The 44082-nt window shown below is 51.2% G+C and carries 32 protein-coding genes, 1 tRNA gene and 1 pseudogene; 15 read left to right on the forward strand and 19 right to left on the reverse strand.

Annotation, left to right across the window (positions count from 1 at the left end; all coding sequences use genetic code 11):
* Positions 1-547 precede the first annotated feature (547 nt).
* From QP941_RS10275 to QP941_RS10295, 5 genes are all read left to right on the forward strand, one after another.
* The gene (locus tag QP941_RS10275) at positions 548-2020 is read left to right on the forward strand and encodes a DUF3375 domain-containing protein (protein ID WP_284868853.1); all 1473 of its coding nucleotides are present in this window, start codon (positions 548-550) and stop codon (positions 2018-2020) included.
* Positions 2017-2667, forward strand: coding sequence for a DUF4194 domain-containing protein (locus tag QP941_RS10280; RefSeq protein ID WP_150850728.1), 651 nt, complete (start codon positions 2017-2019; stop codon positions 2665-2667). Before QP941_RS10275 ends, QP941_RS10280 begins: the two co-directional genes overlap by 4 nt.
* Complete coding sequence (locus QP941_RS10285; RefSeq protein ID WP_284844952.1) at positions 2660-6022, forward strand: ATP-binding protein; 3363 nt, start codon at positions 2660-2662, stop codon at positions 6020-6022. The genes QP941_RS10280 and QP941_RS10285 overlap by 8 nt, the downstream gene beginning before the upstream one ends.
* On the forward strand, positions 6009-7139 hold the full coding sequence (locus QP941_RS10290; RefSeq protein ID WP_284868854.1) for a DUF3322 domain-containing protein: 1131 nt from the start codon (positions 6009-6011) through the stop codon (positions 7137-7139). Before QP941_RS10285 ends, QP941_RS10290 begins: the two co-directional genes overlap by 14 nt.
* A gap of 147 nt (positions 7140-7286) precedes the next feature.
* Complete coding sequence (locus QP941_RS10295) at positions 7287-7967, forward strand: hypothetical protein (protein WP_284868855.1); 681 nt, start codon at positions 7287-7289, stop codon at positions 7965-7967.
* Positions 7968-8150: 183 nt separating this feature from the next.
* Here QP941_RS10295 and QP941_RS10300 read toward each other — a convergent pair whose 3' ends face one another.
* Entirely contained in the window at positions 8151-9029 is an 879-nt protein-coding gene (locus QP941_RS10300; protein ID WP_284868856.1) for a hypothetical protein, read from the reverse strand.
* Between the two features lie 432 nt (positions 9030-9461).
* Between QP941_RS10300 and QP941_RS10305 the strand changes: the two genes are divergently transcribed.
* On the forward strand, positions 9462-9599 hold the full coding sequence (locus tag QP941_RS10305; RefSeq protein ID WP_284868857.1) for a hypothetical protein: 138 nt from the start codon (positions 9462-9464) through the stop codon (positions 9597-9599).
* 201 nt (positions 9600-9800) lie between these two features.
* Here QP941_RS10305 and QP941_RS10310 read toward each other — a convergent pair whose 3' ends face one another.
* Positions 9801-11561 (reverse strand): DUF726 domain-containing protein, encoded by a 1761-nt coding sequence (locus QP941_RS10310; protein WP_284868858.1) that lies wholly within the window; start codon positions 11559-11561, stop codon positions 9801-9803.
* A 1042-nt stretch (positions 11562-12603) separates the two neighbouring features.
* Here QP941_RS10310 and QP941_RS10315 point away from each other — a divergent pair.
* The 5 genes and pseudogenes from QP941_RS10315 to QP941_RS10335 all read left to right on the forward strand — a co-directional run bounded on the left by QP941_RS10315 (position 12604) and on the right by QP941_RS10335 (position 17582).
* Entirely contained in the window at positions 12604-14787 is a 2184-nt protein-coding gene (locus QP941_RS10315) for an AAA family ATPase (RefSeq protein ID WP_284868859.1), read from the forward strand.
* Positions 14788-14794: 7 nt separating this feature from the next.
* Positions 14795-14927 (forward strand): annotated as a pseudogene (locus tag QP941_RS10320) (IS3-like element IS3501 family transposase); the annotation flags it as partial.
* 928 nt (positions 14928-15855) lie between these two features.
* Positions 15856-16188 carry a helix-turn-helix domain-containing protein gene (locus QP941_RS10325; protein WP_284868860.1) on the forward strand — a complete coding sequence of 111 codons (333 nt, stop codon included), beginning with the start codon at positions 15856-15858 and terminating at the stop codon, positions 16186-16188.
* Positions 16181-16984 carry an ImmA/IrrE family metallo-endopeptidase gene (locus QP941_RS10330; RefSeq protein WP_284868861.1) on the forward strand — a complete coding sequence of 268 codons (804 nt, stop codon included), beginning with the start codon at positions 16181-16183 and terminating at the stop codon, positions 16982-16984. Before QP941_RS10325 ends, QP941_RS10330 begins: the two co-directional genes overlap by 8 nt.
* Positions 16985-16991: 7 nt before the next feature.
* On the forward strand, positions 16992-17582 hold the full coding sequence (locus QP941_RS10335; protein ID WP_284868862.1) for a PIN domain-containing protein: 591 nt from the start codon (positions 16992-16994) through the stop codon (positions 17580-17582).
* A gap of 140 nt (positions 17583-17722) precedes the next feature.
* Here QP941_RS10335 and QP941_RS10340 read toward each other — a convergent pair whose 3' ends face one another.
* Complete coding sequence (locus QP941_RS10340; RefSeq protein WP_284868863.1) at positions 17723-18148, reverse strand: hypothetical protein; 426 nt, start codon at positions 18146-18148, stop codon at positions 17723-17725.
* Positions 18149-18909: 761 nt separating this feature from the next.
* Here QP941_RS10340 and QP941_RS11685 point away from each other — a divergent pair.
* The gene (locus QP941_RS11685) at positions 18910-19137 is read left to right on the forward strand and encodes a hypothetical protein (protein ID WP_502869215.1); all 228 of its coding nucleotides are present in this window, start codon (positions 18910-18912) and stop codon (positions 19135-19137) included.
* A gap of 83 nt (positions 19138-19220) precedes the next feature.
* Here QP941_RS11685 and QP941_RS11690 read toward each other — a convergent pair whose 3' ends face one another.
* The 13 genes from QP941_RS11690 to QP941_RS10405 all read right to left on the reverse strand — a co-directional run bounded on the left by QP941_RS11690 (position 19221) and on the right by QP941_RS10405 (position 37085).
* On the reverse strand, positions 19221-19418 hold the full coding sequence (locus QP941_RS11690) for a hypothetical protein (RefSeq protein WP_502869216.1): 198 nt from the start codon (positions 19416-19418) through the stop codon (positions 19221-19223).
* A 558-nt stretch (positions 19419-19976) separates the two neighbouring features.
* Positions 19977-21131, reverse strand: a complete 1155-nt coding sequence (locus tag QP941_RS10350; protein ID WP_284868864.1) for a hypothetical protein — start codon at positions 21129-21131, stop codon at positions 19977-19979.
* A 233-nt stretch (positions 21132-21364) separates the two neighbouring features.
* Positions 21365-22273, reverse strand: coding sequence for a UTP--glucose-1-phosphate uridylyltransferase (locus QP941_RS10355; protein WP_284868865.1), 909 nt, complete (start codon positions 22271-22273; stop codon positions 21365-21367).
* A gap of 298 nt (positions 22274-22571) precedes the next feature.
* Positions 22572-23519, reverse strand: coding sequence for an NAD-dependent epimerase/dehydratase family protein (locus QP941_RS10360; protein ID WP_284868866.1), 948 nt, complete (start codon positions 23517-23519; stop codon positions 22572-22574).
* A gap of 24 nt (positions 23520-23543) precedes the next feature.
* Complete coding sequence (locus QP941_RS10365; protein ID WP_284868867.1) at positions 23544-24155, reverse strand: hypothetical protein; 612 nt, start codon at positions 24153-24155, stop codon at positions 23544-23546.
* Positions 24156-26153, reverse strand: coding sequence for a glycosyltransferase (locus QP941_RS10370; RefSeq protein ID WP_284868868.1), 1998 nt, complete (start codon positions 26151-26153; stop codon positions 24156-24158). It abuts the gene before it with no gap.
* Position 26154: 1 nt separating this feature from the next.
* Entirely contained in the window at positions 26155-26526 is a 372-nt protein-coding gene (locus QP941_RS10375) for a hypothetical protein (RefSeq protein WP_284868869.1), read from the reverse strand.
* 277 nt (positions 26527-26803) lie between these two features.
* Positions 26804-27502, reverse strand: a complete 699-nt coding sequence (locus QP941_RS10380; protein WP_284868870.1) for a DUF6270 domain-containing protein — start codon at positions 27500-27502, stop codon at positions 26804-26806.
* Between the two features lie 38 nt (positions 27503-27540).
* Entirely contained in the window at positions 27541-28698 is a 1158-nt protein-coding gene (locus QP941_RS10385) for a polysaccharide pyruvyl transferase family protein (RefSeq protein WP_284868871.1), read from the reverse strand.
* A 1383-nt stretch (positions 28699-30081) separates the two neighbouring features.
* Entirely contained in the window at positions 30082-31482 is a 1401-nt protein-coding gene (locus QP941_RS10390) for a glycosyltransferase (RefSeq protein ID WP_284868872.1), read from the reverse strand.
* Positions 31483-31503: 21 nt separating this feature from the next.
* On the reverse strand, positions 31504-33120 hold the full coding sequence (locus QP941_RS10395; RefSeq protein WP_284868873.1) for a heparinase II/III domain-containing protein: 1617 nt from the start codon (positions 33118-33120) through the stop codon (positions 31504-31506).
* Positions 33121-33194: 74 nt separating this feature from the next.
* The gene (locus QP941_RS10400) at positions 33195-35150 is read right to left on the reverse strand and encodes a glycosyltransferase (protein ID WP_284868874.1); all 1956 of its coding nucleotides are present in this window, start codon (positions 35148-35150) and stop codon (positions 33195-33197) included.
* 9 nt (positions 35151-35159) lie between these two features.
* Entirely contained in the window at positions 35160-37085 is a 1926-nt protein-coding gene (locus tag QP941_RS10405; protein ID WP_284868875.1) for a CgeB family protein, read from the reverse strand.
* A 331-nt stretch (positions 37086-37416) separates the two neighbouring features.
* Between QP941_RS10405 and QP941_RS10410 the strand changes: the two genes are divergently transcribed.
* Complete coding sequence (locus tag QP941_RS10410) at positions 37417-38355, forward strand: ABC transporter permease (RefSeq protein ID WP_284868876.1); 939 nt, start codon at positions 37417-37419, stop codon at positions 38353-38355.
* The gene (locus tag QP941_RS10415; protein WP_284868877.1) at positions 38345-39199 is read left to right on the forward strand and encodes an ABC transporter ATP-binding protein; all 855 of its coding nucleotides are present in this window, start codon (positions 38345-38347) and stop codon (positions 39197-39199) included. The genes QP941_RS10410 and QP941_RS10415 overlap by 11 nt, the downstream gene beginning before the upstream one ends.
* Here QP941_RS10415 and QP941_RS10420 read toward each other — a convergent pair.
* The 3 genes from QP941_RS10420 to wecC all read right to left on the reverse strand — a co-directional run bounded on the left by QP941_RS10420 (position 39175) and on the right by wecC (position 43571).
* Complete coding sequence (locus QP941_RS10420) at positions 39175-40779, reverse strand: glycosyltransferase family 4 protein (protein ID WP_284868878.1); 1605 nt, start codon at positions 40777-40779, stop codon at positions 39175-39177. The two genes, QP941_RS10415 and QP941_RS10420, sit on opposite strands and share 25 nt — an antisense overlap.
* Before the next feature lie 29 nt (positions 40780-40808).
* Positions 40809-42140 carry a glycosyltransferase family 4 protein gene (locus tag QP941_RS10425; protein WP_284868879.1) on the reverse strand — a complete coding sequence of 444 codons (1332 nt, stop codon included), beginning with the start codon at positions 42138-42140 and terminating at the stop codon, positions 40809-40811.
* Between the two features lie 165 nt (positions 42141-42305).
* On the reverse strand, positions 42306-43571 hold the full coding sequence (gene wecC, locus QP941_RS10430; protein ID WP_284868880.1) for a UDP-N-acetyl-D-mannosamine dehydrogenase: 1266 nt from the start codon (positions 43569-43571) through the stop codon (positions 42306-42308).
* 230 nt (positions 43572-43801) lie between these two features.
* On the opposite strand from wecC, the gene QP941_RS10435 reads away from it, so the two are divergent.
* Positions 43802-43874: transfer RNA gene (locus tag QP941_RS10435), tRNA-Asn, on the forward strand.
* The last annotated feature ends 208 nt before the right edge of the window (positions 43875-44082 follow it).

Raw genomic sequence — 44082 nt, forward strand, 5'->3', positions numbered from 1 at the left:
AACCACCAGTAGAAAAGAAATAGCTGCCTAAGCACTAGGTAGCCCCACTACGTGTCCACGATTTGCGGGCAACCCCACTTGAAATAACGGAGTCTTGAATACAGCCGACACTATCTGCGGGATACTCAAAATCATTGGGCTTGCTTAGATAAGTTAATCCGTACTTTGAGAAAGCCGAATTATGACTGGTTTCATCATCTTTTACAAACGAAAATCAGGCGAATCCTATATCACGCAATACCCTGACTCTGCTCAAGCTGTGAACTATAGATTCCTCCGTGAAGCTGAGAGCAGCGATCCCGATACAGAGGTCGCCCACAACTCTGCTCCGTCTTTGGCGTCGGTGAAAAATCCAATTCCCGGTACTTGATTGGAGTCGTCCACATCGCCGACGATTCGGACGGGCTAAATGACCTGTCACCGGCACGGCGAATACCGCCACATGTCGCGCACGGATCCTCTTTATACCCCTACTCGGAAACCCAAAAATCGAATAAATGAACCAGACACCACTGCACATGTCCGCCACAGCTGTCAAAATCGAGTCATGTCTGTTGAAGCTAGGGCCCTCTCACTGCGACGGTTAATGCACGATTCTGCGGCGGTTCGACTGCTTGCGGCTGATAACGCGCCGGTAATTTTGGCGCTGATTGCAGAGTACTTCCCCCGCGGTACCCGAGCACGGCCAGCGGCCGAGGTATACGAGTTGATGGTCACTGATTTTGAGGTTATTGCCAACGATTTTGCCATGCCCCGTACGCCCCAGAGTTATTGCACTGACTGGGTAAAAGCAGGATGGTTGGTGAGAAAGTCAGGTAAAAGTTCACACGGCGAAACGTTGGAACCAAGCGAAGACGCGCTTTCTGCTCTAGAGGCCATCGAGCGGTGGGAGTCACCAGTATCTGCCGTCACAGCATCACGGGTGGAATCCATTAGCTCGGCCCTACAACGGTTAGCAAGGGACACGAATAAGGATATCGCCAGTCGCGTTGGCAGTCTCGAGGCAGAACGGAACCGCATTGACCAGGAAATTGAAAAGGCACGTTTAGGACAGTTCGAATCCTTAACCTCAGCAGAGACAGAAGAACGTGTACAAGACGTGCTTAATATGGCAACGGCCGTACCGAGCGATTTCGCCCGAGTGCGCCACGAACTTGAGGCCCTCAATCATCAACTACGCCGGCAGTTATTAGACCCAGAGGGATACCGCGGCGATGTGCTCGAAGAGATCTTCACCGGCGTGGACCATATTGCTGAATCTGAGGCTGGACGCAGTTTCCGCGGATTCTATTCCCTCCTTATGGATAGGGAACGCAGTGCATGGTTGGACCAGTGGATAAAAGAAGTTTTAGAAAGCGATACCGGCCAGGAGCTGGCGCCAGAAATGCGGCAGCACCTGCGAAATCTTTTCCGTGATATGGAAGACACGAGTTTCGATGTCAACCAGACGATGACTGGCTTGGCTCGTAGCTTGCGCAACTACGTTTCCTCAGAGCAATTCGCAGAAGACAGGCGCATGATTGAGCTCCTAAGAGAGGCGCGCGGTATGGCCATTGATGCCGCACAAAACTCTGAGCTCAAGGCCTTTCACCGAATGGAGACGCCGCTGCAGCGCATCGGTATGTCCATCCACTCCGTTTCACGCATTCGCTTAGCCAACCCAGGTCGAGAGGTAGTGGAGGAATCACCTGAGGCGTTCCAGCCAGGCGAGGAAAACGCAGAAGCATTACTCGAGCTAGTGCGCGAATCAGAGATTGACTTTGAAGAGTTGCACGAGATGATTCGAAAGGCCGTCGGTAAGGCGGGCCCGTGCACCATTGGCCAAGTATTGCAGGCCTACCCTGCCACGCAAGGCTTAGCTAGTGTAGTGGGTTTGGTGCACATTGCGGATCAGCACCCCCTGCCTGACTTGAGAAATTCCACGGAGAAGGTCTTTTGGACCGAAGAAAACGGCACAACACGCGCCGCCTTCATTCCCACTATGTATTTCGACCGCACCACCATTGAGGAGCTATTGTGACCGCTGCACTTAATCACCGCGTCGATTCCGAGCATGAACCGCCGCTTTGGAATAGCGATAAAGGAACGCTGACGTATAACTCACGCCGCGCGTTGGTACAGCTGCTAAAAGGACCACTTATTCGAGCACAGAAGGAACCTGTCTTGTGGGCTGCGATCATTTCAGACGAAGAAAACCTGCGGGCTAGACTGCACGAGTTATTTCTCGAGCTCGTTATCGATGAAGCAGAAGGATTCGCCTTCACCCGAATGGTGGAAGAAGAAACGTTAGCTATTCCGCAGGTGCTGCGCACGGATAAGCTCAAGCACATCGACACAGCCATCTTGTTAAACCTTCGCCAAGAACTGGGGCTGGCGCTACCTGGCGAACGTGTAATCGTGGACGTGGAAGACCTGCGAGAGGGAATCGGGTACGTCCGCGCGGTTGATAACCGAGACGAGGCCGGATTCAATAATCGCTTCAATGCAGCAATCAAACGCATCCGCAATGAATATTCCCTGTTAAGCGCTACTGAGACTGAAGGCCGGTTTGAGGTTTCACCCGTATTACGCCAGCTTTTCGATTCCGCCACAGTTACCGCCATCCGGGACGAGTACGCCCGCCTAGCGGAGACAGGAAATGGCCAAGAGGATGATTCCAATGACTAATATTTACCCAGGTCAATACCGGATAAGCCGCGTCCAACTAATTAACTGGGGCACATTTCACGGATACTTTTCCATCCCCGTAGCTAGAAAGGGTTTCCTAATCACCGGCGGATCCGGTTCCGGCAAATCTACCTTATTGGATGCAATGTCGGCGGTGTTAGTACCGCAGAAAGATCTGAAATTTAACGCGGCATCGCAACAGGACCTTGGGCGGCATGATGGTCGCAATCTCGTATCCTATGTGCGTGGTGCATGGCGGCAACAGGAAAATACACAGACGGGTGAGATTGCTCCCGAGTACCTGCGAACAGGCGCAACGAATTCAATTGTGGCGCTGACCTACGATAACGGAGTTGGAAAGCAACATACCCTCATCGCCATTTTCCGCCTCAATGGCGGTGAAAATTCCGTGAGCCAGGTTAAGAAGCTGTACGGAGTGGTGCAGGGAGACGAGGACATCGATAAGCTGAGTTCGCTGCTCACGCGGAGCCTAGATACCCGCAAGATTAAAGCTTTATATAAGGGACCAGGGGCATCTTTCACACAGACGTATAGTACGTTCGCAGATCGCTTTCGTAAGCGCCTTGGGATCAAAAGCGAACTAGGCCAGGTGCTCCTGCACCGCACTCAATCCGCTAAGTCCCTGTCCAGCCTGGATCAGCTCTTCCGAGGCTACATGCTGGACAAGCCCTCTACTTTCGAGCGAGCCGATGAAGCTGTGGAGCAATTCGAGGACCTCCGCCAAGCTTACCTGCGGGTGGAGGATGTCAAAGCACAGATTGACACACTCGCTCCCCTTCCCCGTCTGCATGCGCAGCGAGATGTTGCAGAATCTGCCAAGCACAAGGCCGAGGCCATGAGTGAAGCGCTACCAGCGGTCCGAGCTCGCATGGTGGCGGAGGAATTGGACTATCAAATCAGAGCACTAAACGCGCAATTGGCTGAGGCTCAATCAGATGCCGAGTCTCTCGAGGATGAGGTCAAACACCTCGACGAGGCGGAGCGGTTAGCAGCAGTGGCTGTGTCTCAACTTAGTGCCGGCGAGCTCGATGCCCTAAGCGCAAAAATGGAGACTGCTGAAAAAGAAATCGAGCACCGCTCCAAAGAATTCCGGCGCTTGGCCGCTGCCGCCGGCCGGTGGACCGACAATTATGAGTTCAATCCGCATGGCTTTGCGGAACTTCAGGCTAATGCGAAGTTGCGCATCGCGGACTTTGAAGCTGACTCTGCCAAACTCATCAATCAGCAGCAAGAGGCTGGAGTAGCTGCTCGCGACGCCGCGACAACGTTTGCCACTCTGAAAAGCGAACTGGCTTCTTTCGGTTCGCGAAACACCAACATAGATAGAGCATTGGTAGAGCTACGGTCCCAGCTCGCTCACGATACGGGGTACGCCGAGTCAGAACTTCCCTTTGCTGGTGAGCTCATGGATATTAGTCCGCAACAGAAGGAATGGGAGCCGGTCCTCCAAAAGCTTCTTCACGGGTTTGCTGCTACCCTGCTGGTTCCGGAAAGCGCACAGAAAGCGATTAATCAGTGGGTCAATTCTCGGGACGTGGGGACTCGGCTCGAATACCGCACCATCCCTGAGTTTGCACCCGCACCAGCAACTGCGCGTAGCCCACAACAACTCATTCACAAGCTGGATTTCCAAGACCACCCTATGGCACCGTGGGTCCGCCATCATATTTCACGCCGATTTAACTATGAATGTGTCAGTTCAGTCGCAGCTCTCGAACAGGTAACTAAGACCCCAGCCGTTACTCGCGATGGCTTGGAAAGCCGCCCTAAGGATAAAGATGGGTCTACCCGCTTTATTAAAGACGACCGCAGGCGTTTTTCCGGCACCAGCTGGTACCGGGTGGGCTCTACCAATGACGCCAAGATTGAGCTGCTGCGCACGCAACTCGATGAAGCAAAAGCCCATGCCAGTGCCACCGCCAAGCTAGTTCAAGACTTAAACCGAAAAATGGATATCCTGCGCACTCAACGCGATAAAGCGAAACTGGTGTTAGAGACTAAGTTTCAGGATATTGATACCGCATCTGCAGAAACTCGCAAACGAGATCTGCAACGGCAATATGATTCTCTTGCCTCGTCACCCGAGGCGAAAGCCCTACATGCCGCGCACAATCGAGCAAAGGATAGGCTAGCTGCAGCCCGTGCCCGCCTTAAGCAATCCCAAAAGCACCTTGGAAGCATTGAGGGCGATCTCCAGCGCTCCACACAGCGTCGCCAGAACATCGGCACCGTACCTACCATAGCTGACGAAGCTATAGCCAAGGAGGTCAAAGAGGCCCTCCACAACGGAAGGCGCAAGCTTTCCATCGATGACATCGATTCCCGGCGCGATGCAGTACAAAACAACCTGCACGATACATCCCGCGCGGCTGCACGAAACATCGAGGAGATAAATGCCAAAATTGTCTCCGTTCTCCACACATACTTGTCTCAGTGGCCAGCGGAATCTGCGGATTTACAGCCACAGGCAAACTTTGCCGGTGAGGGCATCGAAAAGTTGAAGTTCCTTCGGGCCGATCGCCTTGCCGATTTCCGTGCTCAGTTCTTGGAACTACTTAATGGAACAACGGTGCAAAATCTGTCTCACCTTGCTTCTTCGTTGCGCCACGCTCGCAGCGATATCGAGCTGCGTATGGAATTTATCAATAAGTCGCTGGAGCGCTCACCCTTTAATGGCGACCGTATCTTGCGAATTGATGTGAAAGACGCTCGCGGCCAGGTAGTACAGGATTTCCAGCGAGATCTAGATTCCGCGACTTCGCATAGCCTGGCCGAGATCAGCGCAGATGAGCCGGAAGCGGCGTTGCGGCGCTACCATGCTTTGGATAAAATTCTCAGCCGCTTGGGTTCAACCCAACCGGAAGATATTCGTTGGCGCAACCTGGTTCTTGATACCCGAAAACACGTAAGCTTCATCGGCCGCGAATGCTACCCCGATGGAACAACCGCCAATACTTATCAGGATTCTGCTTCCCTCTCTGGTGGCCAGGCACAAAAGTTAGTTTTCTTCTGCCTGGCTGCGGCCCTGCGTTTCCGGTTAGCGGAGCCGGATCAGGATGTTCCCACCTATGGTTCCATCATTTTGGACGAAGCTTTTGACCGCGCGGATCCAGCCTTTACCCGCACGGCAATGTCTGTGTTTGAATCGTTTGGTTTCCACATGATTTTGGCAACGCCATTCAAGCTGATTCAGACATTATCGCCCTACGTCGACGGCACCATCGTGGTCAACTACGACGAGCCCATCATTAATGGCCGTCCACAGGCACGCACAGGCTATTCACTTATCGACGCCGCCTCGTATCCCCAGGAGGACCCCAATGCGGATTCCTAAAGACCTACAAGCACATGCGGCAAAGCACTTGCGCAACCACTTTGCGGAGGCGCTATCTTCGCCGGATTCCCTCCGTTTGGACTGGCCGCTACATCCACCGACGGCAGCCACCGCCAAACGCGATTTACCAATGACCCAAGAATTCATCCGCGCCTGGCAGCGCTGGCCGCACCAGGAAGAGGTTATCTACGAGTCCCGCAATTGGTCGCGTACTGGGCTGGGCACCAATTCCGTGCCTGTACGCGTGGTAATTGATGGCCCTGAACGCATCGCTTCCGCAGCAGGCATGGCCACAACATACTCGCATGCGGTTCAAAGAGCTCAAAAGATCGCCTCGATTTTCCCCGAGCACCCTGACTTCGCTCACACCGTTCACCGTGCTTACAAGCAGTGGAAAGACTTAAGCGCCTACGACCTGCATTGCTTGGGACCGTGTTTGAACTGGTTGCTCACCCATCCCGGTTCCGGCGAGTGGGAACGCGCCGTCCCCGTAGAGGGCGTTGATGGCAAATGGATCGGGTCCCACCGGCGCCTGCTGCTAACCCTGCTTTCTCCTTTCGGCATCACTGAACTAGGACTGCGCCGCAGCGACGCCCGTATTCGCTTTCGCTATCTCAACCACGCCCCGGCAGTGTCCGACCTCGAGATTCCGCTCTCCCACGCCGCATCCCTCTTCCCCACCAGGCCACCGCGAGTGCTCATCGTGGAAAATAAGCAAACCTTTCTGGCTTTGCCTGTGCTTTCGGACGCCGCCCCGCCCACCATTGCCGTCTTGGGTTCCGGCACCGCAGCGCATCAGCTCCACGCCCTCAACTGGCTCCACCAATCCGAAATCACCTACTGGGGTGATCTCGACGCTGCGGGCTTCAGCATTCTCAACGCCGTGCGCGCCCGCTTCCCCCACACCGCATCTCTGCTCATGGATACTGCTACCGTAACTGCGTTTAAGCACCTCGCTGTCCCTGACCCAGGCGACGGTTCAGCCACGCTCACTCACCTCACCACCGAAGAACAGGAAGCCTACCGTCTACTCTTCACCGAGGGCAGGCTGCGAATTGAGCAAGAGCGAATCCCTTTCACACACGCGAGCGATGCTGTCCACCACAAATTAGATTGATCTAACGTTTAAAATCACGCCCGGAAACCGAATGGCTCGGCTGTCGCATAATTGAGCTCGGAACCGTTCCACAAATTAGCTCTCAACATTGTCTGGCCCTGATACATATGCTTAGCTAGTATTCGAACATATAATTCAATCTTTCATTTGGAGACGCCATTGCCAGACCGGATTCACCCTTCCCTATTACGTATTTTCCAACGCTCGAAACCTGATGACATCATTGCCTTCATCGACGAAAGCTACGTTACACCGGAGGAGGACTTTTCAGAATCTTTCTATATCTTGGTCGGCACGGCCATCAAATTCGAACACCTTGGTAACACTCGGAGCCTCCTCAGGGAGACTGCACAGTCGAACTATTGGCATACGACCGAATCGATGCGCAGTTGTGATGGCCGGAAGAAAGTCGAAGAAATGCTCAAGTTATGCGATGACTTTGAGGATTTACAATATATAGCCTGCCTTCGACCACTGCAACGAAATCAGGATATTGAGCATGCTCGTCAAGATTGCCTTGAACTGCTCGTTACTGCACTCACTAAGAATGAGCCTTCTCTGAAAGGCATAATTTTCGAAGCACGCCACTCTCAGTCAGATAACGATAAAGACAGAAATACCCTCAAGCGCATGCGCAAGAAAAAGTTACTGCACTCTGGGATCAGTTTGGCATGGGTTAGCCCTGTCGATGAAACTTGCCTTTGGATACCGGACCTCGTCGCTTTTACATACAGGCGCACTTTTACCCACGGAGGACAAAGCACATTTCTATACCAAAAATACTTGGAAGAGAATTGCGAAATTCTAGAGGTAACTCCGAAACGATGATTCGCGAAGCCGAACCGGAATTCACAATAAAATGACCCTCACCTGCCGGTAGCCTCGGTGAGGGTCGAGCAGCTGTACATGATGTAGGGCTGCTCCTGCTAAGGATTATGCCCTACCACCCCCTTTAGAGTCAATAGCAGCTCTATAGGAGCATCATGACGAGTTACATGCGTGCTGACGGAGCTAGTCAACAAATCCTTGCTTACCCAGGCGGTCGAGATAAGAGTTCCAGTCCTCAAAGACATCTCTTAAGGCATGGATCGGGTCGACATCGATACCGCTGCAGTGTCTAAACTCTTGAAGGCTAAATGCCGCTGCGCCGACCGCAATTGCAGCCCGAATAGCAATTTCAAAGGTTTCGACTGCATTCTGACGCTCATCTCTGTCTTGAGCTAATGCGAGCTCAATTTGTCTCACCACATTATGATGCACGGACCGATTGAACCGGCTGTACATTTCTCCGCCCTGGAAGCCGTCGAAATATTCCGCTACCAAATCTGTGTAGTTCAAGAGTTTCTGCGATTTCCCATACCCCTGAGAAGCGAATGCCTGCTTTATCTTTATGTGATCTGCTGTCGCTTCGCTGTAGGGTGACGCATTATTCCTGCCACCCGAGTTTTCGTAGCCGTTAACAACAACATTGACTGCACGTACAGTCCTGATCCATGGATCTGCGTCCTCATTCAGATACATCACCAATGCTGAGTTCTCCAAAGCGGACCTTGCAAGTATTGATGGCGTAAGCGGGTAGCGAATATCAGAGTTCAGGAGCAGACCAAGAGAATGCAAGATTCCACCTGCGGTTTGCAGCGAAGCCGCAGACAGGTCATCAGCTAGACGGGATATTTCCCATTTCTGGGCACCACGAATCTTCGACTCAAATTCAATATCGAGAGAATCTGCCTCTTCTGCTGTAAGAAGCCTAGGAGAGCATGCAATCTCGTTAACGGTATGGGCGACGGCCTCACAATGGACTCCAAGGCCCCTCAATGGAAAATATTGCTCGTACTCGGCAAATGAATTTTTCCTTGGCTTTCCTCGTCTAAATACGTGCTCGAACACTCTTCGCATGTATCTGTTTTAACAATGGGTAGAGCACATTGACCAAAAGAAAAAGTCAGGGACTCAGCCTGCCTACAGGCCAACCGTAGCCTGAGGAAACTCCACTAATGCACCCCTATTGAAAAACCGGATATTGATCAATAGGGGCGCGGGACAGAACGCCCAATTTATATAGTCGGCGCTTTTTAACAATTAGGGTTTCTACGTTCACTACTTAACTGCACCAACGCGCAGAGGCAATCTCCCTCCCGAGAAGAGTGGTAGTGCCAACCAAATGGAAAACAACGCGACCAACGGCCTGGTGCTTGGCCACACGAGCTGGCCTGCAGCATCGCATCGGAGGTCGTTCTCATAGTTCTGCTTACCTTCGGCGGGATCGACGTACGCCAGATACCACTCCAAGCCGGACTGGTTAGCAACCTCCTAGATAATATGCGCCACGGCAGCGCGCCCATTACCCTAACCACGCTGGTGATCAACGGCGTAGGCGAAGAGCTATTCTTCCGCGACGTTGCCCGCCGCCAGCCTGCCGACGTCCTCTCCCCCAACCCGCCATCCTCCCCCAACTAGCGCTCTACATCGCCGTCACCGCCACAATGGGTACTCCCCTCCTGCTCGTTGCCTCCGTCCTTATCGGCGGCATCGACGCATTAGAAGCCCACCGTGCCGACCAGCCTCATCTCCGCCACCACACTGCACCTAGTGTGGAGCATAGAAATGGTGCTTTTGTTGCCGGTGGTTATCGCGTAGGCAGCAGTCCACGGCTTGGTCTTAGAAGGCGCTAATTAACTCCACATTCTCGTAGTAGGCAGAATGCGATTTAACGGCATCGCTCACGTCGTGATTGACCGCAAACGAGGCGTCCAGGCCCTCGAACCCGATCGCCTTCCTGCCGCCCATCGCTGCAGGATATAGATATCCTAGAACCCTGTCATTCTGGGAATGGTAGTTGTGGACAACACCAGAAAGAGCTTCCCCAACTGAATCCCACGTCGTATCTTGACCAATGGCCGCACCTAGAAGATGCACGGCTTCAACGCGCACTTCATTTTCGGTCCCGGCAGCGCCTGCTAGCGCAGTAGCAAGGTTGAGCATGACGCGGCCGCCCAAACTGTGGCCTACGAGTATCACGGATTCTAGGTTGGTGCGCTGAATAATTGCGGCGAGCGTCATTGCTGTCTTATTTGCACGGTTAACCGCAACCGTCCACGGGTTCTTGACCAAGTCCAGGGCGCCTAGCGCCAAGCCGGCAGGCGCTGCTTTCTTCGCCAGCTTCTTGCTAGCGTGCTTGACCATGCCCTTGAGAACAGCCCCTCCAGCGAGGCCGGCTCCTGGGGACAAGAACCCAGAAAGCTCCAGCAGTTCCTTGCTTCCCCACGTCACAAGGTATATCGGAGAATCAGGGTAGGCGGCTTCGACCGCCTTAACTTCTGTACGCCAATCGAGCTTCTTCTCAGTGGTAAAACCACGTGCAATCAAAACGGGCGTACCGCTCCCCTTGCGGACGCACTGAATATCAAAGGAGTCATCCTCGCCAACATAAGAGTTAAGCGCCTTTACTCCGTAGGCAGAGCCAAGCAATCCACCAGCAGCGGTGACGACTAGACTGCCGCCAGCCATACCTAAACCACCAGAAGCCAAGGAGCCGAAGCCGAGCGCTGCCAGACCAGCATTGTGGGCGGCAGCGCCAGATAGCCCAAGAATTGTGGTCCCATAAGCGCTGCCCAACATCGGTGCGGCAAACCATCCACCGGCGCCTCCGAGAATTAGAGCGGTGGCGCCAGCAGCGGCAAACTTGGCTGCACGACCAACATTGGCTGCCTTAAATTCGCGGAGCTCGCGCCACTGAGTGAGGTCAGCAATGCGATGGTCGAGGCGCTCAAAATCAGGGACTTGGTGAAGGTGTTCTGCACACACTGTCGGCAAAGCCACCAGACCGAGGCCGGCGGCGGCGAAGTTATCGCACTGGGGCACGGTGCAATGGGACGTCGCCGAGCCGCAGTTCTCGCACACGTACAGAGATTTAGTCTTGGATTTCCGGTGGGTGGATTTGGTTAGGCAGCGGGAGCACCAGCCTGCCTCGGTGGCGTCACTAAGCGTGTCCATAAGCTCGGCCAAAGTGGTAGCCAACTTTGCAGAAGCAATAGCTTGCTCCCTAAGCTCTTGGACCTCTCCCTCTTGGCGCTTGACCGCACGCTTTACCGCCTTTGCCGCAAAGTCCCTCTGATCAGCCGGGCTAATAAACTCGTTGTGGAAATTGAAGTCTTCCTGGACCGCAGCCACGGCTGCCGGAAGTTGGGCCTCCAAGTCATCCGACTCCTTCTGCCCCACCGCTGCAAGCCACAGTGCATCAACAATCGCCGGCGAGCCAGTCAGCTCGGCATCACCCTCTACCTCAGGCGACTGAACATCACCACGGCGCGCAACACGTACAAACCGGCCAAGATTGGAACGCAGCTCGCAGGAAAAGGAGCCATCATCCTCAGGGTTAAACGAGATTGCGGCAGACTCAATGGAGGTCTTTTTGGCCATGGCGCGCAGCCTTTCAGTAAAGGAATAAGAATTAAATAAAGCCTATACCACGCCTTCTATCTGTGGCGCCTTAGAGCCGCTTGCCGACGCCCCGAATTCCCCAACCCTCAACCTGCCAGCAAGAACGAGGAAGGCCCATGACAAGGCCCAGCCATCTCAGCGGACTCGCTGCACGCAGCTGGGTGTTCTTGTGGTCTCACCTCTAAACACACTCCCGTGGCTTTGGAGTGCACCCCGGAAGCAGTCCCCAGTTTCCGCATCCCAACGTCCAAGGTTCAGTTCACCTGTCTGCAGAGCCGCCCCAAACGTCCCAAACCATGTCAGGTGTTTCCACGACCGCTAAGAATCAGGCTTCGATAAGTATCTATAAACCTAGCCACACACAAACAACTTGACACGCTCCCTGCTGAGATAAGGAATAGGACGAAATATGGATGAGGGCAAGCACCTAAGCCAAGAACGCTTTATAGGACCAGCCATTTGTGATGCTTGCAGCCGTGCGACCTTGAGGCGTCTTTCTTTAGCCGTCTCAGACTTCCGCAGTATCCTCGCCCCGCAGACGTCCTCGCTGTACCGCCATTGTCAGCACTCCACTACACCAGAAATGGGTTGGGGGGCAGGTCAGCACCCTCATCACCGTACTCATCGGCTCCACTCCTGTAGTTAGGAGCGTCCCCCAAGGCCCTGTCCTTCGCTCTACTCGCCCTCATCGTGGAGCACCAAGCCGTTGATTCCCCGTTGACCAAGAAAACACCGCTAACCAGCGACACCTTCCTGGGTATCGCTAACGCACCGACTCATTAGGGCGCTTGAAGAATCTATCGCTGAATCCCGCAAGGCTACCGTCGACGCGGAAGATGCTTCCAGCCAATAAGAATAAATTGGAAAACAAGTCCTACACTCGTCGCAGCTGAGCTATCGCCACGCAGGCAAGCATCAATTAAGGACGAAAGTTCAATAAAGCTCGTTGAAGGATTACTTCAGCGATTACCGAAAATTTCCATCTCGCACCGATCACCTCATGCAGACTAACCTAGCTAGCATGAGGAAGATCAATGTCACGCTGAAAAACTGTCACGGCATCCGTGAGCTAAACTCGGAATTTACATTCGATAGCGGAAAGGCTGTTGCGATATACGCGCCTAATGGAACAATGAAGACCTCTTTCGCGCGAACCCTCACGGATTTTTCCAATGGTGAAGCCACCATTGACCATGTTTTCCCAGACCGCCAGACTGAGCGCTCCATTAACGATGAAGAAGGTAAGGAACTTGATCCTAGCCATGTGGTGGTTGTGCCTTCCTATGATGAAGAACTACAACCAACCGAGTTGACCTCGACTCTTCTAGTGAACGCGGGACTTCGAAAGGAATACGAAGACCTCCAGGTTGGACTCATTGAGGCACGCAACAATCTTGTCGCCGCTTTGAAAGAGCATTCAAAGACTAAGCAAGACATCGTTAGCACAGTGTCACGAGTATTTACTCAAGAAGACGACAGATTCTTCGACGCCGTGCTGCGCATCAACCAAGAAGTTGCGCAGTTGGAAGAACCGCAATGGGCTGACCTTCCACACGACACTATCTTCAACGAAAAGGTCGTTGCGATCCTTCAGGATCCCAAGGTCCGGTCAACACTAGCTCAATATGTCGAGCGCCTCAACGAACTCCTCGACGAATCCGAGTTCTTCAGTAGAGAATCATTTTCTCTATACAATGCGGAAAACGTGACAAAAAGTCTAAACAAGAATGACTTTTTCAACGCGGGGCATTCTCTGCGCCTACACGGAGAAGGTGAGCTGCGCGAAATATCGAGCGCTAGCGACCTGGAAAAGCTTGTCGCTGACGAGAAGAGGAAAATTACCGACGACGATTCGCTGCGAAAAAAGCTCAATACAGTTGAAAAAGCTCTACAGAAAAACGTAGACACTCGTCGCTTCTTCGACTTCATTGCGAGCCGAGTGGAACTACTGCCAGAGTTGGCAAACGTCGAGGCTTTCCAACAAAAGGTTTGGGTATCGTATCTGAAGGAGCAAGAACACCTTTTAGAAGCGCTAGTAACCTGCATCGAGGACACGGAAAAGCGTCGCCGAGCGATTGAAAAGCAAGCAGCAGAAGAAAGCACCCAGTGGGAAAAAGTTATCGAGATCTTCAATGACCGATTCTTTGTGCCGTTCCAACTCAGTGCAAAAAATAGAAGCCGCGTCATCCTCGGCCAAGAATCTGTCTTGGAGCTTACTTTCGAGTTCAAAGAGGATGAAGTGACCACCGGCGTTGAGAGGGAAGACCTACTTAAAGTACTCAGCAACGGAGAGAAAAAGGCTCTCTACATCCTCAATGTGCTATTCGAGGTAGAGGCCCGAAAGCTCGCAGGTCGGGAGACGCTTTTTGTTATCGATGATCTTGCTGACTCGTTCGATTATAAGAACAAATACGCCATTATCCAGTATCTCAAGGAGATGACAGAATGCGAAAACTTCAAGCTCATACTCCTGACACATAACTTTGACTTTTTGCGCACTGTGCTTGGCCGAGGAGTTGCCAATTATGGGCAGTGCTTTATGGCCCAAAAAGGCGAAACAGGTGTAACCCTCAACAAGGCAGAATACATTAGAAATCCGTTCACCAAGAAGCTCAAAGGGCAATTCTTCAGCAGTGGCATGCAGCGCATAGCATCAATCCCATTTGTACGAAACATTATTGAATACACCACAGGAGAAAAAGATGAGGACTACACTACCCTCACATCGCTCCTCCATTGGAAGAGCGACTCCGCTTCAATCACGAATGAGGACCTCGACAAAATCTTTAAGAAAACTTTCCATAGTCAGCAAGGAAAAGCCTGGAGTTCCCCACAAGAACCTGTGATGGAGCTATTAACAAGGCAAGCCGAACAGGCCGTCAATGCTGATGAAGGTATCAACTTCGAAAACAAGATCGTACTGTCCATCGCCATTCGAATCCTTGCGGAAAAATATATGATATCCGAAATCAACGATCCGTCGTTTACCGATACGATCACGAAAAACCAAACAGAAAAGCTGCGTAAAAAGTTCAAAAACCGAAATCTGGGCACCGCTGAAATCCAAGAAATACTCGAGCGCGTCTCCCTCATGACATCAGAGAACATCCACGTCAACGCGTTCATGTATGAACCGATCATCGACATATCCGATGCGGCCCTGCGCCAGCTCTACTCCCAGGTAAAAGAACTCAAAACCGAATGACCCAGGAATCCGGCCAAGCGTAGGAACAGTAGGCGTTTCTTATGACAATGTTCTAGACGAAACAGTCAACGATCTCTACTAGAGCTACACTTATTCACGCTCGGGATTCGCGGACGTCGGTAGGAGAAGTCGAGGTCGCTTACTAGCGCCGGGAAATGTTGATGGAAAACCAAACGCGAAGCGCCAAAGTACGCCACCTACTGGGCATCGAAACCCCAATATTGCTTCCACCCCCTTAAGTACGGGGCTGCAAAATGAAGAGTCCCGTTTCCGCGACTTTTACGAAAGACTATTTCAAGCATTGCGTGCGTATCCCTATTGTTCCTCTAGGAGTCTCATTCCCGCTACTCCATGGAGGGAGGTGAGCTTAACTGCGCTACGGAGGATCCGACCTAAGACAGCGCAGATGATTCCACCATTAACTAGCTCGACTGCATTAGCTTGCACTGCTTGGGTCTACCCATGCTTGCCTACACCGTCCCCAACAACACCGCACAAACCAAGAGAATTGCATTGCGCGGTGCGAGCTCCTTGCCCTTCAGCTCACCCAAACGGCGCGGGACCGAGTTTGCCCAACCACAGGAAAGCAGCCCCCCGGCTTACTGCAGTGTAGAAACCATTGGATTCAGTCAGCGCACCTATGCTCCCCGAAACAACCATGAGCAGCGAGCCTGTTCTGGCTGCGCGCCAACCCTAACTCCGGCGGGCCTTCCTGGACACCCGTACCCGCATGCTCAGTCTGGGAAGCAAGCCTTCCACGCGTTGCCCACGCTTTACGACGCCCCCTCCCACCATCGCCCTCCACTGCTCCGGCACCATTGCCGCCCCACCTGAGCACCAAAGAGCAGAGCGCCTACTGCTTCCCCTTCAGAGCGGGCAGGCTGCTCATTGAACAGGAGCGGATTCCGTTTAGCGCATGCGAGTGTGGCGATTCGGGAAATATACGGACTAGCTCAGCTTTAATTAACCCCGCCTAACAAGCTCCTCTCCCAGGAACCCCGAGATCCTGAATCACATTGACTAAATCTTGATTCACGCGTTTAATCGAAGATAACAAGGAGTACAACCATGAACATACCTACTGATTTTGGCGATCGCGTCCGTACGCAGCGCCAACTGCGCGATCTTAACCAGCGAGAGCTTGCTGCCATGACCGATGGCATTCTGTCCCAGCCGACTCTTGCACGCTTGGAGACGGGCACAGCCACGCCAACTCTTCACCACATCATGGCCCTCGCGTGGGCTTTGGGCATCGATGCCGCCGAGCTTGTGGACGCCATCCCGCTCTCCCAGCGTGTACGCGTTGCCGCCCGCGGGGACGGCGTTGGCGTGGATACTGCGACACAGCAGCTATTGCCTTTCCTTCAACTGCGTGTGAACTTGGACGGCCTCAATGCCTAAATCGAAAAGCCCATCTCAGCAAGGCATTGACCTAGCTACCCGTTTTCGAGAAGAACACCTGCTAGGTACCGAGCCGATCGATGACATCAATGGTCTCATGAAGCTGGTCGACGCGGACTTCATTGTCCTCGAACTGCCGAGCGGCTTGGATGCCTTGACTCTTCGTGATCCCTCCTCGGGTGCTTTAACAGTGGGGATTGGAACGAGCAGCAATCCGTATCGCCAACGGTTCACTGTGGCGCACGAAATTGGTCATATCATAGCCGGTGACATCACAGAAGACGGAGCTGCCCTGCGCTGCGATTCAACTCATCCTTCCGAAACACGCGCGAACACTTTCGCACGGTGCGTGCTGTGCCCTACGGAGGCACTCCACGCTCTGTCCCAGACTTCGCCCCAGGAGGAGCTCTTATCGGACGTCGTCCAGAGCTTCCAGGTCTCCCCCACTGTGGCAGCAATCCAACTCTGCGCTGCCGGAGTCATTTCGGAAGACGCTAAAGAAGAACTCAAAAACTACTCCACTAAGCGGCTTGCCTCTCAATTTGGATGGAAAGCCAACTACGACCACGCTGCCAGGATTTCCAAGTTGCCTCGCGCCTCTGAGAGGCTCGTTGCTGATGCTTACAAGGCCTACGACCAGGGACTCGTTGCTCTCCCTTCGGTTGCCTTCGCCGAACAAGTCAACATCGAGGAAGTTCTCGATTCAACGGGTGATGAGCAGCGCCCATCCAACAACGAACACACAGGTAGCGATGATATCGAAGCTGATCTAGCAGACTTCTTCTCTGACGAATAGGCGCGGCATGACTAGAAAATTCATTTTCGCCGATACCAGCGTGCTCCTCAATTTCATCTGCGCCGGCGAACAGGATCTCCTTCTCAAGTTCGTGGGCGATGAACAGCTTCACGTACCGCAAGCTGTTAAGGACGAAGTAGAAAGAAAGCTAGAAATTCCGAGGTTCCAAAGCGGCTCTAAAACCTGGATTTCCCTGGTTACACACGGTCACGTAAAGGTCCTCGCGGATGATTATGACCGCCTATGGAAGCACATCCATCTGTTCTCTGGCCCTGGTTACACAATCCAAGGCGGGATGGCGAAGAACCTTGGCGAGTACACCGCTATCGCACATTGTCTTGCACTCCTTGAGGACGATCCCACTGTAAAAACAGCAATCATCATCGATGACGAAGAAGCGAAACAGCTCATACGCAAACGACAGGCGGCAACGGTCTTCACCACTGAAGCAGTGCTCCTCCGCTGCGTGCAGCTTCACGCCCTCACGAATCGCGGTGAATCACGACGGGTGTGGGAGAAACTCTCGAAGTTCGACAATCTTCTCCCCTTCGAAGAAACTATGCTCAACGAGCGTACTCACTATCACCGCTTTAATTAGTCCTCGCCTCATGCTTTGTCATCGCTGGATTCCACGACATCTAAAACTATCTTCGTTTGATTTGCTACTGGGCTAAAGGACCTCCAGCGTGATAGCGAAGATTTTCTAACGGAACTCAGCCCCCAGAAAAGCTGCCACCCCTACTCCTCCCCTCCCCTCTTCCTAGCTTCCCTACGCTCGCGCCTTCGAGCACGTTTCGCTTTGCGAATGTCAACGACCCAACGCGGAACAAAAGGCCACGGAAGTGGAACCCCGAAACCACCCGTCATCCCGACAGCTCCGATAAAGACAGCTGTCAAGAACACAACCCGCAGCACTGAGCCGACAAACTCAGGAGGGTTCATGCTTTCGACCAACCCTAGGACACCGCCAACACCCATAATTAGCGAGCAGTAAGGATAATAGAAGAGGACGCCATCACTTGCTGCACCTTCCCAGGCGCTTTCGTCGTACCACTCTTCTGATCGGGGATTCCTCCGCACGTCCAGGATGTAATAGGTCCAGAAGAGCACCGCGACAAGCACCAGCCCGACGTATACGAGCAGCTCGGTAATATCCGCGTCCATTGAATATGGCCTCCTGTACCTGCTGGTAGCGGTATGTAATAAGACGCTACCAGCGCCCGCTGAGTAAGGCATGAGACTAAACAAAATACGTCTACAGAAAGCACACCGGCCACGGAGAAACTTATAGGCCCAAACATTTGTCGCGCCTGTAGTCTTGCGACCTTTAGGCCTTTAGCGGGTCCGACTTTCGCAGCATCCGCGCCGCACAGACGCCCCGCCTTCGCTCCGCTCACCATCGAGTACTCTGCTACAGCCTCGCTTGCCGACGCCCCTTTCCACCCCGCCCACAACGCCCCAGTACTTTTGAGCCGCAGTCCGCGCTACGCTCGCCCGCGCAGTGGTACACGCTGTGGCCTGACTGCCGCACGTCGCTTAGCACCGCCTCCTGCATAACCCCTTCATCCGCACCGGCGCATTGCCCTTCCATGAGGCTGCCGCCCTGCGCCCAGAGAGATTCTGGTCCGTAGAGAAAATCAACGCCGGCGAATCGAAAATCCGCAGCCTCAGCCAAGCATTGGCCGCGCCACGGGAGCTCGTTTGGGCCGGGGTATAAAAGGAGCGGGCGCTTAGCGACGCCTCCCCAATCCCCTCTATCCCAATCCTGAACCCGAGATTGCCCACATTTCCTCGCCTTCACTCGAGCCCCTAATGAAGTCCCATTCGCGGTATTTCATGGGCAAGGTTGAGGCTGCGGCCGACGTTGTCTTCTCCGACGCCTAGTCTCGCTCCAGCCGGTAGTTTTCCATAATCGCTTCCAAGTCATGGAACAATGCCGGTCCGTAATTCGGGTGGCGGAGGCCGAATTCCACGCTGGCGGGAATGAAGCCGACCGGTTTACCAAGATCGTGGCGGATGCCATCATGGACTATGACGTGGACGGGGTGGACTTCGGAGATAAGCGGATCGATGGCGTCAGTAAGCTGCAGCTCCCCTCCCTTGCCTGGCTCGATGCGTCGGAGGCTTCGAAAATCGCGCGGTCCAATAGGTAGCAGCCCGTAGCCACCAAATTCGTCGGAGCACCCGCAACTGCTGCTAACACCAAACCGCCATGCTCCTTCCCCACTCAAATCATCTAACTCACGGCGGTGGTGAGCTCCATAACGTCATCAGGAGGCATGCCTGCGGAACAACCTACATCGTCATCCAATATCAACTCTGCCAAACCAACGGCATGTCCCAGGCCGAAAGGATCATCCTGAATCACCGCAATGGATAATAACTCTCCCTGTGTCTTTCGGCCTCGGCTCCTGTGTTTTTCTATCTCAGACATCGAAGACCTATACGACCGTAGAAAATTTCTCAAAGACCAGAAATATCAACAGATGCAAAAGCTTGTGGTTACTACTGATTAGCAACTCAGACTTGAGGATAGAAATTCAGCTTCTCTTCTCTCATTGCATGTTCCCACTAGCTCTTGCACGGAGATACGGACCCCAGCCATGCGATAGCTAACTGGAGTCAACTGTGCTTCAGACTGACGAAGCTTCTCCAGCGCTTACAAGGCTTTGGTATGTTTAGGCGTCAGTAAAGTGGTGCAGAGTCAGGAAGCCAAATACCACCGTGCGCTTTAAAATTCTAGTTTCCTACGCACTAGGCCTTACCTACCTTGACTGCCGGTGAAAGCATGGCTCCTTCATCATGAACTTTTCAAAGCCGGAGCTAAGAGATTCCTCTCTGTAATCTATTTCATTTGACCACAACTCATGGAAACTCTGCCCCAACACTTCAGGCGCCAGCTACAAACCTGATTTGTAAACGAACAGGTATCTCACCCGAGGTGGAGCGGAGTCACCGACTCCATTTTCCCGAGCACGGGCTGCCGTTCATCCTAGAATGTCGGGCCGGGGAAGGTGTGGAACAAATTCATGAACGATATTACTTCACGTAATTCGTCCCAGTCAGTTGACTTGTACGGAGTAATACCAAGTTCAGCCTTTCGACCGGCTAGCAGTTTCGAGATACTCGGAGGAGCATCCGCTACCAACTCCGGGTTCTCCCGCCAATAAAAATCGAGTGTCAGAGACTCAAACTTCTTTTTAAAAGCTACAGGAACATCGATCCAACTACTTGCTGGTTCGCCCAAAAATTTTGTCATTCCAGGTGATAGAAAATCGGCAGCGAAAGCTTGACCAAGCTCCAAGTGATTTTTCCAACCGGGTTCGGGTATTGACCCACGTGCGATTTCGATGCCGGCCGACTCCTGGACTAGGTCTAGCATCAATAGTTTACGATAAAATTTTTCGCTTCTAACCGAAGCCAACGAGCAAAGTGAATCGACGATTGTATCCGGAAACTGTGTCGCAGCAACCTTTGCTGTCGCAAATTCCGTCAACCCCATAACCGGGTTAATTGCTTTAAGCCCTGCAGCTTGAAAAATAGGATGCTCCCTGATAGGATCTTTTCGCCGCAAAAAATGCCAAGGAGAAGCCTCAAAAATAGAACCAAACGAAAAGTAGTCAGCCTCAAAGTACTCTCGGAGAAGGATTACACCCAGACCCATAAATGTCCAAGAGCTTTCAAATTCTCGAGCATTAGTTTCGATGATTGCGGTTTCAAACTTTGAGTAATATTTGCGCTCACGCTCAAAACCGGTGCCAAAATCGATAGAAACTAGTCGGGCTGAATCCCCCAACAGGGATAGAGCTGCCAATGAATCAAATCCGCCACTAAAACTTAGCGCCACTCCTTCTCCCGATCCAGAATCTGGAGCTTCCGAAATGTAGCGTGGAACATTCCATTTCGCACCGGTGACCGCACTTAATTTGGATACAACGGATTCGGTGAGTGGTTCATTAAAATTAACTTCACTGAATTGATTGCCAAATATTGCTCCCACAGCGACAGCGACTTGATCAGAATGAGGAACGAAGCCGTCTGGAAGTTGGAACCAAAGCATCTCGTCAAATGAATCCGATTTGATCCGCATCGAAACCAAACCAGCATCGGACTTCTCTAATTCGTCGACCACTAGAATTTTAGCCACAGAACTCTCCATTTCCAGGTTGATCTGTCTTCAGCACTCTTACCAACTCTATCCGTTTTATTGAAGTACTAGAGCAACGATGAACTGAAAACCTAAATGTTTTTAGCCTCAATGGCGGCTGAAGTTCCCAATCAAAAGGATCGTAGGTTTATTCACGGCGCTCCAAAGCCAAGACTTCGCTAGTCGAGACTAGGCGTCGAGTTTCCTGCCGCAACCAACCAATTCCACCAGTATCACTGAAGCAGTTTCGGTCGGTACTTTTCCATAATTGCTTCCAAATCCCGGAACAGCGCCGGACCGTACTTTGGATGACGCAAACCAAACTCCACGCTGGCGGGAATGAAGCCGGCTGGGTTGCCGAGGTCGTGGCGGATGCCATCGTGGACCACGACGTGGACGGGGTGGCCTTCGGAAATGAGCAGATCGATGGCGTCGGTAAGCTGCAGCTCCCCGCCCTTGCCTGGCTCGATGCGGCGAAGGGCGTCGAAAATCGCCCGATCCAATAAGTAGCGGCCCGTAGCCACCAAATTCGACGGCGCATCCTCAACCGCGGGCTTTTCTACCATGCCTACGACCTTCTTCACGCGGGCGTCGTCAGTAGCCTCAATATCGAATACTCCATAGCTGGACACGTGTGCGGGATCTACTTCCACCGCCAGCAACACGGAACCGCCGTGCTCCTGGCGCACCCGAATCATTTCACTCATGGCAGCAGTCGGCTCAATGACGTCATCTGGAAGCATGACGGCAAAGTAGTCTTCGTCGTCATCCAATACGGACTCGGCCAGCCCCACTGCATGTCCCAATCCCAAGGGCTTGTCTTGGGTTACGGCAACTGGATGAATGATCTCCGCGGCACGCTCAACCTTCGCCGCCTGCTCGTCTTTGCCACGGGCAAGGAGAAGCTCCACAAGATCCGGGAATTCATCAAAGTGGCGCATGACTTCGTCTTTGCTTGGCGACGTCACAATGGCCAACCTCGATGCCCCCGCCGCCGCAGCTTCTTCCGCAATCATCTCGATACCAGGGGTGTCCACAACCGGTAGCAATTCCTTGGGAACCGTCTTGGTCGCAGGCAAGAAACGAGTACCCATGCCAGCAGCTGGGACAACGACGGTGCGGACAGATGGAGAAAAATTCATAGAGTCAGGATACCTTGCAATCGAAAAATATTAGCTTCCAGTGCCGTGGTGACGGAGGGAGTTCATTCACCATGTAACGAGTAGAGGAAAATTTTGGAGCTGTGCCAATTGACAGTCACGCACTAGGTCATGGAAGGACTTTTCCAAGCTCTTTACCTACGTGCCTTCCTGGATAACCGCGGCAAGCGGTTAGGACGAGCCAACGTGAGGCTCCACCAAAGCAGCTGTGGCATTCCCACCTGGTTAAATGGTGCAGTGCTTTTCGACGCCAAATCTCGGCCAATGCCCTCTTTGCTACTCACCGATCGACTTTGGACTTGAAGTATTCGACAGTTTGTCGAATGCCCTCGCTCAATGCCACTTCCACGCTCCAGCCCAAACGCTCTTGCGCCTTCTGGGAATTAAGGCAGGAACGCGGGACATCTCCCAGGCGTGCTGGTGCAAACTCAGGCTGATCCTCCGACCCAACAGCGGAAGCGATCTTGGAGTGCAGCTCGCGGTCACTGGTTTCAACTCCGGTGCCGATATTGAACCGCTCGCCGTTTCCACCGCGAAGCCAAGCCAAATAAAATGCTTTGGCAACGTCTTTCACGTATACGTAATCTCGGGTATTCCCACCAGTACCGAATACTCGGGTTGTTTCGCCTTTGAGAAGGCGCTCCGAAAAAATGGCGATTACGCCTGCTTCACCGTGAGGGTTCTGCCGCGGACCATAAACATTAGCTGGGGCGATGAAGGCACAGCCCAAGTCTGGATATAGCCGGCTAAACATTCCCAAATACAATTCTCCTGCAGCCTTACCTGCTGCATACGGGGATTCAGGCAGAACCGGGAAAGTCTCATCCACCGGGAATGATTCAGGCTGCCCATATATCGAACCGCCCGAAGACGTATGCACGATCTTTTGGACTCCGTGCCGTCGAGCTGCCTCCGCAAGGCGGACAGTTGATACTACGTTAGTCACGCAATCATCGACGGGATCCTCCACAGATTTGCGCACATCAATCTGAGCAGCGAGGTGAAATACCACGTCGGTTGGGTTCTCGGAAAAATGTTGCTCAAAATCAAAGTCACGGATATCCGATTCCAGAAGGTTGATTTTCCCAACTCGCTCTGCCTCCGAAAGGTTCTCCCGAGTTCCCGAAGACAAGTTATCTAAAATGTCGACTTCGTATCCATTGGATACAAGAAGATCGACTAGGTGCGAGCCGATAAAACCTGCTCCACCCGTGACCATTGCTCTCATGGTAGTCCGCCTTTCCGTTGATCCCTAGATATTGCTGACCGACAATCCGAGCCGAACTGCCGATAACAGACGCTGTACAGCCTTTAGAGTACTGTCATCAATTTGTTGGTTGATTACGATTTCATCGAGCCCTAAGTCTTCTGCGAAAAGCACGGCCGCACCGATGCTGGGCAACACGTCGTTCTCATGCCTCTTAAACATGAAGCTATTTGTACCTACGGCTAGAGAATTCAGCGAGCGAAGAGCTCCGTTGAACTCATGGCTAGGCAGGTCATAAAGTGCTCGAGACTTAAAATCGACGCCTTCGCCCAATTCATTGAATAAAGCACCCTGCGATACTCCTATAGGCAGACCTTTTGGATAGTACTCAATTGGTCCAATGTGGTTAGTTGTCGAGTTCGTATATTCGCGAATTTCGTGAGCCGTATTCGGCCCAATTCGCCCTGGAACGCTCATCTCATCCCCCACCCAAGGGGCGAAGATAAGTGTCAAGGCGACTGCCCGCCTATCCGGGTTCACAGACCGAGGCGCATGATCTGCGGTGAAAAACTCAGCTGGCGGAAAAGCATCGTACTCAGTACGTTCCCAACCAAAGCTAAACTGACCGAGTGAATTCGTCTGTTGAGTAAATTTCATCTACTTGACTCCAAAATAGGTATTCCCCAAGACGAAGCTCCCAGCCGGAAGGTCGTACTCGGACTTTTTTGGCAGGATGAGGGCTGAAAAGCTAAGTTCTCCCCGCTCCTTAAGCACTCGCCCGGTGAATCTTTCTACGTCATCAGCAGGAATCTGCGCGTCGTCCGGGAGAACGACGACGAAGTCCGAATCTTGTGCCTTCGCCGACATCAAGGCCGAAACTGAGGAAAGCCAACTTGCCGGTTTGTCGTCACGATCGGGCCTAGCCGAGAAGTCGAGTCCTAGCTGGCGGAGCTTTACCATGTCAGCGTAGCTTGCCCCATCAATCTTACTGACGAAAGTTGTTCCCAGGCCATCAATTTCAACGCTGAACGAACTCACTGCCCCATCCCAGCCTTCCTGTGGGATTACCTTCTCAGACCACACATCCACGGTTCGCTCGACGAGGTGATCTGGAAGATATGCCCGGGCCTCATCAACCAACGCTCCCCGGTCTTCGACCTTTGGCCAAGCACCTTCGTGGCTTCGCTGTTCTTCCAACCGCTTTTTGGTCCAGTTGCTGAGGTTCCATTTAAAAAACGCAAGTGCCGAAGTTGCCGCATCCGACTGATTCTTATTGTCAGTCACCGTAACCTGGCGAGAATGCTGCCGCCTTAGAGTGACAGGCTTTCCTGTATGCCCGAGCCGTACTCCGGCGCGAAGCATCCTGAGCATAATATTGTTGTCGACTCCACTAGAAATGGTTTCGTCGTACTTGAACCGACGGAGTACGTCAGTACGGATAAACCACGTGCCGTGTCCTGGTGCCGCCCCCTTTTCGAAGGCCGTGTATACAGCTGGGACCATCGAAATTTGAAGTTCCAGCTCACCCGAATCGTCCTGGAAGTTCATAAATGAACCAACGTTGCCATCAAGACCCTCATTGAGCGCCTCGAGGTGCCATTCGAGCCGACGAGGATGCATGAGGTCATCATCATCAATTACTGCAGTGTACAGACCCTTGGAGGCATCAAGTGCCTTGTTTCGCGCAGCAGAAATGCCCTTCTGCTTTTGGTGGAAATAGCGAATCCGGTGATCCTCGAAAGAGTCGAGCACCTCTTTGAGGTTATCGGAGCCACCATCGTCAACGACGACGATTTCGAAGTCTTGAACACTTTGGAAAAGAATCGATTGAATCGTCTCACCAATAATATCGGCGCGGTCTTTAGTAGCAATAGCTACAGTCACTAAAGGCGTTGCAAAAGCGGGCCGGTAAGTCCAGTCGACGAAATTGCGGACGAAAGTCTTGTCGTTGTAAACAACGTTTCGGTTGTCCTGTACAGCTTTGACCCCTTCTGGAGTCTTTGCTACTGCCTTGGCTGTCGGAGGGTGCCACATGTGGTACATGCGCACACCGGGGTCCTCAATCCAAAGAGTTTTATATCCCGCTCTGCGCGCGCGCTGAGCAAAATCAAGGTCTTCTCCGCCGTAAGTGTGAAGACGCTCATCAAATCCTCGAATGGAGTTAAACCCACGACGAGAGATAGCCATCATGCCGCCCATTCCCCATCGCGGACGAGGTCGGCTCGCCGCTTCCATTCTGTCCCAATCAGAAGGATGTGCCGCAACCCAGTCATCTGTCATATACTCCGGCAAATCCCGGCACTGCAGGAAGTAGGCAGCGGTCGGATTTCCCTTCGCTATCTCTACAATCCTTTCAAACGATCGGGGGGAAAAGACCATATCGGCATCGGTAGAGACTAAGAAGTCACCAGAGGCAATGGCAAAGCCTGCATTCAATGCTCGCGACCTTGACCATGGGCCAGTCCTCGGAGTGTATACGTACGAAATGCCAAGCTCTGCTGCTAATTGTTCGGTCTCCTGACGGCTGCTCGAACCGTAATCAGATAGGACTACCTCACCATCGATACCATTGAAAGAGTTCTGAATGCTGGTAACCGCCAGACGCAGGCGCTGAATGCCCCAGTCTCTAAAACCAATGACTACTGATACGTCCACCCTAAAGCTCCTTACCGATTATTGTTACACGGCTAGCTTCTTGGGCCGGCAATGCAGCGCCTAGCTGGAAGTCAAGCACGGAATCATCCAAATCTTTGGACTGCCAATTCGTAATTTCAACAGTCAAATGATCAGAGGACGTGTCCCATATGAATGCTCGAAGCTCGACCCACCCCGTGATATTCCGGACCCCACAATAATGAAAGTGAGTTCTCAGACCCGGTGACCAGCTGAGGTTTGTCTTGCCTTCTTCCGGAGCCTTCTCCTCATCAGAGACTCGGACGATAAAATCCTTTGCTTCAAGCGGTCGAGTGGTCTCGACGAGAACACGAAATTCCTGTACCCCTTCAGGAATCTTGAAAATTTTCTTCAAGGGTAAATCCTTTATCTGGTCAATTAGGGAACAAACGACCGCTCCGAAAGCGAAAAACATCAAAGACCTTTTATCCCTCGATGCGGTCGAGTACTTTGCTAACTGTAGCCGATTTGGACATGAAACGCACAGACTATTTTCGATCGACTCGACGTGCACGATACCCCAAAAAAGTTGTCCAGGTGACGCTATCTCTCTGCTATTAGTTTCGATTGAGAAAGCAGATTTGGTCAGTCACCCCTCCTATCCGAGGGGTTTCGGGTTCAACTCCAAAACTTCACTTCCTGGTCTTCAGGTTTTCAGCGACCCAGAAATAGAAATCATCCTGATAGTGATATTGAGCTTTACCCCACCTATGCTCTTTCGTCGATAAGCAAAGCTCTGCGGGGACCTCCATAATCTCAATCCCAGCCGCACTCACCGCATCGTAATACCGTGAGTATGCTTCATTCCACCACTTCGCGGGTCGACCATTCGTTTCGGGAACGTCTTCCCCTCCGAGAGTTTTCGCGGCAAAGTCGAACTTCAGAAGAACTGCATGTTTGTCTGCCAGTGCCTCCGCAACTTTAGGCACTGCGCCAGCAAATAACTCAAAATGGGCATCGGAGCCAAACTCGATTAGCTTCCCGTGCGGGATAGCCGGCAACCACCCGGAATGGTTGAGCTCGTTTAGCCAAGTCACATACCCCCCGCTATTGGTCGGGTAAACGCCCAATCGCTCATCAACTAGATCCAGCATGATCGTTTGGCATTCAGACCCCTTCACGCCACTCAGAGCACGCGACTGCAAATCATACTCAACCATTCTTTGCTGGAAGGCACTGTCTAGTTTCGACTTCTGCTCTGGTAAATCTACTGGCTTTGTTGTAGCCGAAATCCAAGAACTCCGCGCATAATAGCCCTCCAGTTCAAGATATTCTTCAGCTACTCTAACGACATCGCGGGCGACGCAGCTTCCATATACTGATACCTTCAACGGTTCCACCTTTGAGAAATAACTATTTCAAAATTCCATTATGCTTTAGCTGTCAATTGAGGAGTTTTAACAAGAGGCAGTCCTGCAGCATTGAGGAACTCGTTGAATCGTTCAAAGTTCTTGGGAACGTTCCGGAAAAAACTATCAAAATCAGCGCACTCGATGAGTTCCTCAACCGGAGCCGTTTTCAGCTTGCTCAGTGGAACTGAAGGCAGCGAAAGCGTTTCAGTAAGTTCTACAGTTCGAGCGTCATGGGTAACCCAAACCGCAGGTACCCCGGATAAAAACGAAGCCATATTGACATGGAAGCGAGTGCCAATAGTCGCCGAGACAAACTCCCGGTTGAAATCAATCCACGGTTCGAAATGGCGAAATAGTCGGTACCGAGTAGTTATAAAGTTCTTTAGCTTGCTTTCACGCCCAGGGTCATTTGAATTGACAAAATCTAGAACCTCCGGCGGTTTCAAGGTAGTACCGCTTCGCATGCTCTCGACGTAGAAGCCATGCACAAACTTATTTTCCGGTTCTACTAGGTACAGGTCCTTATCCACGGCTTGTTGAATCAATGACTGGTCAGCTTCTCGAGCGTAGTTAGTCACGTTGACTGCCGTGGCGCGCCAAGAAGTTGGATTTTCTAACCGCTCTTGCATCCGTACAAATGCTTCCGGCCGACTGAAGTAACTTGGACAACCAGTAACAAAAATTTGGCCCTCTGCCGGCCCAGTCACTGACTCGATCAATTTCCGAGTGTAATCGCCTCGGACTGATACAGCTGCAGTTTTCTCGATAATCTTCTTCAGGCATCGTTGCCCTTCAATCGGAAGTGCATCAGGACCAATCGGAGCGCCTTCCTTGGCTTGAGACCCTAGCCCGAAGAGAATGATGGGTTTGTCATAGCCATCTAGCGCACGAGAAAAATAGTCATACCGCTTCCTCATTGTGGGCGAAAAATCTCCGACCCTGAAGAAATTCGCCATCGTAATGATTAGATGGGAACAGTTCTCGCTCACATACTCGCGAAATTTTCCAGATGGAGTGATGCGCCGCCACGACGTCTCCAAGGTAGACATCGTGTTACCAAATAAGTTGCGGGGGGCATTTCCATGGATGATATTGCCAGAATTTTCTGGAATTTCGAGTGGAAACTCGATAGGTAGGTCTAAACGGATTCCGTTAGTCGCAATAGTCGAATTCACTAGTACTTCCTGCTTTCTACGGCGTCGGTATGCAAACGCTTAGTGGTATAGGCAATCTGCGGTTCAGACTCCCCAGACTTCTTCTCATAGATTCGGAAAACGACACTCCCCGTAGGGAACTTGTCCCACTGCCAAGTATGGGAGGCGTTATACCATTCCATGGAAAATTGCTCGTTTCCACGGTGTACTCGTACGGCCAGGTGTGAATGAGAAAGCATTCTCGATACTGTAAGACGCAATGCTTCACCCACACGCGACACTGCGTAAAAGGCACGGTACTCATTTCCATTTTGGGCAGAAAAAGTCCTGAGCATCGACGCATAGACCAACCCAGTTTCACCATGATTAGCGCCCATTACGGGAAGCGTCTCAACATCTGCACCACCTCTCCTAAGAAAGTCTACGAGAGCAGGTACATGGGACTCTCTGTGCGGATCCTTATCTCCCACCATGATTCTCACCTTCCCGCGGAAAAGCGATGGATCGACAGTGCGCTCAAATGCCTTGTTTAACCAATCAATATCTTCTTGGCTTCGCCCACCTGTCATGTACTGCAGGATTCCCGGATGAGGCTTCCGCAAGAAGTTGCCGATCAGAAACTGGGGAGCTGCTACGACGATATTTCCCGAACCGAGAGTCAAGCCGTGCCACGTAGCTGCCGTTGCACCTTTTGAAGATCCAAAGTAGTAAACATCATCGGTGCTTACTGAGCTCTCTGCAATGACGCCCCGGAGGAAAGACTGCACGGACTTTGCAATCTTGAAATCACGGTTTTCACACAGGTAATAAGCACCTTGCTCCCGTGAATCATCCAATATGTAATACTGCGTGCCCGTAAACTCTTGCAGTGATGACTTGTAATTAAATGTTAAGTCTCCGACTGATGACATGGCAGAGAACACAAAAGCGATTTCTGGGCTCGTTCCAGGGATTTTTAGATAGCGAACCGGAACTTCGCCTTCAAAAGTTTCAACCTGTTGCAGCAGATCGAAAGAGCGCTCGTTGATTACGAAATCTCTGGTGCGAATTCTTAGAGAATGCTCAAACTCTGTGTGCTCTCCAAACGGGTACGCCAATGCGGATGCAGGTTCTTCGGTCCTTTTCGCACCTACGTTTTTAATGTCAGTTGAAGCTAAAGTACTAAGTTCAATTTCCGCTTTTCGTACTCCATCGGAATCCACTACGTGAATGAACCGACCTTGGCGGACTTGAGAAAACCCCGGGGTCTTGACGATGAAAGCTAGGTCAAGAGCCTGCGTACTCGAACCGAAAACGTGAACCCGCCCTGTGGATCTATCCACTGGGGTTTGACCGCCAATTATTTGACCAAACTGAAACGGAAAATAATCCCCGTAGCGTGACTGCCAGTAAAAGTCTAGTGGATCAGTGTGATCCAAAGATAGCTCTGTATTTTGGGGAACCTCGCAATATCCTTCGAGAATTTTGAAATTGTATTCGTCCGATAGCGGCCCAGAGTTTTTCACGCCCAGAGCTACGGTAATTTGGTCGAGCTTGATTTCGTTTGCTGTCATCTTCGATTTCTACTCTAAGGTTTTTAAATAGAACAGGACGTGGGGGCTTCTTCCACTCGCGAACCACGAGTCCATTACATTTCATTCCGTCTGGCAATCTGATCGAAATTGAGCCCGACCGGTTGCCTGCCCTTAGCGGAATGTATTTAAAGTACCCCACTGCGGGATTGGATGAGAGCGATAGCCCTTCAACTTTGATTGGTTTTTCAGTTTGCGCTTGTTCAGTCTCTTCCATAAAAGCCGGAGCAGAACCTGGAAGCTGGGTTCCATCGTTGTTGACCATAGAGAACTGCAGAATGTAGTTTCGCCTCTCTACCCCTTTGCTTGCACGATAGTCAAACTCAACGGAAAAGGTTGAAGCGGGAGATTCGAACAAGAAACTCTCAGACCGTTCAATCTTCTTTTCCGAATCGAGCAAAATTTGCTTCGCAGGAAATCGAACCGAATCAAGTGTCGGGAAAAGGCGCTGCAGTTCTTTTCGGTTCGGTAACTGTAAATTGTGGAGCTTCTCTACTAGGTGGGCAATCCTTTGTGCCGAAGGAACGTTAGTAAGCGTGTCTTGTTCTGGGGAGCGAAGCCAGAAGTAGCTTGGCTTTCGAGAATCAAGGACTACTGGGTTGTAACGGTCAACCTGATTATGCCCGCCCTTGTAGTTTGGACCTACGAAATCTCCTGGACCAATTTTCTGATGGATGTAAGTTAGGCCGATTGCAATTTTCGGCCATTGAATAGCCCTAGGGTAAATAATTTCTTCACCATCGACAATGGCCGTATAGCCACTGCCAAAGGAGACTACCATTGTCACAAATGGCTCTTCGATGTAAGCGCTCATATCATCGAAAAAGTCGTCCCCCAAGAGGTCGTCATCATCGAGTCGATAGAACCCGATGATTTCTCCGGTTTCAATTTGCTCATCAAGCAATTGTTGCCAAGGTGTTGCACCCTCACCGGCTGGACGCTTATCTAAAACTAGAAATCGGTGTTTCTCCGCTTCGGCCTCAAGTCTCTCCTGGTACTTATCCGGAAGATTATCCGAGTAAGAGATGACATGTATAAGCTTGTGCCGCTTAGCCGAACGGGCGAGCATTGGAATCGAGTGCTCGAAAAAAATCTCGGCTCTCAGCGCCATCCGTTCATCTGAATACAAATAGTCTAAATAGACTACACTGCTACGGAAGCGGCCGCCTGAACTAACTACCCAATCTGTAGCCCCAGGGCTAAAAAGACTGAATCGGGTTTGACCAATAAACAAAAGTACTCCTACAGGAATTATTTAGCTCGCCCAGGACTGCACGGGTTCTTCTACACTGCCAAAGGTTACACGGAAAAGCTGCTTTCCTGATTGATCTTCATTAAGAGGAATCGGGAACTCAAGCATCGAAGTTGGCGTTGACTGATAATTCTTTGGTGCCAAGAATCCAGCCGGGAGACCAGGTTTCCGCCTGACACCGCGTACCACCTTTACATCTACGTTGCCCAACGAACTCGTTAAGGTCATCCACGCCCGAGGGGTCCGGATAACAACAACTCCCTTACCCGTAATTTCGACTGATGCCGAGGGATCTAGAAGAAAGCGTGAAACCGGAGTCTTTGCGTCACCCTTAGATGAAACCGAATCACGAAGCATAAAATGCTTCGAGTCTACCCAGGTCACCGTCCTATCGACTCTAACCCCTCGATAGGCATAGGTACCCAAGACCTGAAAATCAAAAGGTGCATTGGATTTTCGCAGGTCGATCCCGGCAGAAACCTGCCGAGTACGAGGCCCGTAGGCGATCACTTTTTCCGCCCGTAAAGCGTCATATTCCTTAAAGAACACGCCAGAATGGCCCAGCTGACCACGCGCAGCGACTGCTATGTCATTTTGCGAGTCATAGGATACTAAGCCTGCGTCTTGTATAAGTGCGTCGCCGTTATGCCAGAGAAAAACCGATGAGTCATCAAGCTGTTTATGGAAGACCCCACGGTAGCCTGAGATAAAAGAAAAATATGTACGTTCATTTGAGCTTACAAGAAGGCCATTTTCTTTAGAGCACCAAAGACCTGGTAAAGGCGAAAAGGCAGATTGCTGTGAGTAAGAAGCATCTCCAAGCGGCGGTACTGCCCTATTCGGAAGGAGCATTCGGCGGTATGCCTTGGTCGCTAGCTCGTGAAGCTCAGCAAATTCAGACTTTACGGAACCATGAGCCCACATTTGAAAGTCGGCGATGCTTTCCAGTAGTTTAACGTAAAAAGCCTGATAAACAGGAGTATTTTCGTTAGCAACACCGTCTCGTCCCAAAACCTCGTTAAGGGTATCTAACAGAAACTTAGAAACCTTCTCTTGGCGTTCTCTGGACCCTGCCTCTTGAAACATATAAGAAGAATGGAGCATGCTAATAGCGAGCATTACACCGTGGTTATTAGGTCTCAAGAGCCCTAAAGTATCAACGTGGCCGTAAATCCGAGCGACGCATTCTTTAAGGACGTCCTCTTTCACCTCACTCTCGCCTACTTCTTCGACATTTGCGACTAGCCAAGCGCGAAGTTCACATAGGGTTCGCAATATCAACGCATACTGATGATCGAGACTTCCGCTAAACTGACCGTCTTTTCCACGAGGATCTTTAGCCAGATGCATCCGAAGCTGGCTTACCAGCGCCCAGACTGTGTCGACATCACCCGAGCCCAGAATTGGAACCACATAGCGAAGGGAATTAGCCCAAAGGCGAGACGAATCTCTATCTTTGGCAAACTCACCGTCGAATTCTATCCGTGGATTTGCAGTATCGATTGAAATCCTTCCGCCGTTAGGAAAGGATATTTCCCAAGAACGTCCCGCTTGACGAACATCCCACCTATCGGGAGAACCATCAGGAAATCTCATCCAATACTCGGCTGCGTGAGTCATTTGTACCTTTCTTCACCGACCTAATATTGCCGGCTAATCTTCTAAACCGACAATCTGTTCCCCAAAAGGAATGTCTAAGCACGCACGGCTTTAACTAATTCCTCAATTTTTGGCCAGACTTGGTCAATCGAATACAAAGAACGCATTAGATCTCGACCTACAGCTGATTCTGTTTCGAGGTCCACATCTCCACGTATGACCGCAGCCAGTGCGTCGGTCATCTCCTCTTCAGAATTGAAAACCCATTTTTGTGGATAGCCTTGCTCAGCTCCACGCCAATTTAAGGTCATGCCCAGACCTCCCGAGCAGAAGCCCTCGGCAACAGAGACCTGCATACCTTCGAAATCACTCATCGAAATGACAACGCCGACTTCACACAGCTCCTGTTTAGTATCGACCCACCCGTGGTGCTTAATATTTTGCTGGAGTCCGTAATCCTCAACGAGCTTTTGGCAATCAGAGTAGTAGCTCGCTTCTTCTGGCTTCTTCCATACCCATTCAAGCTCTTCCGGCCGCTTGCCATAGATGTGCAGCTCGACCTCAGGGAACTCATCCTTAAGTTGAGCAACTGCCTCTATGGCCTTTTTGTACCCTTTCAGACGTGGAACAGTTCCCACCATGGCAATCTTCTTGCGCCGATCCGCGTCATACACGCCTAACTCATATCCATCGACGTCAAGCGCGTTAGGAATTAGCCAAAGCTTTTCTCTGGGGATGTCGAACTTGTCAGCAATATCGCCCAGTACGTGGGGCGCAATGGAAATGATCGCGCTGACCTTGTCTAGATGAATTTCCTTTCCGTAATCAACAGTCACTTCGGAGCGGTGAGCTCTAACGACGAGGCGTTGGTCACCGCGAAGCTTTTTGGAGTACCAAACGGCCGCGCCAAGCAGCCATTCGACCCATACAAAATCTGCCCAATTGAGCAGTTCTTTAGAGCGCTTTTCATCATGGCCCCGGTGCCCGTCCCACTTGTCTAGTTTGAGCGGGAAGTTTTCCCCAAACTTCTCCTCAATTGCTCCCATGAACTTTAGATCATGGCCGGCGACCAGCACTCTAAGCTTCACTGCTTCATTGAAAGCGGCCCGGTCACGTTGAATGACGGTTTCCACAATTTCTTGGTAGCGTGGCTGAAAGTTGAACGAACGCAGGCTTGCTTTGTGCCTTTGAGCAAAATCAGCGAACAGTTCGAAAGCCTCTTCACTAAGCCTTTCAGACCGGAACCAAACAAATTGACGGAGTGCGTACTGCACCGCGGAAAAACCATGTTCGGCTACAAAGGATATGCCAATTTCTGAAAGGTTTTCCTCAACTTCATTCCAAGACTTCACAAAGTCCGCAAACTGGTCGGAGTTAATTTTCTGAGTTACGGATTCCTCACCCACAGAATTGCGCACGTAGGTTCTCGAAGGCAGCGCGCGGTAGCCGATTCGCTGACTGTGAAGCAACACCTCAGAGGTGAACTTGATATCCTCGCCAATCCGACGTTTTTCGTCAAAACGAATTTGTTGTTTCCGGATCAGCTCAGTCTTGGCAAAGAAACTACAGGTCAGGCTTTGGTACTTAGTAATCGCACGAATGCGTTCGACTGGGCTCTTTAGAGTATCCCACCGAGGGATTCTATCCCCTACTCGTTCTGATCCATCACCCATTCGAACACTCAAAGAAGTGCGGACTACGTCATAGTTATACTTCTTTGCGGTTCGAAGGGCATCTTCAATGCCCCTTGGTTCTAAAACGTCGTCTGAGTCGAGAAAATAGATCCATGTGCCTTTTGCTAGCTCAATTCCACGGTTTCGCGGAGCTGCAGCGGAGCCTGAGTTTGCTTCGAGCCGGTATACGCTCCAGTTGCTCTCATTTTCACAAATTTCTGCTAACCGATCGTAGGTGTCGTCCTTCGAGCAGTCGTCAATAAAAATGACTTCACAGGCAACCATTCGGCTGGTTTTACGCAGAGACTCAATAGTTTCGTCCATCTTAGCGATGGAATTATAGGTTGGGATCGCAATAGTTAGATCAAGAGTGCTCATTTTTCCTCACTAGATGCGGAAAGTAGGGACGGTACCGCCGCGCAGAGCGTCCTTTAAGAATTGCGCTGACGTCAGGGTGCCGTCGGATAGCGGTGCTTCTTCAACGATATATGGCTGTTCGCCCTCATTTGTGAAGCGAATTTGTCCGTCGAAATACGCGGTGTGCAACTGTAGTTCTTCCAATTCTTCCGTCGCCGGAAGTGCCTTTGCATTGCTGCTGTAGACGAATTTGTCTGCGCTCAAGAAGCTACGGGTGCGGTACTCATCATTCTCAATGCTACGAGCATTCAGAATGGTGACGTTTGGAACTCTCTTCTGAAGAAGTTTAAATTCTAGACTTTGTTCGGCACTCTCGCGGACAATAACAAGTAGTTCCTTGTAACCGCTCGATTCTTCGAAAGCCTCTACAAGTTCATCGAATTGCTGGAATGTGGAGACATGCGCAACCATCGCGGGAGCCTGGAGTCGCTTCTGGAAGTTGACTCCTACAGCCTCCAAAATAGTTTCCGCTCGATGAGTGTAGGTGTTTCGCAGCGCGACATTCATAGCATTCCGCTGCAGGGCTCGATACGACTCAGGGGTGAGGTTTTTTAAAGTCTGCGGATTCGAGTCAGCATAAATTACGGAATCCCCAAAGAAGTTCCGCACTCCCTTGGCTTCATTGGACAAAACAACGCAACCCGAAGCCGCCAGCTCAAAGACTCGGCGCGCAAACATCGTGTCAGAGTCTGCCACGGTATTCATGGTGATTCCGTATTTTGCTTCTTTATAAGCCTTAGCGGTCTCCTCGTAAACAATTGGTTCACGGGTAAACTTTTCGAACCGTTCAGGATAACGATATATAGGGTTAGGACTAGATTTCATCCTGTCGTAAATGACCAAGCTTAATCCTGCATCGAGCACTTGATCCATAATTTCGGCCTGTGCCTCACACCGCTCGGGGTACATTCCATACCAGGTACCCGCGAAATTTACAGCATCAGAAGCATTTTCTATGCCGATCGGGTTGAACAGCTTCGGCTGTACCGCAAACGGAAGTACGTCGACGTAGTTGCATCCCACGTCCTTCTTATACCCCTCGACACATTCAGCGGCGGTGGTAAAAACATAATCAAAAAGCGCAGCCGTGCGGAGGAAATCGTTAATACGATCCGAGAAGTGAGTTGGGTCTTCTTTATTCCAGAATACAGTCGGAATATTGTTCTTATGGCAGTAATCAAGAATCTCCAGAAGTACTGCACGGTTTTCCTTTGGCCACCTCACAGACGCATAGATTTTTCCCTGCCATGGGTGCTCTTGAGGGCTTCCCCCCTGCCATGCTGATTCACAGAAAAACACCTGGGGCTTGTGCTTAGTAAAAACCGATTTCCAGTTAGAGGGCGTTAAACGAAGAGTCTTAAATTCCTCGCGGAAAGAGTAATACGTAAAGTCATCGGCAATCATTGCGACTGGGACTTCACTTGCGAAAGGCACCGCTGCAGCGCGGTTAGGGATATCAGATTCGGCGGGAGTGAAGGATTCACCCCCCGTTCGTGATGCCACCCATTTCTCGGCTTCATCACCGTTGATTGTCACCCGACCACGCGCCGCAACAGCTTTTGGAACCACTTGGTTCACTGGAGCTCCAGTGCGACGCGATTTAGGATCTGCAGCGGGAAACGGCTTCGGTTCGACCTTCTTAGCAATCGACTTTACAGCGTCGCTCGGCTTGCTTTGGAGCCCCTTAGCCACGGTCTGAATGCTTAACAATTGGGACTCAAGGGAAGCAATACTTTGACCGGATAGCATTTCACGTCGTGCTTTCTCAGTCAGCATCCGAGTCTTACTTACTGCGCGGCCAAGGTTCAGATCGCCGAGGAATGAAGACGTTTGGGATGCCAGCACTGCGGACCCTGCCAACGAAGCTGCTGCCCACTTTTTTGTCGCCAGCCCCACTGCTGCTGTTGTAAAAACTGAAGATCCAACAGATGCTCCAAGCCTCAAAACGGTATTTTTCGAAGGTCGTATCACAAGTAAGTCTTTCGCTTTCGCGGACAAATGAACTTTGCTCAGGATACCTTAGGATGTGCGCTCATGCTGGACATCGAAAAGCAGCAAAGCTTTGACATAGGCTTCCGATTTTCGCATCTTCGGCGTCCTCACAATTACCGCCGACCACACTGCTGGAGTAACATTGCCGGATACATAACGAATACCGGTGACCAAAATAGCGGCTTACCCGCTTGGGTTTGTTCAGAACTAATCCCGATTGCTAAGGATTTTCTTCGTGGCAAGGCATAGAATCGCGCGATACCAAAAGGCGCAAAGCCCAAATCGTTCAAAGGCTCCTATGGAAAGTGATACAGGTCGGCCGCCACTAGTAGTTCAAATTGATGACGCCGGGCTTACAGCTACACAGCCGCGACCGCCGTTGAAGAACTATATCGCTCAACTTTGGCAACGGCGATTTTTTATCTGGGCAGAGTCGAAAAGCAAGTCTCTCACTGATGGCAGAGACATGTTTTTGGGAAATATCTGGATTTTCCTGAACCCCCTTATCCAAGTTGGAATTTACGCATTAGTCTTTGGGCTTATTCTCAAGACATCCAGAGGCATGGACAATTTCATCGGCTTTCTGGTAATAGGAGTAATCTATTTTGGCTTTATCACCAAAGGACTAAATGCAGGTACGGGGCTGATCCAAGCCGAGAGAAGTATGATTACTTCGTTCCATTTTCCCAAGGCTGCTCTAGTTGCTTCCGCGTCAGTAAAGCACATTCTAGACAACATTGTCCCGGCAATAATGGCAATTATCATCGCCTTGCTGTTCCAGGCACATAAGGTTCCAAGTTGGACAATCATTCTGGTAGTCCCACTTTTCGTGCTAATTCACCTTTTTACTGCGGGCGCGATGCTGTTTATCGCTCGAGCAACTGCATTTGTCCCTGATTTAAAAGGACTAGTTGCTGTATGCCTGCGTGGACTGTTTTTTGTTTCCGGTATTTTCTTCACTGTGGATCGCTTTGACACCGCTCCAAAGCTGAAGGCAATCGTCGAAGCCAACCCCATCTACCAGTTCCTTTCTGCAATTCGAATGTGCGTTTTGGACGGTAGCGTTCCCCCTTTCCATATGTGGCTTTATCTCACTGTTTGGTCCGTAGTGCTTGTATTGGTTGGTTTTGTGTATTTCTGGATGGCAGAGGAGCGATATGCCAGTGTCCGATAAGCCGACTGTCGTACTTCGAAATGTTAAGAAGACGTACTACGTGTACCCTGGTGGTTCCAGTCGATCGCTCGTTTCGCGCAGAAAGAGAACCGAGGTTGAAGCACTCAAGGGTATTTCTTTCGCGACTTTCGCCGGCGAATCCATCGGCCTTTTAGGAAAAAACGGTTCAGGAAAGTCGACCCTCCTTTCCATTGTTGCAGGAAATGAATCCCCGACTTCCGGGGAAGTTTGGGTTTCCGCTCGTCCAACCTTGTTAGGAGTAGGCGCAGCACTGCAAGCTCACCTTTCTGGCCGCGAAAACGTCCGGCTTGGTTTGCTTGCCATGGGACTGACTCCTGCTGAAGTAGCTGAACTCGAGATGCCTGTAGCTGAGTGGGCAGACATCGGCGAGGCCATCGATCGTCCCCTGAACACATATTCCTCAGGAATGCGCGCCCGTTTACGATTCGCTATTTCTACCGCAGTTAAAAGAGACATCCTTTTGGTCGACGAAGCTTTATCAACCGGCGATGCTACTTTTGCTGCTCGGGCGAAGGAACGAATGGATAGCTTTTTGGATGATGCAGGCACAGTCTTTTTAGTTTCCCACGGGCCAGCAGCCATCAAAGCACACTGCACTAGAGCTATCTGGATTAATGAAGGCGAATTCGTCTGCGATGGCCCGGTCGATGAAGTTGCTGATGCTTACCGCGCTTGGAGCCACTTCTCAGCTCTAAAGCGTCCAGATAAAATGGATACCATCATTAATCGCGTACGCAATAAATATGGTCAGCCTCGCCAAATAGTTTTCGACAGCGAGTTGGCTAGAACCATCGACACTCACCCCGAATATTTTCGGCAGTAGTCGTACACTTGGGCATATTTCTCGGCATTGCGCGTCCAAGTTCGTTCCTCAACGAAGTTCAACGCTTCTTGCGTACGCCCTTCTGGGAGGGCGAGCGCTTGCCGAATACCTTCTGCCAGCATGCGAGAGTTTTCAGGCTCTACATAAATCCCCAATTCACCAGTAACCTCTCGAAGCGGTTCAAGATCGCTTGCCACCACTGGACAGCCAGCAGCCATAGCCATCAAAGGTTTGATGGGGGTTACAGCCCTGCAGACTTCTACGTTTTTGCGAGGGACAACGAAAACATCGAGACAAGAATACCAATCTCGGATATCGTCGGCTGGTTGCCTGCCAACGAAATGCACTCGGCTTGCTATTCCCTGCTCCATTGCCAACTCTTCGAGGCTACTTCTACTTGTCCCATCGCCTACAACCACCAATTCAACATCATCACTTAAGTAGACAATGGAGCGAACGAGATCATCTATACCTTCATAATCCACTAAAGACGAAACTATTCCAATCAACGCTACATCAGGAGGAAGTCCAAGCTTCCTTCTATGACGAGCCCGGTATTCGGCTGTGCCTACATCTGTGGAATAGTCAATTACGGATTCGGAAATAGCATTGGGAATTACAAACACCTTATCTGGGTCAATTCCCCGGGCAATCAAGCTTCGGCGTTGAACATGGCTTAGCGTAACTAGCGCTGTCGCCGATTGCATCACCTTAGTTTCTTGTGAGCGCGAAAGGCGATAGTATTCCGAGTTTTCCGCACCTTGTTCTCCCATCGCGGTACGGCGAGCCAGCCAGGTTTTCTCTGGTTCACCACGTACTTCGTATACCCACGGAAGCCTTAACACCTGCGCCAGTCTAGAAATGACAAGTCCATTCCTAAACGGTGTAGTGGTATGAAGTACATTTGGCGTAAAGCTATTCGCTAGTTGGGAAAGCATTTCAACGGTGATTTCTATAACCTTCACCGGAGAAGAAATAAACCTTCTTGGCATTAAGCGTAAGTAAGTAACCCCCGTATGCCGTTCTTCCCTACTACGTGCAAGCCGTCCGACAACCGCTGGATAGCCCAGCCGAGTAACAGCCAGGGTTTGGATGCCTGCACTTTTCTGAGCTTGGAGGATTCCCTGGCTCCGGACAGTGTAGCCAGAGGAGGTGTGTGGCTCACTATTGTTCAAGAAGTGAAGCACTCGAGTTAAGCTAGCTACCTTTTTCTCGGCAAGCCTAGCTTGTTTGGCTGTGTGTTCGTCGGTGTATGGAACTGATAGGTAAAGCTCACGGGCCTGTTCTCTCAAATGCTGTTCAAGTCTTGGTCTAAGGAACTGTAGTGCCCACTTTCTTTCCTGCGCGAGACGAAGCGCATCCGAAATCCGACCTTCGGCTGCGGCTCGATCCACCGGGTTTTCTGAAAATTCAGCAACGCGCTGGAGCAATGAGGCAATCGGGCTTTTCCCGACAATGTTCATGCTTTCAATTCTCTGGGCAAACAAACTAAAGAATTGCGGCGAATCAACAAGCGAGCGCACTCGAATAACCCCGGTTGCTATCCGGACTTGGCGAGCGATAAAAGCCAGATCAAGCAATGTAAATAAAATCCTCTCGCAGGACCTAATTATCCTTTTCGGCCAAAAGCAGCTCTGGAAATAGCAGTAAGCAGCCGTGGCGGTGCAACTTGCGATCGTTCTCGAGCTACCCACTCAGCCGCTTTTGTAGAGACTTTTAGCCGTTCTGGGTTCTGGGCGAGCTCGATCCAGAGTCTCGCTAATTTTTCCGGTGATTCAGGGGGAACTACGTCTCCTGCTTCTAACGAGCTGATTAAGTCTGCTGCTTCACCTGCCACTGCACCAGATATGTGAATTCCAATTTCCATGAGCTCATACGTTTTCGACGGCACTACTCGAGTAAGTGGCTCCCAGTCTGTCAAATGAACAAGCGCAGTATCCGCCCAAGAGTAATAATCTGCTAAATCATCCGCAGGACGCCTATTCTCAATAGATACGTGCCGACCCGAGTTGCAAATGAGTTCCGTCAACGAATCGCGCGCAGCTCCAGCTCCCACTAGGCGCAGGTTAATGTTAATTCCTTTGGAGGCAACAATATTCGCCGCTTCAATTGCATTGGCCAGATTTTGTGCTCTTCCTAAAGTACCTGCATATAGCACGTTTAACGAGTTCTTAGCAGTTGACAATTGAGGCTTTCGAGCAACTGGAGTCTTCGGTGGAAAGACATTTCGAATGGTGGAAATTTTCTTTCCACGACGCTGAATGGCAGGCCGTTCGTGCAACTGTCTCCGCAAATAGTCTGCGGTGACCAAAATTCCGTTGGAATTTTCCAGTACTCGGTCTATGACTATGCGCGTCAGTCGTGTGACTAATTGCAGCGGACCGTGCGACAAAACACGCTCCCGCATTGATTTTTCGCCAACGCCACGATTCCACTGGTTTGCCTCTTGCAGCAGGTCCGGCCAGGCATCGCGCAAATCTATTAGGTACGGTGCACGGTAAAGACATGCCAAGGTTGCAGCTACAACAGAAGTCGGAAGTGCAGGTACGGTGCCAATCACGATATCCGGCCTATAGCCCTGAAGAATTGCTGGCTTTCGAATTGCTAGCCAAACCATGCCTAAGGCGACCGATGCCTGGTTCAATGCACGCAACGTTAACGAGTTTCCTTCTGGGATGAAACCGCTCCGCACAATGGTTTCGCCAGATGGACCAGGAACATTTTCTGGTCGAGCTTCTTTGCGTTCGGTCCACCACTCTCTAAGCGATAGCTTCCGCTGGTAATGAGGTGGTGGAGCGATCACTGTGACTTCATAGCCTGCGTTAGTCAGTATCTGACTTAACCAAGTCCAGCGCCTTTGCGGGACACCGTTTTCTGGATACCAGTATTGGGAGACAACCAGAACTTTCAATCCGTCGCTATCCACCATATCTTCTGCCAACAATCTAAATACTCACGGCACTCGAGAGTCCTGCTTCTTTACAACTAATAGAAGCATACAACCGATAAACGGCTTCCTTAGCATCGGCCACAAGTCTATTCCGGCGCCCTCGGACTATTTTCCAGACCGCCGAAAAAGCCTATGCTATCGCGTCCGCTGCGGCAATTATCGCCAAATACCCTTGGTATCGATCACGGTCTTATCTTCTAGGTTCGAGGGGTCTAGTTCCAAAAATTCTTTGTGATTAACAAGCAGAAGGATGAGGTCTGCTTCTGCGACTGCACCCTGCAGATCCTGCTTCTTAACATTCGCGATCGCTGACAAGGAGTCAGGGAGCTCGTCTACGTTCGGCTCCACCACACGGACATCCAACTCAGGATTTTCTTCTCCTAGACGTTTCACAATGTTCAGTGATGGAGACTCACGAAGATCATCAATATCGTTCTTGAAGGCAATGCCCAGGGCTGCAACAACTGGGTTGTCCAAGTCCTTTAAAGCTTCGGTCACTTTGGACATAACCCACTCAGGCTTGCCATCATTGACTTCGCGAGCAGTCTTAATAATCTTGGATTCTTCCGGAACCGAGGAAACGATAAACCAGGGATCTACGGCAATACAATGGCCACCCACACCGGGGCCTGGTTGAAGAATATTGACCCGCGGATGATGGTTAGCTAGCTCAATCAGTTCCCAAACATCGATTCCAAGTCGATCACTAATCAGGGATAGCTCGTTAGCAAAGGCAATGTTTACGTCACGGAATGAGTTCTCCGTAAGCTTTGCCATTTCGGCCGTTGTAGCATTAGTTTTCAATAGCTCAGCCGTGCAAAAAGTTCCGTACAACTCGCAGGCCATCTCAGTACCGCGTGGCGTCAAGCCGCCGATAACCCGATCATTATTCTCCATTTCTTCCATGATTTGACCAGGAAGGACACGTTCTGGGCAATGAGCGATAAAGATGGCATTTGGATCGTCTTCATTCAAGGAAAGGTCCGGGCGAAGCTTAAGAATATAGTTCGCCATTTCTTCAGTGGTACCTGGAGGTGAAGTAGACTCCAGTACAACTAGAGCCCCCGGACGAAGATGCGGCGCCAAAGATTCGGCAGCGGAGTTGATGAATTTCGTATCCACCTTGTAGTCATCTTTGAAGGGAGTAGGAACACAGACAATGTAAGCATCCGCCTCCGTCTGCTCAGTTTGTGCCACTAGGTAGCCCTCATCCACGACACGCTTCAGCAATGCATCGAAACCCGGCTCAAAGAAAGGAACTTCTCCCCTATTAATTGCCTCAACAGATGCCAAGTTGACGTCAACACCGGTTACTTTTACACCCTTAGAAGCAATGAACGCTGCGGTAGGGAGACCGATGTACCCAAGCCCTACAACGCATACCGAGTCAAACTTGGTCGCGGAATTGATTTCAGTGGCCATCCTAAACCTTTCTCAGTGCAATACGAACTCTCCCTATATTAGACACCTACGGCAACTTCCGCCGCATGAAAGTTCAAACTCGACTAATACCTAGCTGCGTTCAAAGGAACTTACACAAGCGTTTCCACGCAAACCCCCTCGTGAACTGGCGATTTGTAATAAAACCGCCACACACTATATAGTTAATTCTCGTTGCACAGAGAACAACAGTTCTTTTACCAACGAAGTATTCCTCCATAGCTCAGTTGGCAGAGCATTCGACTGTTAATCGAAGGGTCACTGGTTCGAGCCCAGTTGGAGGAGCAAACAGACACCGCCAAGCAAATTTGCTCGGCGGTGTTTTTAGCTGTGCCCACCCATGTGCCTGCTAGTGATTCTTCTACACGGTCACTTGGAAGTTTAAGATGATTAGTCCATCGTCAACCTGGTTTTGAGGCCTAAACGACAGAATGTGTTGTTTTGCGGCGTGTCGGGCTAAACGACATTTTGTGTTGGTGGGGTTTAGCGCATG

Origin of the sequence: Corynebacterium sp. MSK150, assembly GCF_030229215.1 — a bacterium.
Lineage (GTDB): Bacteria > Actinomycetota > Actinomycetes > Mycobacteriales > Mycobacteriaceae > Corynebacterium.

Coding starts and splice junctions, on each gene's coding strand:
- QP941_RS10275 (WP_284868853.1), top strand. CDS start 548: ATGTCTGTTGAAGCTAGGGCCCTCTCACTGCGACGGTTAATGCACGAT.
- QP941_RS10285 (WP_284844952.1), top strand. CDS start 2,660: ATGACTAATATTTACCCAGGTCAATACCGGATAAGCCGCGTCCAACTA.
- QP941_RS10290 (WP_284868854.1), top strand. CDS start 6,009: ATGCGGATTCCTAAAGACCTACAAGCACATGCGGCAAAGCACTTGCGC.
- QP941_RS10305 (WP_284868857.1), top strand. CDS start 9,462: ATGCGCCACGGCAGCGCGCCCATTACCCTAACCACGCTGGTGATCAAC.
- QP941_RS10310 (WP_284868858.1), bottom strand. CDS start 11,561: ATGGCCAAAAAGACCTCCATTGAGTCTGCCGCAATCTCGTTTAACCCT.
- QP941_RS10315 (WP_284868859.1), top strand. CDS start 12,604: ATGAGGAAGATCAATGTCACGCTGAAAAACTGTCACGGCATCCGTGAG.
- QP941_RS10325 (WP_284868860.1), top strand. CDS start 15,856: ATGAACATACCTACTGATTTTGGCGATCGCGTCCGTACGCAGCGCCAA.
- QP941_RS10330 (WP_284868861.1), top strand. CDS start 16,181: ATGCCTAAATCGAAAAGCCCATCTCAGCAAGGCATTGACCTAGCTACC.
- QP941_RS10335 (WP_284868862.1), top strand. CDS start 16,992: ATGACTAGAAAATTCATTTTCGCCGATACCAGCGTGCTCCTCAATTTC.
- QP941_RS10340 (WP_284868863.1), bottom strand. CDS start 18,148: ATGGACGCGGATATTACCGAGCTGCTCGTATACGTCGGGCTGGTGCTT.
- QP941_RS11685 (WP_502869215.1), top strand. CDS start 18,910: ATGGAACAATGCCGGTCCGTAATTCGGGTGGCGGAGGCCGAATTCCAC.
- QP941_RS11690 (WP_502869216.1), bottom strand. CDS start 19,418: ATGTCTGAGATAGAAAAACACAGGAGCCGAGGCCGAAAGACACAGGGA.
- QP941_RS10355 (WP_284868865.1), bottom strand. CDS start 22,273: ATGAATTTTTCTCCATCTGTCCGCACCGTCGTTGTCCCAGCTGCTGGC.
- QP941_RS10360 (WP_284868866.1), bottom strand. CDS start 23,519: ATGAGAGCAATGGTCACGGGTGGAGCAGGTTTTATCGGCTCGCACCTA.
- QP941_RS10365 (WP_284868867.1), bottom strand. CDS start 24,155: ATGAAATTTACTCAACAGACGAATTCACTCGGTCAGTTTAGCTTTGGT.
- QP941_RS10395 (WP_284868873.1), bottom strand. CDS start 33,120: ATGACTCACGCAGCCGAGTATTGGATGAGATTTCCTGATGGTTCTCCC.
- QP941_RS10400 (WP_284868874.1), bottom strand. CDS start 35,150: ATGAGCACTCTTGATCTAACTATTGCGATCCCAACCTATAATTCCATC.
- wecC (WP_284868880.1), bottom strand. CDS start 43,571: ATGGCCACTGAAATCAATTCCGCGACCAAGTTTGACTCGGTATGCGTT.